General features: G+C 44.9%; 61 protein-coding genes and 1 rRNA gene (1 of these 62 only partly in view). 34 read left to right on the top strand and 28 right to left on the bottom strand.

Features of this window, described 5'->3' with window-relative positions:
- Positions 1-98, top strand: a 5S ribosomal RNA gene (gene rrf / locus MUY27_RS18540); the annotation flags it as partial.
- Between the two features lie 571 nt (positions 99-669).
- Positions 670-1002: a hypothetical protein gene (locus tag MUY27_RS18545; protein ID WP_245132586.1), complete on the top strand. Its 333-nt coding sequence runs from the start codon at positions 670-672 to the stop codon at positions 1000-1002.
- Here MUY27_RS18545 and MUY27_RS18550 read toward each other — a convergent pair whose 3' ends face one another.
- Entirely contained in the window at positions 1003-1374 is a 372-nt protein-coding gene (locus tag MUY27_RS18550; RefSeq protein ID WP_245132587.1) for a response regulator, read from the bottom strand.
- Positions 1375-1554: 180 nt separating this feature from the next.
- Here MUY27_RS18550 and MUY27_RS18555 point away from each other — a divergent pair, with 180 nt between their 5' ends.
- On the top strand, positions 1555-2562 hold the full coding sequence (locus MUY27_RS18555) for a LacI family DNA-binding transcriptional regulator (RefSeq protein ID WP_245132589.1): 1008 nt from the start codon (positions 1555-1557) through the stop codon (positions 2560-2562).
- Between the two features lie 91 nt (positions 2563-2653).
- Here MUY27_RS18555 and MUY27_RS18560 read toward each other — a convergent pair whose 3' ends face one another.
- Both MUY27_RS18560 and MUY27_RS18565 read right to left on the bottom strand, forming a co-directional pair.
- Positions 2654-3283 (bottom strand): NAD(P)H-dependent oxidoreductase, encoded by a 630-nt coding sequence (locus tag MUY27_RS18560; protein ID WP_245132592.1) that lies wholly within the window; start codon positions 3281-3283, stop codon positions 2654-2656.
- A gap of 66 nt (positions 3284-3349) precedes the next feature.
- A complete protein-coding gene (locus MUY27_RS18565; RefSeq protein ID WP_245132593.1) occupies positions 3350-5548 on the bottom strand; it encodes a biosynthetic peptidoglycan transglycosylase in 2199 nt (732 codons plus the stop codon).
- A gap of 129 nt (positions 5549-5677) precedes the next feature.
- On the opposite strand from MUY27_RS18565, the gene MUY27_RS18570 reads away from it, so the two are divergent.
- The 3 genes from MUY27_RS18570 to MUY27_RS18580 all read left to right on the top strand — a co-directional run bounded on the left by MUY27_RS18570 (position 5678) and on the right by MUY27_RS18580 (position 7812).
- Positions 5678-6748 (top strand): Mrp/NBP35 family ATP-binding protein, encoded by a 1071-nt coding sequence (locus MUY27_RS18570; RefSeq protein WP_245132596.1) that lies wholly within the window; start codon positions 5678-5680, stop codon positions 6746-6748.
- A 33-nt stretch (positions 6749-6781) separates the two neighbouring features.
- The gene (locus MUY27_RS18575; RefSeq protein ID WP_245132598.1) at positions 6782-7060 is read left to right on the top strand and encodes a NifU family protein; all 279 of its coding nucleotides are present in this window, start codon (positions 6782-6784) and stop codon (positions 7058-7060) included.
- 113 nt (positions 7061-7173) lie between these two features.
- The gene (locus MUY27_RS18580; protein ID WP_245132600.1) at positions 7174-7812 is read left to right on the top strand and encodes a peptidase associated/transthyretin-like domain-containing protein; all 639 of its coding nucleotides are present in this window, start codon (positions 7174-7176) and stop codon (positions 7810-7812) included.
- On the opposite strand, the gene def is transcribed toward MUY27_RS18580, so the two are convergent.
- Positions 7813-8382: a peptide deformylase gene (gene def, locus MUY27_RS18585; RefSeq protein ID WP_245132602.1), complete on the bottom strand. Its 570-nt coding sequence runs from the start codon at positions 8380-8382 to the stop codon at positions 7813-7815.
- Between the two features lie 493 nt (positions 8383-8875).
- A complete protein-coding gene (locus tag MUY27_RS18590; RefSeq protein WP_245132603.1) occupies positions 8876-10105 on the bottom strand; it encodes a M16 family metallopeptidase in 1230 nt (409 codons plus the stop codon).
- Positions 10106-10178: 73 nt separating this feature from the next.
- Between MUY27_RS18590 and hpt the strand changes: the two genes are divergently transcribed.
- Positions 10179-10724 (top strand): hypoxanthine phosphoribosyltransferase, encoded by a 546-nt coding sequence (gene hpt, locus MUY27_RS18595; protein WP_245132605.1) that lies wholly within the window; start codon positions 10179-10181, stop codon positions 10722-10724.
- 1 nt (position 10725) lies between these two features.
- Entirely contained in the window at positions 10726-11415 is a 690-nt protein-coding gene (locus MUY27_RS18600) for an SGNH/GDSL hydrolase family protein (protein WP_245132607.1), read from the top strand.
- 7 nt (positions 11416-11422) lie between these two features.
- Here the strand turns inward: MUY27_RS18600 and mfd are convergent, their stop codons facing one another.
- Positions 11423-14773: a transcription-repair coupling factor gene (gene mfd, locus MUY27_RS18605; protein WP_245132608.1), complete on the bottom strand. Its 3351-nt coding sequence runs from the start codon at positions 14771-14773 to the stop codon at positions 11423-11425.
- 174 nt (positions 14774-14947) lie between these two features.
- Between mfd and MUY27_RS18610 the strand changes: the two genes are divergently transcribed.
- Genes MUY27_RS18610 through MUY27_RS18625 form a run of 4 tightly spaced genes read left to right on the top strand, consistent with a single transcriptional unit; the run spans position 14948 to position 16301 of the window.
- Positions 14948-15400, top strand: coding sequence for a DUF4199 domain-containing protein (locus tag MUY27_RS18610; RefSeq protein ID WP_245132610.1), 453 nt, complete (start codon positions 14948-14950; stop codon positions 15398-15400).
- On the top strand, positions 15401-15697 hold the full coding sequence (locus tag MUY27_RS18615) for a DUF2752 domain-containing protein (RefSeq protein WP_245132612.1): 297 nt from the start codon (positions 15401-15403) through the stop codon (positions 15695-15697).
- A gap of 13 nt (positions 15698-15710) precedes the next feature.
- Positions 15711-16067 carry a TM2 domain-containing protein gene (locus MUY27_RS18620; protein ID WP_245132614.1) on the top strand — a complete coding sequence of 119 codons (357 nt, stop codon included), beginning with the start codon at positions 15711-15713 and terminating at the stop codon, positions 16065-16067.
- A 9-nt stretch (positions 16068-16076) separates the two neighbouring features.
- Positions 16077-16301 carry a DUF2905 domain-containing protein gene (locus MUY27_RS18625; protein ID WP_245132616.1) on the top strand — a complete coding sequence of 75 codons (225 nt, stop codon included), beginning with the start codon at positions 16077-16079 and terminating at the stop codon, positions 16299-16301.
- Positions 16302-16316: 15 nt separating this feature from the next.
- Here MUY27_RS18625 and MUY27_RS18630 read toward each other — a convergent pair whose 3' ends face one another.
- Positions 16317-17213: a DNA/RNA non-specific endonuclease gene (locus MUY27_RS18630; protein ID WP_245132618.1), complete on the bottom strand. Its 897-nt coding sequence runs from the start codon at positions 17211-17213 to the stop codon at positions 16317-16319.
- A gap of 110 nt (positions 17214-17323) precedes the next feature.
- On the opposite strand from MUY27_RS18630, the gene MUY27_RS18635 reads away from it, so the two are divergent.
- Complete coding sequence (locus tag MUY27_RS18635; protein ID WP_245132619.1) at positions 17324-18421, top strand: Nif3-like dinuclear metal center hexameric protein; 1098 nt, start codon at positions 17324-17326, stop codon at positions 18419-18421.
- Positions 18421-19164: a zinc ribbon domain-containing protein gene (locus MUY27_RS18640; RefSeq protein ID WP_245132621.1), complete on the top strand. Its 744-nt coding sequence runs from the start codon at positions 18421-18423 to the stop codon at positions 19162-19164. The genes MUY27_RS18635 and MUY27_RS18640 overlap by 1 nt, the downstream gene beginning before the upstream one ends.
- A 515-nt stretch (positions 19165-19679) precedes the next feature.
- On the opposite strand, the gene rplS is transcribed toward MUY27_RS18640, so the two are convergent.
- From rplS to MUY27_RS18690, 10 genes are all read right to left on the bottom strand, one after another.
- Entirely contained in the window at positions 19680-20027 is a 348-nt protein-coding gene (rplS, locus tag MUY27_RS18645) for a 50S ribosomal protein L19 (RefSeq protein WP_245132624.1), read from the bottom strand.
- Positions 20028-20270: 243 nt separating this feature from the next.
- Entirely contained in the window at positions 20271-20948 is a 678-nt protein-coding gene (gene trmD / locus MUY27_RS18650) for a tRNA (guanosine(37)-N1)-methyltransferase TrmD (protein ID WP_245132625.1), read from the bottom strand.
- 61 nt (positions 20949-21009) lie between these two features.
- Positions 21010-21210 (bottom strand): helix-turn-helix transcriptional regulator, encoded by a 201-nt coding sequence (locus MUY27_RS18655; RefSeq protein WP_245132626.1) that lies wholly within the window; start codon positions 21208-21210, stop codon positions 21010-21012.
- Entirely contained in the window at positions 21207-21662 is a 456-nt protein-coding gene (locus tag MUY27_RS18660) for a hypothetical protein (RefSeq protein ID WP_245132628.1), read from the bottom strand. The genes MUY27_RS18655 and MUY27_RS18660 overlap by 4 nt, the downstream gene beginning before the upstream one ends.
- A 95-nt stretch (positions 21663-21757) precedes the next feature.
- Positions 21758-22285 carry a ribosome maturation factor RimM gene (gene rimM, locus MUY27_RS18665; protein WP_245132630.1) on the bottom strand — a complete coding sequence of 176 codons (528 nt, stop codon included), beginning with the start codon at positions 22283-22285 and terminating at the stop codon, positions 21758-21760.
- Between the two features lie 73 nt (positions 22286-22358).
- Positions 22359-22877, bottom strand: a complete 519-nt coding sequence (locus MUY27_RS18670) for a 30S ribosomal protein S16 (protein WP_245132633.1) — start codon at positions 22875-22877, stop codon at positions 22359-22361.
- 314 nt (positions 22878-23191) lie between these two features.
- A complete protein-coding gene (pfkA, locus tag MUY27_RS18675; protein WP_245132635.1) occupies positions 23192-24169 on the bottom strand; it encodes a 6-phosphofructokinase in 978 nt (325 codons plus the stop codon).
- A gap of 109 nt (positions 24170-24278) precedes the next feature.
- Positions 24279-26000: a protein-disulfide reductase DsbD family protein gene (locus MUY27_RS18680; RefSeq protein ID WP_420846911.1), complete on the bottom strand. Its 1722-nt coding sequence runs from the start codon at positions 25998-26000 to the stop codon at positions 24279-24281.
- Positions 26001-26013: 13 nt separating this feature from the next.
- Positions 26014-26460, bottom strand: a complete 447-nt coding sequence (locus MUY27_RS18685; protein ID WP_245132638.1) for a protein-disulfide reductase DsbD domain-containing protein — start codon at positions 26458-26460, stop codon at positions 26014-26016.
- A 1-nt stretch (position 26461) separates the two neighbouring features.
- Complete coding sequence (locus MUY27_RS18690) at positions 26462-27265, bottom strand: biotin--[acetyl-CoA-carboxylase] ligase (RefSeq protein WP_338042700.1); 804 nt, start codon at positions 27263-27265, stop codon at positions 26462-26464.
- Positions 27266-27280: 15 nt separating this feature from the next.
- Here MUY27_RS18690 and rsfS point away from each other — a divergent pair, with 15 nt between their 5' ends.
- From rsfS to MUY27_RS18735, 9 genes are all read left to right on the top strand, one after another.
- Positions 27281-27655, top strand: a complete 375-nt coding sequence (gene rsfS / locus MUY27_RS18695; protein ID WP_245132642.1) for a ribosome silencing factor — start codon at positions 27281-27283, stop codon at positions 27653-27655.
- Positions 27656-27716: 61 nt separating this feature from the next.
- Entirely contained in the window at positions 27717-29804 is a 2088-nt protein-coding gene (gene ftsH, locus MUY27_RS18700) for an ATP-dependent zinc metalloprotease FtsH (RefSeq protein ID WP_245132644.1), read from the top strand.
- A gap of 57 nt (positions 29805-29861) precedes the next feature.
- Positions 29862-30503: a LutC/YkgG family protein gene (locus tag MUY27_RS18705; RefSeq protein WP_245132647.1), complete on the top strand. Its 642-nt coding sequence runs from the start codon at positions 29862-29864 to the stop codon at positions 30501-30503.
- Positions 30504-30895: 392 nt separating this feature from the next.
- Positions 30896-31264 carry a hypothetical protein gene (locus MUY27_RS18710; protein WP_245132649.1) on the top strand — a complete coding sequence of 123 codons (369 nt, stop codon included), beginning with the start codon at positions 30896-30898 and terminating at the stop codon, positions 31262-31264.
- A gap of 85 nt (positions 31265-31349) precedes the next feature.
- The gene (locus MUY27_RS18715; protein WP_245132651.1) at positions 31350-32018 is read left to right on the top strand and encodes a hypothetical protein; all 669 of its coding nucleotides are present in this window, start codon (positions 31350-31352) and stop codon (positions 32016-32018) included.
- A 208-nt stretch (positions 32019-32226) separates the two neighbouring features.
- The gene (locus MUY27_RS18720) at positions 32227-32895 is read left to right on the top strand and encodes a hypothetical protein (protein ID WP_245132653.1); all 669 of its coding nucleotides are present in this window, start codon (positions 32227-32229) and stop codon (positions 32893-32895) included.
- Positions 32867-33691 (top strand): sensor histidine kinase, encoded by an 825-nt coding sequence (locus MUY27_RS18725; RefSeq protein WP_245132655.1) that lies wholly within the window; start codon positions 32867-32869, stop codon positions 33689-33691. The genes MUY27_RS18720 and MUY27_RS18725 overlap by 29 nt, the downstream gene beginning before the upstream one ends.
- Entirely contained in the window at positions 33672-34313 is a 642-nt protein-coding gene (locus MUY27_RS18730; RefSeq protein WP_245132657.1) for a response regulator transcription factor, read from the top strand. Before MUY27_RS18725 ends, MUY27_RS18730 begins: the two co-directional genes overlap by 20 nt.
- 29 nt (positions 34314-34342) lie before the next feature.
- Positions 34343-35413: a PA0069 family radical SAM protein gene (locus tag MUY27_RS18735; RefSeq protein ID WP_245132660.1), complete on the top strand. Its 1071-nt coding sequence runs from the start codon at positions 34343-34345 to the stop codon at positions 35411-35413.
- A gap of 113 nt (positions 35414-35526) precedes the next feature.
- Here the strand turns inward: MUY27_RS18735 and MUY27_RS18740 are convergent, their stop codons facing one another.
- The 6 genes from MUY27_RS18740 to MUY27_RS18765 all read right to left on the bottom strand — a co-directional run bounded on the left by MUY27_RS18740 (position 35527) and on the right by MUY27_RS18765 (position 40109).
- Positions 35527-37023, bottom strand: coding sequence for a tetratricopeptide repeat protein (locus MUY27_RS18740; protein ID WP_245132662.1), 1497 nt, complete (start codon positions 37021-37023; stop codon positions 35527-35529).
- A gap of 193 nt (positions 37024-37216) precedes the next feature.
- Entirely contained in the window at positions 37217-37408 is a 192-nt protein-coding gene (locus tag MUY27_RS18745) for a hypothetical protein (protein WP_245132663.1), read from the bottom strand.
- A 34-nt stretch (positions 37409-37442) separates the two neighbouring features.
- Positions 37443-38105, bottom strand: a complete 663-nt coding sequence (locus MUY27_RS18750; RefSeq protein ID WP_245132665.1) for a phosphatidylserine decarboxylase family protein — start codon at positions 38103-38105, stop codon at positions 37443-37445.
- A 63-nt stretch (positions 38106-38168) separates the two neighbouring features.
- Positions 38169-38981, bottom strand: coding sequence for a phosphatidate cytidylyltransferase (locus MUY27_RS18755; protein WP_245132667.1), 813 nt, complete (start codon positions 38979-38981; stop codon positions 38169-38171).
- A complete protein-coding gene (locus MUY27_RS18760; protein ID WP_245132669.1) occupies positions 38978-39190 on the bottom strand; it encodes a putative signal transducing protein in 213 nt (70 codons plus the stop codon). Before MUY27_RS18760 ends, MUY27_RS18755 begins: the two co-directional genes overlap by 4 nt.
- Complete coding sequence (locus MUY27_RS18765) at positions 39180-40109, bottom strand: CPBP family intramembrane glutamic endopeptidase (RefSeq protein WP_245132671.1); 930 nt, start codon at positions 40107-40109, stop codon at positions 39180-39182. The genes MUY27_RS18760 and MUY27_RS18765 overlap by 11 nt, the downstream gene beginning before the upstream one ends.
- A 42-nt stretch (positions 40110-40151) precedes the next feature.
- Between MUY27_RS18765 and dusB the strand changes: the two genes are divergently transcribed.
- Both dusB and apaG read left to right on the top strand, forming a co-directional pair.
- The gene (dusB, locus tag MUY27_RS18770; protein ID WP_245132673.1) at positions 40152-41144 is read left to right on the top strand and encodes a tRNA dihydrouridine synthase DusB; all 993 of its coding nucleotides are present in this window, start codon (positions 40152-40154) and stop codon (positions 41142-41144) included.
- 45 nt (positions 41145-41189) lie between these two features.
- On the top strand, positions 41190-41576 hold the full coding sequence (gene apaG, locus MUY27_RS18775) for a Co2+/Mg2+ efflux protein ApaG (RefSeq protein ID WP_245132676.1): 387 nt from the start codon (positions 41190-41192) through the stop codon (positions 41574-41576).
- Between the two features lie 68 nt (positions 41577-41644).
- On the opposite strand, the gene MUY27_RS18780 is transcribed toward apaG, so the two are convergent.
- Entirely contained in the window at positions 41645-41995 is a 351-nt protein-coding gene (locus MUY27_RS18780) for a DUF4177 domain-containing protein (protein WP_245132678.1), read from the bottom strand.
- Positions 41996-42180: 185 nt separating this feature from the next.
- A complete protein-coding gene (locus MUY27_RS18785) occupies positions 42181-42909 on the bottom strand; it encodes a zinc metallopeptidase (RefSeq protein WP_245132680.1) in 729 nt (242 codons plus the stop codon).
- Positions 42910-43194: 285 nt separating this feature from the next.
- Between MUY27_RS18785 and MUY27_RS18790 the strand changes: the two genes are divergently transcribed.
- The 7 genes from MUY27_RS18790 (at position 43195) to MUY27_RS18820 (ending at position 51927) form a co-directional block, all read left to right on the top strand.
- Positions 43195-45069 carry an SPFH domain-containing protein gene (locus tag MUY27_RS18790; RefSeq protein WP_245132682.1) on the top strand — a complete coding sequence of 625 codons (1875 nt, stop codon included), beginning with the start codon at positions 43195-43197 and terminating at the stop codon, positions 45067-45069.
- A 180-nt stretch (positions 45070-45249) separates the two neighbouring features.
- Complete coding sequence (locus MUY27_RS18795; RefSeq protein ID WP_245132684.1) at positions 45250-46296, top strand: YXWGXW repeat-containing protein; 1047 nt, start codon at positions 45250-45252, stop codon at positions 46294-46296.
- A 178-nt stretch (positions 46297-46474) separates the two neighbouring features.
- Complete coding sequence (locus tag MUY27_RS18800; RefSeq protein ID WP_245132686.1) at positions 46475-47419, top strand: glutamate--tRNA ligase family protein; 945 nt, start codon at positions 46475-46477, stop codon at positions 47417-47419.
- A gap of 554 nt (positions 47420-47973) precedes the next feature.
- A complete protein-coding gene (gene tsaE, locus MUY27_RS18805; RefSeq protein WP_245132688.1) occupies positions 47974-48405 on the top strand; it encodes a tRNA (adenosine(37)-N6)-threonylcarbamoyltransferase complex ATPase subunit type 1 TsaE in 432 nt (143 codons plus the stop codon).
- Between the two features lie 38 nt (positions 48406-48443).
- Positions 48444-49673 (top strand): alanine dehydrogenase, encoded by a 1230-nt coding sequence (locus MUY27_RS18810; RefSeq protein WP_245132690.1) that lies wholly within the window; start codon positions 48444-48446, stop codon positions 49671-49673.
- A gap of 1 nt (position 49674) precedes the next feature.
- Positions 49675-50355 carry a M15 family metallopeptidase gene (locus MUY27_RS18815; RefSeq protein ID WP_245132692.1) on the top strand — a complete coding sequence of 227 codons (681 nt, stop codon included), beginning with the start codon at positions 49675-49677 and terminating at the stop codon, positions 50353-50355.
- 594 nt (positions 50356-50949) lie between these two features.
- The gene (locus tag MUY27_RS18820) at positions 50950-51927 is read left to right on the top strand and encodes a YihY/virulence factor BrkB family protein (protein ID WP_245132694.1); all 978 of its coding nucleotides are present in this window, start codon (positions 50950-50952) and stop codon (positions 51925-51927) included.
- Here the strand turns inward: MUY27_RS18820 and MUY27_RS18825 are convergent.
- On the bottom strand, positions 51924-53732 hold the full coding sequence (locus tag MUY27_RS18825; protein ID WP_245132696.1) for an FAD-dependent oxidoreductase: 1809 nt from the start codon (positions 53730-53732) through the stop codon (positions 51924-51926). The two genes, MUY27_RS18820 and MUY27_RS18825, sit on opposite strands and share 4 nt — an antisense overlap.
- Positions 53733-53860: 128 nt before the next feature.
- Between MUY27_RS18825 and MUY27_RS18830 the strand changes: the two genes are divergently transcribed.
- Positions 53861-54379 carry a YfiT family bacillithiol transferase gene (locus MUY27_RS18830; protein ID WP_245132698.1) on the top strand — a complete coding sequence of 173 codons (519 nt, stop codon included), beginning with the start codon at positions 53861-53863 and terminating at the stop codon, positions 54377-54379.
- 132 nt (positions 54380-54511) lie between these two features.
- On the opposite strand, the gene MUY27_RS18835 is transcribed toward MUY27_RS18830, so the two are convergent.
- Positions 54512-54820, bottom strand: coding sequence for a hypothetical protein (locus MUY27_RS18835; RefSeq protein ID WP_245132700.1), 309 nt, complete (start codon positions 54818-54820; stop codon positions 54512-54514).
- 121 nt (positions 54821-54941) lie between these two features.
- Complete coding sequence (locus MUY27_RS18840) at positions 54942-55625, bottom strand: YiaD family glycine zipper/OmpA-like lipoprotein (protein ID WP_245132701.1); 684 nt, start codon at positions 55623-55625, stop codon at positions 54942-54944.
- 121 nt (positions 55626-55746) lie between these two features.
- On the opposite strand from MUY27_RS18840, the gene MUY27_RS18845 reads away from it, so the two are divergent.
- Positions 55747-56706 carry the 5' portion of a prolyl oligopeptidase family serine peptidase gene (locus MUY27_RS18845; RefSeq protein ID WP_245132702.1) on the top strand. 1488 nt of this gene lie beyond the right edge of the window, so only the first 960 of its 2448 coding nucleotides appear in the window; the start codon lies at positions 55747-55749; its stop codon lies off the right edge, out of view.

The following is a 56706-nucleotide window of genomic DNA, read 5'->3' on the forward strand; positions in this document are numbered from 1 at the left end:
CGGCGGTGTCCACCTCTTCCCATTCCGAACAGAGAAGTTAAGCCCGCCAGAGCCGATGGTACTGCAGTAAAATGTGGAAGAGTAGGTCGGCGCCAAACTTTATTCAAGCAAACCCTTTAAGCAACATGCTTAAAGGGTTTCTGTGTTTATAGGCCGCTCGCTTCACAAAGTCTCCCTAAATAGATCATCCTATCCAGAATAGTATAAAGATCATTCTGTCCGCAATGTTACCGGGGCGACTACTTGATGTTCTATGTGTTGGACCTTTGTTAACCATAGTATGGTTTTATCTTAAGGAATCTTTTGATTATTTATTTTAAAGGACGCCGGCACGCAGGGTGCAGGACTATCAAATAGTTAACTTGGCTTGTTGAGCTTTTAAAGCTGCAAAAGGGCATCTCGGGAACGTTTCCGGATTAACTATTGGTGGAAAAATATTTCCTATGATGGAAATTTTTTAGCGGCTCTTTAAAATAAAAAATCAAATAAAATTATTAATGAAATCTTCATCATTTTTTTTTACGTTTGTCCTGTAATAGTAAGTGATCTTACTTACTACTATTGTGATAAGGTTTAGGTTTGAGGCCCCAAGCAGCGAGTGCAAGGGGCTTCATTTTTTTTATAGGAACGATTATTGTAATAACATTACTATAACTGATCCTTCTGACTATGGAGCCGACTCAAATCATTAATCTTGTATATCATCACATTAGTTCTTCAATAACCGAGCGCCTTGCAAAGCAAGGTTATTTACCCGCTCAGGAACAGCATAACGATATCGTATTTGACAGCCGTTATATCATCTGGTCTAACGATCAGGATGCGTTGCGACTTACTTGGGATGGGAAGGAGGAAGTATTTCTTCTGGAAGTAACTTATACTTTACCCATATCGGGCGTTACCCAATGGGAAGAATTGGCTGAGGTGCCTTTTAATATCTCAGGCTACAACCAAGATGACGAAAAGCTAATATTAGAAACGCTGTTGGAGCCGCTAAACTAATTATGCAGCTGCTTCGATCTGGCGATTCACCCTGTCAATTAAGAAGTAGATATCAAAGGGCTTTGAGATCACATCATCCGGTGCGCCTTCCTGTTTAAGCGAATCTTTAATGTCATCCCGGGAAGAGCACATAATCACCGGCAAATTTTTTGTGTCATCTGTGGTTTTCAGAATCTGGCAAATCGTCCTCCCGTCCGCATCGGGAAGTTCCGCATCCAATATCACCAGATCGGGGTGATCTTTCCTCACATGGTCTATTACCCCGTCACCGCAGCTTAAGGCAATAACCTCGTAGCCGTTAGTTAAAAGGATATGTTTCATAATATCCAGGATAAATTCATTATCGTCCACCAACAAAATCTTCGCCTTCATCTTCTTTATTTTTATCTAGTAGGGCAATATGTATACCAAAAGGTATTAATAAAACTTGGTGCTATTGCTCGCACACTTTCAATATCACTTGTAACTTCTTTAGGGGTATTTTAAACTTGCGTGCTATTTTGTATAAATTTGCAAACGCCCCTATTAATAAAACCGGGATTTTAACGCTCCATGGATAAGATTAATATTAAAACGCTCGCACGAGAGCTTAATCTGTCTACTTCTACGGTCTCCCGTGCGTTTAACGGTGCTACAGATATCAGCCAGCAAACAAAAGAGCGGATACTGAGTGTAGCGCGTGAACGCAACTATTTACCTAACCATTATGCAAGTAATCTTCGTGATAAGAAAACGCAGACACTGGCGGTTATAGTACCTGAGATAGCAAATGATTTTTTCGCCCAGGCCATTAACGGTATAGAAGATGTGGCCCGAACGCATGGTTTCTACATTTTACTCTATAGAACAGATGACAATTTCGACCGCGAGGTGGCTTTTGTAAATTATCTGAACAATGGTAAGGTAGACGGCATTATCATGTCCGTATCGGGCGAAGGGAACGATCACCGGTATCTAAAGACACTTGAACAGAAGAAAGTACCAGTAGTATTTTTCGATCGTGTGTACGAGGATATAGAAGCGGCAAAAGTAACCACTAATGATTATAAAAGCAGCTTTGCCGCTACCCAGCATTTAATAGAAAAGGGTTGTAAAAGGATTGCCTGCCTGGTTATCAATAAAACGATATCTATTGGTAAGACAAGAACGCAAGGTTACATAGACGCGTTAAAAAGACACCAGATCCCGTTTGATGAACGGTTGATAATAGATTGCTCTGTTAACGATAAGGAAAATGTGGAACTGCTTAAAAATAGACTATCGCAGTTAAAACCAGATGGCGTTTTTAGTTCGGTACAGCGGTTAGCTTTTGCAACATACCAGGCAGCTTACGAATTAAAATTAAACATCCCCAAAAAGCTGAAGCTGATCAGTTTTTCAAGTCTTCAGATTACCCCCTTATTAAACCCGCCGATGTCTACCATCACGCAGCCGGCGTATCAGATGGGGGTAGAGGCTGCGAAACTTTTATTTGAGACGCTGGAGAACAAAGATATAGACAACCGCAAAAAGCACGTGGTTTTAAACTCCAGTTTGTTTATTCGGAAATCATCAGAATAGCTGCTCTAAAGGGGAAGGCCGAACAGAAATACATAAAAAAACGAAGCCCCTTCCATTACAGAAGGGGGCTTTGCCAGTTTGTGTGAACAACTTATATATGTATGAAAAGTTCGCTTTCTTCTTTACGAACTTTGGCATAAGCACTGTAAGGATCATCGTCTGCACGGTAACCGATCGTAGCAATTACAGAAGCGGTAAGGCCTTTCTCTTTCAATCCTAATATTTCGTCAAACTGCTCTGCGCTGAAGCCTTCCATAGGGCAATTATCAATACCGAGTTCTGAGGCTGCAGCAGTTAAAATACCTAAAGCGATATAAGCCTGTTTTTGAGCCCAGATCAAACGTTGTTCATCGCTTAAGCGGCTAACAGCGCCCAGCATCATCTGTTTATAACCCTCGACGCTTTCGTATGAAGTTTGGCGGGTATTAACTACTTCGTCTATACGTTTTTGAACGTACGTTTCATCTATATTGGTTTCAGCAGCAAAAACGATCAGATGGGAAGCATCTGTAATTTGCGATTGGCCATAGGCAGCTTCGCGCAGTTTTGCACGAACCTCTGGATTGCTTACCACTACGATGCGATAATGCTGTAAACCTAATGAAGAAGGTGCAAGGCGAACATCGGCCAGTAGTTCTTCTAATTTATCTGCAGGAATTTTTTTGGTAGCGTCGAACTTTTTTGTTGCATAACGCCATTGTAACTTATCTAAGAGTGACATAACTTCTTGTTAAATGTTAAACAAAATTAGGTGTTTAAACATTTAATGTTGTCACTTTGTTGTCAATTATCCTAAACCTCTTTCATGCAGTAACCGGCGGCGTTCTTTTTCCAGCCGTTTCTGCTCGCGTTTTTCTTCCTTCTGGCGTTTTTTTGCGGCTGCTGCGCTATCGACGTTGGTGGTGTCTTTTTTACCGCCGCCAAATAGCCGTTTAAAAAATCCGGGCTTGTTATCCTCGTCTTCCTTGTCTTTTTCCTTGGCTTTGGTGTCAGACGTGGCAGGTGTTGGCACTACGCCAGTTTGTTCGTCATCACCGTTACGGTTCATAATACTGTCAACGGCAGCATCGCTGCTTTCAACAACGGTAGGCTCGGGGCGAAGGCTTGGCTTAACCCTAACGGTGTAAAAGCCATACGCAGCGGTGTCTGGTTCTGTAAGGCCATTCTTAGCCATCAGGCGACCGATCAGGTTGAAATAGCCATGGAGCCTCGGATTAAGCGAACCATCCGACAGGAAGGCGTATAAGCCCTTTTTAGGGTTAGGCACAATGCTGGCCAGGTAGATACTCTCGCCAAGGGTAAGATCTGCCGGACGCTTGTCGAAATAATACCGCGAAGCTTCACCAATACCGTAAACGTTGCGACCCCATTCAATAATGTTGAAATACACTTCCAGCATCCGGTTTTTGCTCATCAGGCGGTTATTCTCAATCAGCCAAACGATCAGTGTTTCTTCTATCTTGCGCGACAATGTTTTCTGTCGGCTCAAGAACGCATTTTTTACCAGCTGCATAGAGATGGTACTGCCGCCGCGTTTAAATTTCTTTTCTTTAAAATCTGTAGCGATAGATTTTCTGATAGATTCCTCTACAAAACCATGGTGACGGAAGAACGAAGGGTCTTCCGCTGTCATCACGGCATTACGCAGATCTGGCGATATATCTTCTAAACGGGTAAAGTTTGGATTGGATGGGCCGATGAAACGCGGCGGCATGGGTTTGCCTTTTTCATAGGGCGTATAAGTGAAGTCCTGGTTTAGCCTGGTTAAATCAGTTTTGCCAAATTTCAGGATCTTGAAGTTGTCTTTTTGCAACCGCGAATCGAACTGCACATTATCCGGGTCTTTGGTATCCAGGTGGAAATTTAAGCTATAGTTTAGCTTACCAGAAACCTGCATGCCTTCAAGCGATTCGAACATGCCTTGCGGGAATGAATTAAACAGGTGTTGTGCATCAATCCAACCGGTGTTCAGTTTCAGATCATAGATCTTATTCGGCCTGATGGTGTACTTAATAAACGGATTAGCCGTGGCATCTTTTAGCCTGATGACAGAAGAACTGTCGATAGAGAAATAATCTGCGCCAACAAAAAGGTTGGCATCAATGCTGCCGTCCGGCACGATCACATCATTAGCAGAAAATGCAGCATGATTAATGAGCAGGTTGCGGATGGACGATGAAACGTAGATGCGCGTTTCGCCGCTGCTATGCTCTACTTTATTAAGTTTGGTATCCAGTGTATCGAAATTCAGTTTCAGGTGGAACTTCTTTTCCACCAGGGGGAATTCCACTTTCTTTCCTTCTGCGTAAAATTTCACGTCGATGTTCTTGTCAGAAGGGTGCATCAGGCCGGTAAAGTGCCAGGTGGCTTCGCGGTCGTTTACTATGATAGTAGAGGCAAGTTTTCCGTCCTCGATGCGTGCAGTAGTACAAGCTAATTTTACCTGGTTGCTGTCGTCGGCAAAGCTCATGTTAAAGTTACGGACGTTCAGGTTATCCGGAATTTTATATAAGATACCGGTCACCACACGGTCGGCCAGTTCGCCAAGGTCTACTTTCGACTTGGTTTCGGTAGTGTCTTTTTTCTTCTTGAACAGAAAGTCGAAGTTACGTACACCGTTTTTACTGGTCAGGTTCAGGTAGCCATTGCTCAGGTTTACCTCGGCCAGTTTTACGTTGCCCACTAACAGCGGCATTAACTTAACGCTCACTTCGAAGTTATCAATGCGGAGCAGGCTGTCGCGATGATCGGGCACGATAGTGATATTGCTGAAGGATACCGTACTGAGCCCTGTAAACCTTGCAGAGCCTATTTTTACATCTAAATTATAATCGCGTTTGGCTTTTAATTTAGCTTTGCTGATTGCTTTTTGCAACAGTATTTCGCGTTTGGTATAGGCAATTGCGCCCCCGATAGCTACCAGGATAAACAGCGAAACAAGAACAATAACAGCAATACGTATATATTTGGAGTTAAGGCGATGCATCTGAGAAATTTAATCAAACATAAAACTAAATCCGAACGCTTGCAAAACGGTTTTTAGTAAAGTTTATTTCCCTAACAAAAGCAACCGCCCCAGGTTTTATAAATTTACACCGACAAATTACTTTAAACGATGATAACAAAAGAGCAGGTATTACAGGCATTAAGCCATGTTGAAGAACCAGATCTGAAAAAAGATCTGGTGACCCTGAACATGATACAGGATATAGAGATACAAGACAACAAGCTGCGTTTTTCTGTAGTGCTTACTACGCCTGCCTGCCCGTTAAAAGGCCTGATAGAAAATGCCTGCCGTAATGCTATCAGCCATTTCATCAGCCCGGAGGTACAGGTGGAGATCAACATGACCTCGCGGGTAACTACGCAAAAGAACACCGGTGTACCAGGCGTGAAAAATATCATCGCGGTAGCATCTGGTAAGGGCGGGGTAGGTAAATCTACCGTGGCTGCTAATCTGGCCCTCGCTTTATCACAAACCGGTGCTAAGGTAGGTCTGATCGACGCGGATATCTACGGGCCGTCTGTGCCGATTATGTTTGGTCTGGAAGGTGCACGCCCGCAGGCCAGCCAGGTAAACGGCAAAACACGTATAGAGCCGATTGAGAAGTACGGCATTAAGTTGCTGTCGATAGGGTTCTTTACAGACCCCAACCAGCCGGTGCCATGGCGTGGGCCGATGGTTTCGACTGCCGTGAAGCAATTGTTTAACGATGCCGATTGGGGCGAACTGGATTACCTGGTGGTAGACTTGCCGCCCGGCACCGGCGATGTGCATATCACCGTTACTCAAACCTTCCCGGTAACGGGCGCAGTGATTGTAACTACACCACAGAACGTTGCCCTGGCGGATGCGCGTAAAGGAATAGGCATGTTCTTGATGGAGGCTATTAATGTACCGGTTTTAGGTGTAATAGAAAACATGGCTTACTTCACACCGGCCGAACTTCCGGAGAATAAATACTACATCTTCGGGCAGGGTGGCGGCCAGAGACTGGCAGCGCAGATTGACGCACCATTCTTGGGCGATATTCCGTTGGTGAAGGGCATCAGCGAATCCGGCGATGCGGGCGAACCGATTGTGTTGCAAAAAGATAACCCGATGGCCAGCGCCTTTTTTAACATTGCTGAAAGGGTAGCACAGCAGGTGTCTATTTACAATGCGCGCGTTGCCGATAAAGCATAAATTAGTTATCTTTACGTTATTAACCAGATTATAATGAGTTTAACAGATCAGGTAGAGGCAGCATTAGATACGATACGTCCGTATCTGGAGGCTGATGGCGGGAATGTATCGATAGAAGAGATCACTCCGGAAAACGTGGTAAAATTAAAGTTACTTGGCTCTTGCGGTTCTTGCCCCATGAGTATCATGACTTTGAAGGCGGGGATAGAACAGGCCATAAAAAAAGCAGTACCCCAGATTGTATCTGTAGAGGCGGTAAACCTGACGGATATCGACGATCCGAACGCGGTTTTGCCAGAGAACCTGCGTTAGTGTTAAGTTGTGTTAAATTGTAAGCTTTTACAAGAATAGGCAGTATTTTTGCGTTCCTGATAGAAACCTTTTATCAATAAAAAAGTAAATTATTAGTCGGGACATAAGAAAGCATGAAGCGTTTAGCGGGCATATTAGTTTTAATGTTGTTTACAGCACTTGCCGCTTTTTCTCAAAAGGCAGAAAAGCCACTGGTGCAGTTTAGCGGTATTGTGCATAATGCCGACAGCATGAAGGTAATTGTGCCTTATGTGACCATTACCAACGTTTCTTACGGTAACCAGATCAACCTTTCTAACTATAAAGGCTATTTTTCTTTTGTTGCCCATGAGCAGGATACCCTGCGCTTTACCTGCGTGGGTTATGAGCAGCAGACGGTAGTGATCCCGGCTGGTACAGGTAAAAGTTATATTTTGCAGATCAGCCTGAAACCGCAGACCATTCACCTGCCGATGGTACGCGTATTTCCATGGGCCACTACGGATGAGTTCAGAAAGGATTTCCTGACGATGAAAATTGCAGATGATGATCTGGAAAATGCCCGTAAAAATTTAAGCAAAAGCGCAATATCTGCCTCGCAGAACGTTTTGGCGCGTGATGCCCAGGAGATACAATCTTTTAATGCACAGCAAATGCACTATAACCTGATGAATTCGCATTCGCTTACACCCAACCCGCTGCTAAACCCAATTGCCTGGGGCAGCCTGATTAAGCAGATTGCAGATGGCGATAAAAGCCGCAGTAGTAACTAACTATCTGCCTTTTTTAACTGCCGGGAATTTCATTTTATAGTCTACCTTCACCATTCCACGCGAAATATCGTTCAGTCTCTTTTCGATCAAACGTTTGCGGAGCGGGCTAAGCTTATCGGTGAATAGCTTCCCTTCGATGTGATCATACTCGTGCTGAATGATGCGTGCAGCCATTCCGCTGTACTTTTCTGTATGCTCGTTCCAATCCTCATCAAAATACTTGATCAGGATATTCTTGTTACGGTAAACATCTTCACGGATATCCGGGATACTGAGGCATCCTTCATTAAATGGCCATTCTTCGCCGGTTTCTTCCAGTATTTGCGCGTTGATGAAAGCTTTCTTAAAATCTTTCAGCTCCGGTTCGTCATCATCAAAAGGGGTAGCATCAATTACGAATATGCGTTTCGAAAGGCCAACCTGCGGCCCCGCTAAACCAACACCGTGAGCAGCATACATGGTTTCGTACATATCGTCGACCAGTTTTTTAAGGTCGAGCTCGTCTTTTTCAATATCAGTCCCTTTTTTTCTTAAAACCGGATCACCGTACGCTACAATAGGAAGTTTCATTCTACAAAATTAAGGAATTAATTATTCTGGTGAAATTTCTGACTGTTTGCTGAATCTCATAAAGGTTGCGAAGGGTGGCCCCTCCTAAATCCTCCCCGGTAGGGAGGACTTAAAATTCCCACTCCTTTTGGAGAGGCTTCGAGATAGCTCCTGCGCTGGAGGCCAACTAAACGTGCGCGTTCTGTTTATCATATGAACTTTGTTTTCTAATGCTGGCAACCGGCTTTTGGAAGAAGCAAGACAGAAAAGTATATTACTGGCGTCAATGCTTTAGTGATGAACAGAGCGTAAGCGTACTAAGTTGTCGCATCCAGCGCAGGCTGCAACCACCGGCTTTGCAGTAGCAGAGCAAGTACATAGACTGCGGTGCCAGCGACGAGGTTTTCTTTGGCTACTTTCTTTTAACGGCTAAAAGAAAGTAGCTTCCACTAATGCTCATACTGCACACTACCCTAAATAGTACTGTAAAATTATTCCTTAACTTAAATCTGAGTTATTCTCCCGGCTCAAAAATCAGCGTCGTCATTCGTTTTTCGTCGAGCATCTCATTACTGATCTCCAGCAACTCTTCTGCTGTAACAGCGTTAATTTTGGCAATTACTTCCTCCAGCGAATCGATATAATTAAAATCCATCAGGCTTTTTGCCATAGAGATAATCAGGCTCATGCGGTTTTCTTCGGCAAGCGCTATCTGCCCGGTAAATTTCTGCTTTGCGCGTTGCAATTGTAAGTCGCCCAGTTTCTGGTCGCGCAGCTTTTTAAGTTCTTTGTTCACCAAACGCATGGCACGCTCGGCTTTCTCTTTGTCTGTTCCGAAGTAGATAGTAAAAAGCCCGGTATCGGTAAAAGGGATATAATTAGATTCGATGGTATAGGCAATACCATGCTTTTCGCGGATCTCGAGGTTCAGCCGGTTGCTCATGCCAATACCGCCGAGCATATTATTCAGCAACAGTAACCCGCTTTTAAATTTGTGAGAACTGGCATAGGCCTGCATGCCCATTACACAATGGGTTTGCGAAATTGGCTTGGCGCTGCGGATCAATTGAGGTAGATTGATCACCGGTTTTTCGCGGTTCTTAGCATTGATGTTAGCGGGAACGCTGCCAAAGTACTTCTCCGTTAGTCGCTGCAACTTACTGAAATCGTAATTTCCGAAAACTGCAAATATAATCTGGCTGGTGTTATAGTTTTTATCTATGAAGGTTTGAATATCTTTTTTACCCAGTTTATTTACAGTTTCAGGCGTGCCCAAAATATTGCCGCCCATGGGGTTGCCTTTGAATAAAAGCGATTCAAAATCGTCCTGTACGGCTTCCTCGGGCTGGTCGAGGTAGGAGGCAATTTCGTCAAGGATCACGCCGCGCTCTTTTTCAATCTCCTCCTGCGGGAAGGTAGAATGGAAGACCAGGTCTTCGAACAGGTCCATCGTCCGTTCCAAATACTGGTTTAAAAAAGAAGCATGTATGCAGGTATATTCTTTGGTTGTATAGGCATTCAAGTCAGCGCCCACTAACTCCAACCGGTTCAGGATCTGGTTGGTATTACGCCGTTCCGTTTCTTTAAACAGCAGGTGTTCTATAAAATGGGCCAGGCCTTCCTGTTCTGGTCCCTCGTCACGTGAGCCTGCATTGATCATGATGCAACAATGAGTAATGGGCGAAGCCGAAGGGTGATGCAACAAACGAATGCCGTTTGGGAGTGTAAAAACCTGGTATTCCATAAGTAAGGGTGCAAAGATACGCTTATTTAAATCTATAGTTAACAGTAGCGTAGCTAATGCTTAACTTTAGGGCATGAAAGTAAAAGTTGCCGACCTTGAGTTTGAAACCTTAATAGAGCATAAAGCAATTTTAAAACGTACTGCCGAGCTAGCCGAAGAATTTAACCGTGCCTATGCAGATAAAACACCGGTATTTCTGGGAGTATTAAATGGCAGCTTTCTTTTTATGGCTGATCTGGTAAAACAGGTTAATGTCCCCTGCGAGGTTACTTTCACCAAGCTGGCATCTTATTATGGCGGCACCAGTACTACCAGAAATGTACGGAGTGATATAGAGCTAAATACGAATATTACCGGCCGGCATGTAATTATCGTAGAAGATATCATAGACTCTGGTAACACCCTTGCTTACCTGATAGAACGGCTAAGAACGCATAAGCCAGCCTCGCTAAAAGTATGTACACTGCTCTCAAAAACAGATGCGATTGAAATATTAGTGCCTGAATTAGCTTACGTAGGATTTGAAATAGAAAATGAGTTTGTAGTAGGCTATGGCTTAGACTATAAAGAGTTGGGACGCAACCTGAATGATATTTACAGATTAGTTAGTGTTGAGTAGTATGAAAATAGTATACCGGCTGGTACTGATTGTTTTTATTGCGCTAAGTTTTTATAGCTGCAAGAAGGACAGTAACAATCAACAGCCGGATGCCGTAACTCAGACCTATCATAATGTACTTATACTGGGCAATAGCATTACCTACGCTACTGCAGATGGAAATTTAGGCTGGAAAGGTAACTGGGGAATGGCTGCCAGTGCACCTGAGAAAGACTATGTGCACCTGTTGACTAAAAGCTTGCAAACCCTGGCTGCCGATTGTAAAGTGCAAGCGTTCAATATCTCGCCGTTTGAGTTTGATTACAAGAATTATAACCTGGATAACTTACAAACGTATCGTGACCTTAAGCCGGACCTTTTGATATTAAGGATTGGCGAGAATGTGCAACCCACCAATTTTGATGCCGTAGCATTTGAACAAAAGTATACCGCATTGCTAAGCTATTTCAAAAGCACTAATCCCAACCTGAAAATTTTAGCCGTATCCTCATTCTGGACAGGCCGCGACTATGTTGATCAAATCATGGCGAAGTATCCGCCTTATTTATCATTAGCTTATTTAGGGACCGATCTAAGCAATTACGCTTTAGATATGCCTAACGTGGATTACGCGGTTCAAACACACCCCGGCGATAAAGGCATGCAGGCAATTGCGGATGCCATTTATAAAAAGGCGACAACGATAAAATAAACCCCAATTAGACCAGGGCCCCGGTCATTTCTGATAAAATATCTAAGGCTTGTTCTATGCTTTGAATACCTTCTATGCCTATGCGTAGCGTGTTTTTCACTTCCTTTAGGTTCACACGGCGTGGATTACGTTGCACGAATTGCAGCACTTGTTTAAAGGCATCTGTTTCAAAGTAAGGCGACTGCTGGTTGCTGATAAAATAGCCCCGCAGTACGTTCTTTTTCAACGATATTTTTTCAAAACCGATAGCCTTGCCCAGCCACTGTAAACGGATGGTATTCAGCAGGTCATTTACTTGCGGGGGAATGGGCCCGAACCGGTCTGAAAGCTGCTTTTCAAAAGCGATCAATTCAGTTTCGTTCTCCAGTTTAGAAATTTCTGTGTACAGGTTGTAACGCTCGGCTACGCTGGTGACATATTCGTCCGGGATCAGGATCTCCAGATCGGTATCAATTTGCGTAAAAGAGATATACGGACGTGGTTTTTCATCCTGAAAAACGTCTTTAAATTCTTCGTCCTTCAGTTCCTGGATGGCTTCGTCCAAAATCTTGTGATACATCTCGAAACCGATCTCTGCGATGAAACCACTCTGCTCGGCACCCAGCAGGTTACCGCTGCCACGGATGTCCAGGTCGCGCATGGCCACGTTGAAACCGCTGCCCAGGTCGCTAAACTCTTCAATTGCGCTCAGGCGTTTGCGGGCTTCGGGTGTAAGCGTAGACAACGGCGGACTAAGCAGATAACAAAATGCCTTTTTATTACTGCGGCCTACCCGTCCGCGCATCTGGTGCAGGTCGCTCAAGCCAAACATATGGGCGTGGTTAATGATGATGGTATTGGCATTCGGAATATCCAGCCCTGCCTCGATGATAGTTGTCGCTACCAGAACATCGTACTCGGCGTCTACAAACTTCATCATCACATCTTCCAGGTCGTCGCCTTCCAATTGCCCGTGTGCAATACCGATGCGTGCTTTTGGTACCAGCTTACGGATGAGGCCGCCAAGCTGCGCAAGGTCTGCTACGCGGTTGTGGATAAAGAAAATCTGGCCGCCGCGGTCAATCTCATATTCAACCGCTTCTTTGATCAGCTTTTCGTTAAACACGTGAAGTTCTGTAACCACCGGCTGACGGTTGGGTGGCGGGGTTGAGATGATAGAAAGGTCGCGCGCGCCCATCAGCGAGAAGTGCAGGGTACGCGGGATGGGCGTAGCTGTCAGCGTCAGCGTATCAACATTCACGCGCATCTGTTTCAGCTTTTCTTTGGTAGATACACCGAACTTCTGCTCTTCATCGATGATCATCAAGCCCAGATCTTTGAATTTCACATCTTTGCTTACCAACCGGTGTGTGCCGATGATGATATCCACTTTGCCTTCCGCTAATTTGCCGAGGGTTTCCTTGATTTGCTTGCTCGATTTAAAACGGTTAACGTAATCGATATTTACGGGGAAGCCTTTAAGCCGATCTGAGAAGGTTTTATAATGTTGCGCCGCTAAAATAGTGGTAGGAACCAGTACAGCCACCTGTTTGCTTTCTGCGGCTGCTTTAAATGCCGCACGGATAGCTACTTCTGTTTTACCGAAACCCACGTCGCCGCAAATGAGGCGGTCCATTGGGTGCGGCGACTCCATGTCTTTTTTAAAGTCTGCCGTAGCCTTCTCCTGGTCGGGAGTATCTTCGTAAATAAAAGAGGCCTCTAGTTCATTCTGTAAGTAGCTATCGGGCGAAAAAGCCGTGCCATGCTGCCGTTTGCGCAGGGCGTACAGCTTGATCAGGTCACGGGCTATGTCTTTAACTTTTTTTTTTGTGGTTTTCTTCAGGCGTTCCCAGGTATCGGTACCCAGCTTGTTCATTTTCGGAACGGTGCCCTCTTTACCGCTGTACTTAGATATCCGGTTAAGCGAGTTGATGTTCACGTACAGCAGGTCGTTATCCGCATAGATCAGGCGGATCATCTCCTGCATCTTACCGTTCACCTCTACCTTTTCCAGCCCGGCGTATTTGCCGATGCCATGGTCGATGTGGGTAACGTAATCGCCCGGCTTTAACTCGCGAAGCTCTTTAAGGGTGATCGCTTGTGTGCGCTGGTAACCTTTGCGTAGCTTATATTTATAATAACGATCGAAGATCTGGTGGTCTGTATAGCAGGCCAGCTTTTGTTCACGGTCTACAAAGCCTTCACGGATGGCAATATTTACCGGTGTAAATTTCACCGTTTTATCCAGGTCTTCAAAAATGGTGTAAAGACGTTCGAGCTGCTTGGTAGAATCTGTAAAGATGCAATTCTCGATCTTGTCGATCTCGTTGTTCTTGATGTTGTGGATCAGCAGCTGGAAATCCTTATTGAAGCTCGGCTGCGGCCGAATATCGAAGTTGATTTGCTGATTAGTTTCGTAAAAGAACTGTTTACCGAATTCGACAGCAGGGAAATCTTGCAGCTGGTCGGCAATCATTTTCTCGTCTGTAAAGGCAAATTTAGGATCGATCCACTCCGGGTTCTGGCTTTTTTCTTCGGCTGGCAAAGCTTTCCACAATTGGGTTGCTTTTTTATAGCCGTCTTTAATAATGTCCAGCATAAACTGTACATCTTTTATCCACACTTGCGTTCCCGGTTCCGCATATTCCAGCAGCGAAATATTATTCTCCGTGAGGAATTTCGACTGCACGTTAGGGACGATAGTAATGCTCTTGATCTGCTCTACAGACAATTGGCTTTCCACCTCGAACGTACGGATAGACTCTATAAAGTCGCCGAAGAATTCGATACGGTAAGGCAGGTCATGCGAGAAGGAGAAAATATCGACAATACCCCCGCGGATAGAGAACTGGCCAGGTTCGTAAACGAAATCAACACGTTCAAAATCGTATTCGATCAAAAACTCGTTAATAAAATCGATGCCCAGCTTACTGCTTACAGCAATCTCGAGGGTGTTCTTTTCCAGCGATTTCCGGTCGATTACCTTTTCAGCTAAGGCTTCCGGGTAGGTAACAATGAGCTTACCATATTCAGAAGTATGATTCAGCTCGTTCAATACCTCGGCGCGGGCCAGCACATTGCTGCTATCGGGCTGGGTAAATTCAAAAGGTTTGCGGTAAGAGGAGGGGAAGATCAGCACTTCCTGGCCTGTCAGGTTTTCCAGGTCTGCCTGGAAATAGCTGGCGTCTTCGCGGTCTGGCAGCACAAAGATCATGTGCTTATGCTGTAAAAACCACAAAGCTATCGCCACCGTGGCATCGCTTGATCCGACGAGCCCCCGCAATTGTACCCTCGGATTTTTGGATGAATTAAGCGCTTTGGCTAATTCCTGTACCCGGTGGTCTTCCTTATATCGTTCTAAAATCTCACGAATATTCAAAACGGTGCAAATATAACCCCCTTACCCCCTAAAGGGGGAAGGTTTTTGTAAATTATTTCTTGATAACCACTTGTACCATTGTTTGTTTTCTAAAAAGAGAAACGGAAGGTTATTAAAAACTCCCCCTTCAGGGGGTTGGGGGGAAAACAAAAGTTTGCTTAAATCCTTTAGAAGATGTATTACGGATACGTTAACCTGATAACCAATTATACCATTATGAAGAACGCACTATCATCCGGACTGATCATCGGCATCCTGAGCCTGGTATGGCTTTTAGTGATGCATTGGTTGGGCTATAACTCTGTTAAAGACAATAACCTGGCCCCATATGAATATTTTTCAGTACTGATCCCGTTGATCGGCCTGTTCCTTGGCTTACGGGCTTACCGCGAAAAAGAACAAGGCGGCAAGATGAGTTTCCTGGAAGGATTGATCCAGGGATTTAAGATTTTATTAGTTGGCGGTGTTATTGCCGGTTTCATCGGTGTGATTTACATCAACTGGTTTTCACCCAGTAACCTTAATTTTTCCGACTTCTCCGGCCGTATTTTCGGCGCACTGCTGGTAGGTATTTTGTTCGATATTGTGGTATCTTTGATACTCATGAACCGATCAACCCACCTGTAATTGAGAAAACTATTCAACCAATATTCAGAGCTTGTTTTCTGGCTGATGGCTATTATTGCTTTGGGCGTTACCAACCCCGGTGATAATGGCCATTTTAGTTTATGCCCTTTAAAACTTGCGGGTTTTACATGGTGCCCTGGTTGTGGTATTGGCCATGCTATTTCCTGGTTGTTGCACGGAAACCTGCACAATTCTTTTAAAGCCCATTGGTTAGGCATGCCAGCTTTAGGTGTAATTTTAGTTAGGATTTGTAACTTATTCGGCTTACATTTCTCTAAATTTAAATCAATCACTTAAAGCAAATTTTAAAATGGAAATTAATCCTTTTACCGCCCTGCCCAACGTAACTTTTGAAGAAGCAAATTTTTTACAGCAGTTAACAGCGGGCCTTTCAGATAGCCAAATCCGTGCTTTTTACAGTATTTATTCTACACGCCGGAGAAGCGCGCAGGATATTCTATTATTCACTCTGTTAGGCTTTATCTTGATTGCCGGGATACAGCGTTTCGCGATAGGGCAAATCGCTATGGGCATTATTTATGTGCTGACCGGCGGTTTTTGCCTGATCGGTACTATTGTAGACCTGATCAATCATAAAAGCCTTGCTAACGAGTATAATCAGAAAATAGCTTACGAAAGCGTTCAGATTGCAAAAATGCAGGCTTAATACTGTTGGATGGATACCGGCACAGGGAAAGTAATCATATTCATAGGGCTGATTATTGTCATAATCGGCCTTATTATTTATTTCTTTAATGACAAGCTGGGCTGGATAGGGCACCTGCCAGGCGATATCCGTATTGAACGAGAAAATTTCCGGTTCTATTTCCCTTTCACCACATTGGTTTTGCTCAACCTGTTGCTGTTTCTTTTGATGAAGATTTGGCGCTGGCTGAATTAAAAGGTACTAACGCTATTAAACAGCAGTGCCCCCATCCATTTCGTCATCATCATCTTTTCGGTAGTAATAGTCCATAAATTTCTTGCTCCATTCCGGCTCTACAGACAATTTGGAATAATTAGGGCGTTGCTTCTTATTTAACTTTACCCTTACGTCCATATCTTCGCCTTTTTGCGCGTTTTCCCTTATTTCGTTTTCTGTTTTTCTCCATGATTCATACGTTCGCTCGCCCTGGTAAGAATTGCCGCGGTTGAAGTTCTTTTGCTGGGCAAAAATATTCGCGGTGTCCTTGCCTGACCCGCCCATCTGATTGCCAAAAATATGTCCCGCATCTGGCTTTTCTCCGGGTTGAAGCGGTGGCTGGTTATAACTGGAGTATCCTTGAATGCTTCCTGATTGATTGGTGTAACCGATAGAAACCTGCTCTGGATAAAAAGCATTTGGGTTTTGAACGTAATTGCGCGTTTGCTGGCTGGTTCCGCTGCCCTGCCCAATATTACCGCGGCCTATAGTAGAACCATAAATGGTGGTGTTTCTAAGCGTACGGACAAAATCCATCCCATGGTTAGCCGGATCATGGCAGTTAGGGTCGTTACAACCGGGCGCATCACAATAGCGCTGTATTACGGTAGACTTCCCTGGCATTGCTTTTAGTTGCGCTGGCGGAGCGCATCCCGGACAATTACATCCTTTGCCGTGTTTTAATTGGATTGCCTGCCTTTGGTTTTGCTGATAAAGGGTTGCTACATTTTGCAGCTGACGTAATTGAGCAACATTGGTGCTGTTATTTGCCAGGTGCTGTACAGAAGTTGCCGATACGGCACCGAAGCTTCTTCCCGCTGTTCTTTCCTGGAGCGGCACACTGCCTGATGAGCCTCTGTCGGAAGATTTATGAAAGGCATGATGATTCATAGTTTAAGGTTTGGTAAAAGATGATAACTTAAAATTAAACACTTTTGTTGGATAAATTATAAGCTGATGGCAGAAATATCTATAGATTAGCTTGTCTCTGAATAGTTAATATGAAAATAAGCGACATTACTTCATTTCTTGAAAGCCTGGCGCCGCTGGCTTACCAGGAAGATTACGACAACTCGGGCCTGATTGTCGGCCAGCCTGATCACGAAGTGCAGCAGACACTGATTTCTCTCGATTGCACAGAGGAGGTAGTGGACGAAGCGATAGCGAAGGGCTGCCAGCTGATCATCTCGCACCACCCCATTGTTTTTAAGGGGCTGAAGAGATTTAACGGCCGTACTTATGTAGAGCGGGTGGTTGAAAAGGCCATCCGGCACAATATTGCGCTATACGCCATCCATACTAACTTAGATAACGTAACCGGCGGAGTAAATAAACGGATATGCGATGTGCTGGGCCTGAAAAACAGTCACATTCTTTCGCCCAAACAAAACCTTTTGAAAAAGCTGGTTACTTACGTACCAACAGCGCAAGCCGAAGTAGTGCGGGGAGCTTTGTTCAAAGCCGGTGCGGGTAACATTGGCAACTACAGCGAATGCAGCTTTAACAGCGAGGGGACCGGCACATTTAAGGGGAATGAGCATAGCGACCCGTTTGTGGGCCTGCCCGGCGAACAACACCACGAGGCCGAAATAAAAATTGAAACGATCTATCCGGCTAACCTGGAAAGCAAAATATTGATGGCTTTGTTCCTGGCGCATCCTTACGAAGAGGTGGCTTATGACCTATATCCGGTTACCAATGCGTATAACCAGGTTGGTTCCGGCATGATCGGTGAACTGGAGATTCCTTTGCCCGAGCAGGAATTTTTACGACACGTAAAGTATAGCTTGAAGGCGCAGGTGATCCGCCATACCGAATTACGTGGAAGACCGATCAGAAAGGTAGCTGTTTGCGGAGGCTCGGGCGGGTTCCTGCTAAAGCAGGCGATTGCTTCAGGCGCGGACATTTTTATAACGGCCGACTATAAGTATCACGAGTTTTTTGATGCCGAAAGAAAGATTGTAATTGCAGACGTGGGACATTTTGAAAGTGAGCAGTTTACGCAGCATTTATTGTATGAAATTATTCGGAAAAAATTTCCTAACTTTGCCGTCCGTTTAACAGAGATTAATACAAACCCTATAAAATATTTTATTTAATGGAACAAACCGTAGAACAAAAGCTGAAAGCTTTATACGAACTACAAACTATCCATACTAAAATAGACAGGATCCGCCAGATCAGAGGTGAGCTGCCTATGGAAGTTGCTGACCTGGAAGATGATGTGGCGCAATTAGAGACCCGGATCAATAAGATCAAAGCAGAGCTTGATGATCTGGAAGATAACATTGTTACCCGCAAAAACCTGATCAAAGAAGCGCAGGCCAATATCAAAAAATATGAAGGCCAGCTTACAGATGTGAAGAACAACCGCGAGTACGAAGCTATTTCTAAGGAAATTGAAATTCAGGGCCTGGATATCCAGGTGAGCGAGAAAAAGATCCGCGAGTTTGAATACGAGATTGGCAATAAAACGCAGGTTTATGACAAAGCCGCTGCCGACCTGGAAAGCCGTAAGAACGACCTTGACGCTAAGAAAGCTGAATTAGGTACCATTACTGCAGAAACCCAGAAAGAGGAAGAGGAATTAACCTCGCAGGCAGAACAGGCTAAAGATCATATCGAGCCTCGTTTATTAACTGCTTACACCCGTCTGCGCCAAAATGCTAAGAACGGTTTAGCCGTGGTTACCATCCAGCGTGATTCTTGCTCTGGCTGTTTCAACCAAATTCCGCCTCAGCGCCAGGCCGACATCCGTCAACGAAAAAAGATCATCGTTTGCGAGCATTGCGGACGTATCCTTGTTGATGAGCAAATAGCTTTAGAGGCTGAAACGGTTTAAGCGATAAAAGCATTATATGAAGAGGGCGCCTCATGAAGGCGCCTTTTTTATTCTCAAATTTTCTTGTCATCACGATCTGTCGATTGGGGGCAGTAAACGAGATTGCCGCGCTACGCTCGCAAAGACAACTCTTTTAGTCTAACTTCTTGTCATCGCGAACTTCGAAGAAGTGTGGCGATCCGTCGATTGGGGGCGGTAAACGAGATTGCTGCGCTACGCTCGCAAAGACAACTCTTTCCTTATGGTATACTTTCACCTTGTCATTGCAATCCGTCGGTAGACGGAGTGGCGATCTGACGACTGGGGGCAATAAAAGAGATTGCGGCGCTATGATCGCCAAGACAAGTTAATCTTGCGCGCGTTTGTAACGCGTGCTAGCAAAATAAAAGCGATTCGATCGCGAATAGCTATCAAGCGCTTGTTTCAAACTAGAACAAGGAAGGAGGATGGCGTTGAGCAAACAAAAAAAGCCCTTCTGCAAAGCAGAAAGGCTTAATATCTTGAAGCAGATAGAATTAAACTCTTTTTGATTTGATACGAGCTGCTTTACCGGTAAGTTCGCGTAAGTAGTATAGCTTAGCACGACGTACTTTACCGTGGCTGTTTACATCAATTTTGTCAATGTTTGGTGAGTTGATCGGGAAAATACGCTCAACACCAACACCGTTAGAAACTTTACGAACGGTAAAGGTTTCAGTAGCGCCAGCGCTGTTGCGTTGGATAACCACACCTTGGTAAACCTGGATACGCTCCTTGTTACCTTCTCTGATTTTATAGTGTACGCTGACAGTATCACCTGATTTAAATGCAGGAAACTGCTTTTTTTCTACTGACTGCTCTTCAACAAATTTTACTAAATCCATGATTTATAGCTCTTAATGCGATTTTTAACCCGTAAAAATCGGATTGCAATAATAGGCATTTTTTGTGGAAATAAAAAGATGTTTTCATTTTTTTCAACAATATTTATTTTATCCACAATGAAGGCGGTTATTAAGTGTATTAGGTTATTACGCTATTGTGGTGTTTCAAGGGTGATATGTTAAGATAGCTTGATTCTTGATAGCAAAACCTGCAACCAATAACTCAATAAACCCAAGAACGAACTACTCACTTAGCAAATCCGGCCTGCGTTGTTTGGTGCGTTCCAAAGATTGCTCGAAACGCCACTTTTCTATTTCCGGTGTGTTGCCGCTCAATAGGATATCCGGCACTTTGTGGCCGTTCCAGTCAGCCGGGCGGGTATATACCGGTGCATCCAGCAGTTCGCCCTGGAAAGAATCTGAAAGGGCAGAGGTTTCGTCGGACAGTACCCCTGGGATCAGCCGTACGATGGCATCTACCAAAACAGCCGCAGGCAGTTCACCGCCGGAAAGGACATAGTCGCCAATGGAGATCTCGCGGGTGACGTATAAATCGCGCACACGCTGGTCTATCCCCTTGTAATGCCCGCAAAGGATAATGATGTTTTCCCTAACCGAAAGCTGATTGGCGATCTGCTGGTTAAACGTTACACCATCCGGCGTCATGAAAATCACTTCATCATAGTTGCGTTCGCTTTTCAGCTTTTCAATACAAGCGGCAAAAGGTTCTATCATCATTACCATACCGCTGCCGCCACCATAGGGGTAATCGTCTACGGTTTTATGCTTGTTGGCAGAATAATCGCGCAGGTTATGCACAACTATTTCGGCGATGCCCTTCTTTTGCGCACGTTGCAAAATGGAATGGGCAAAGGGGCTTTCTAACAAGCCTGGCAGTACGGTAATGATATCGAAACGCATTTTTTATAGAGTCAGGAGACAAGAATCAGGGCAAAGATAGGGATTGAAATTTGGTGTAAGATTAATCCGATTCTTCTAATTCAAATATCTCTTCAACAGGCTTTTTAATTACCCGGGCTATTTTTAAAGCTAGTAGCGTGGAAGGTACGTACCGGTTGCTTTCAATACTATTAATCGTTTGTCGGGATACCCCTACAGCATCGGCTAATTGGCTTTGGGTAATATTCAGGATAGCACGTTGTACACGAAGTGTATTTTTCATGCTACCTCCAATTCATTAGCCATTCGGTTCATTTTATAAACAGACCATCTGAAGGTGATAATAAAGAAGACCAAAAGTGTTAATACGTTGTAAAGGGTGTAAAATAAAAAATCAAAACCGTAGGCAATCCAAATGATAAAAATGAAGATCAGATAATTTAAATAGGTCGCTTTTTTTAGCGATTCCAGCCGGATCTGGGAAATCTGCTCATCCTCTATTTTTTCTTTTGCAAAAGCAATCAGTAATAATCCGGCTACTATAAATGTTAATTGAAGTTCGTTATCAAAACATTCGTCTATGCTTTTTGAAAGCGATTGCTCATACCTGAAATGATGCCAGACTAAAAGTTGGTAACCAGAGTAGCCTGTTAACGCAAAATAGGCTAAGCCGATAGTCAACAGAATGTAACCGGCAATGCGCCAGTTGTGTGGAAATAAGAAGGCAGGTTTCATAATTGTAAAGTTTGATTTACCAAATGTAAAACTTATTTTACATTTGGTAAGTATGCTTTACATTTTTTTATTTAATCAGGTGATACTTATCGCATCTACTCTAAGTATACATCCAGCAACCCTTCCGGAAGGTCTACATACACTTCACCACCTTCTAGGTCTATACCTTTGATGGTCGCTGTATTTAATGGGAAAAGTACGTCGTGGCCTTGGTATTTTACAGTGGCAATGATCTGCTGCGGATATTCGGCAACGTCAATGATCTCGCCCAGCTCGCCCAGTTGTTCGTCAATAGCGATGAAGCCCTCCAAGTCAAACAGGGTAAAGTCGTCCTCGCCCTTCTGCGGTTTAAGCTTATTGGGCAGGTAAACATCCTTCTTTACCAGCTTCGCGGCTTTTTCCACCGTGTCCACTTCTTCAAAGTTGATATAGGCAGTATTCGGCATCGGGTATTTTACCGACTTAACAAAGTACGGAACCAGTTTGCCGGCCACGTCAATAAATACGGCATCAAACTTTATATCGTCCAGTCCGTCAAAATCAACATACAACTGTAGTTCGCCTTTTAAACCCCTGGTTTTAGAGAGGCTGCCAATCCGGAAGGTGTCTTCGCTTTTAATCATCTCAATTGCCTTTAAAAAATAATAGCGAAGAACTTTTTAGGGAACTTCGCTATTAAAAATACTTTAATTAAAGTTATTCTGCAGTTTCTTCTGTTTGTGCAGCCTCTTCAGTAGGCTCAGCTTCTTCTGCCGGAGGCGTATTTTTAGCAGCTATTGCAGCAGCTCTGTCCTCTTTCTTTTTAGCTTCTGCAGCTAAAGCAGCTCTGCGGGCTTCTTCTTTAGCGTTGGTTAAGCTTGATTTTTTACCTGTGATTTTGCCATCTTTCTGCTCAAGCCATGCAGCAAATTTTTGGTCTGCTACTTCTTGGGTAAAAGCGCCTTTAGCTACACCACCTTGTAAGTGTTTGCGGTATAACACGCCTTTGTAAGAAAGAATTGCGCGGCAAGTATCGGTTGGTTGTGCACCGTTGTTAACCCAGTCTAAAGTTTTATCGAAGTTGATATCGATAGTTGCAGGGTTAGTGTTCGGATTGTAAGAGCCTAAACGCTCAATGAAACGACCATCGCGTGGTGCGCGAGAGTCTGCTACCACGATGTAATAAAAAGCTCTGCTTTTTTTACCGTGTCTTTGCAGTCTGATTTTAGTTGCCATTCTTTGTTATGTATTCAACATTCTCCCCGGAGACTATTCTGCGGGGTGGCAAAGATAAGTAATATTTAAAGAACTTGCAAACTGATTAAGAATCAGGAACCAAGAGACAAGAATCAAGAGATAGAAACCCGAAAGTTGTCATTCTGAACAAAGTGAAGAATCTTCTTCCAAGTGATAAGCAGAGGAGATTTCTCGTTACGCTCTTAATGACAGCTTTTTTAAATACGTAAACCTTCCGCCAACATCGCTAAAGCAAAAAACCAAGAGTGCGCCTCTTGGTTCTTGTATCTTGGTTCTTGCTTCTATAGTTAAAACTACAGTGACAAAATATCTACAATCTTCAGTAATGCCGGGTTGATCTCGGTATTGTGCTTGATAGCGCTTTCAAAAGGTGTATAAGAGATCTCGCCGTTAATAACACCGATCATCTCGTTATGGTGCCCTTTCAGCAATGCTTCAACAGCAGCTACACCAACACGGCTGGCCAATACACGGTCCTGGCAGCTTGGCCGACCGCCACGCTGGATGTGTCCGAGTACAGAAACACGTGTATCGTAATTCGGGAAGCGGTCTTTAATCAGTTTGCCAATCTCGAATGCGCCACCGGCTTCCTCACCTTCGGCAACAATTACAATTTTCGAAGATTTGTCTTTACGGCCTTGCTCCAGCTTGTGGTAAAGTGCATTCAAATCGGTTTTGGTCTCCGGGATCAGGATCGCTTCGGCACCGGCAGCGATACCGGTACGCAGTGCAATCAGGCCAGAGTCGCGGCCCATCACTTCAACAATGAACAGGCGGTCGTGCGATTCTGCAGTGTCACGGATCTTGTCCACTGCATCAATAACGGTATTGATCGCGGTATCGTAACCGATGGTGTAGTCGGTTCCTAAAAGGTCGTTATCAATAGTGCCGGGAAGACCAACGATGGGGAAATTATATTCTTTGCCGAAAACTTTGGCACCGGTAAAAGTACCGTCGCCGCCGATAGCCACTAAGGCATCAATGCCGCGTTTTTTCAGGTTTTCGTAAGCCAGTTTGCGGCCTTCAGCAGTTTTAAAGTGTTCGCTGCGGGCAGTTTTTAATATAGTGCCGCCACGTTGAATAATGTTACCGACAGATTTACGGTCCATTGTAAGGAAATCGCCGTTGATCATGCCTTCATAACCACGGCGGATGCCTGTTACCTCTAAATTATAGTATAGCGCCGTTCGTACTACTGCCCGTATGGCAGCGTTCATGCCAGGAGCATCGCCGCCCGAGGTATATACACCAACGTTTTTAATCTGAGCCATAATTCCCAATTTTATTCAAGCTTCTGACTGTCAAATTAGCCAAAGGCTTAATAACTGTTTAATCAATGTGTGTAAAGTACACCCTAAATTTCAGGGTGCGAATTTACACTTATTTTTTGCTATCGCTCAATTTAAAAGCGGCAATTCCGCTATCTAAATATTTCAGGTATTCTGCCACGTTGTAGTTAGCGCCCTGGGGGGGTACCAATACGTCTCCGTTAGAATTAACGATCACATAATAAGGCTGCGAGTTCACGTTGAACTTTGAAGCTTCGTAATCAGAGTTTTTATTACCGATGGAAACAACCTTCTTTCCGCTGAAGGAAGAAACATACTGTTCTGCTGCCGGTAGCGGCGTTTTTTCGTCTACATATAATTCCAGCAGTACAAATTCGTCTCGCAGGCGCTTGTGCACTTCCGTATCAGACCATACCTCTAACTCCATTTTGCGGCAATTAGCACAATTCCAGCCGGTAAAATCTATCAATACAGGTTTATGCAATTCTTTTGAAATCTGCAAAGCCTGCTCATAATCGTACCACTCGTTCAGCCCCTGGTGTTTACCGCGGACGAAAAGGTCTTCATATTTTTTATTCTTGATACTCACATTTTGGGTAGCGGCAGCAGGCGCAGAGCCTCCATCATTATTCAGCACAAAATCCTGCGTGGCCATCGGCGGTAAAAAACCACTTAGCGTTTTGAGCGGGGCGCCCCACATGCCGGGGATCATATATACCACAAAAGCAAATACAATAATGGCAATGAACGTACGGGGCACCGTAAGGTGTTCCAGTTCACTATCGTGCGAAAACTTGATCTTGCCAATGAGGTACAGGCCCAGCATCAGACCGATGGCAATCCAAAGGGCCAGGAAAATTTCACGGTCGAACCAGTTCCAGTGGTAAGCCAGGTCTACATTCGATAGGAATTTCAGCGCAAAAGCCAGCTCTACAAAACCTAAAAATACCTTAACCGTATTCAGCCATCCGCCAGATTTTGGCAGGCTTTTCAGCAACGAAGGGAATAGCGCAAACAAGGTGAATGGCAGGGCCAAGGCAAATGAGAAACCGAACATGCCCAAAGCAGGTGCCAGTCTTTCGCCTTTGGCGGCCGCATCAACCAGCAAGGTGCCGATGATCGGCCCAGTGCATGAGAAGGATACCACGGCTAACGTAGCGGCCATGAAAAATATCCCGGCGAAGCCACCCTTGTCGGCGTTTTGGTCAAGCTTATTGCCTAAAGAGCTGGGTAGTGTAATTTCGAAAGCGCCAAGGAACGATGCCCCGAAAACAACCAGCAGCAGGAAGAAGAAGAGGTTAAATATGCCATTCGTAGCAAGCGAGTTCAGCGCATCCGAGCCGAATAATAAGGTGATGATTAACCCCAGGGCCACATAAATCACGATGATGGATACGCCATATAGCACCGACTGGAAAACTGCCTTGCTGCGGCTGCCTGCCTTCTTGGTAAAGAAGCTGACGGTTAAAGGCAGCATGGGATAGATACAAGGCATAATCAGTGCGGCAAAGCCGCCCAGAAAACCTTCTAAAAAGATCTGCCAAAGTGTTTTAGGTTTTTCTTCCGCTGCCTTTGCTTTTTGCACGGTCGCCTTGGCCGGGGCTGCAGTTACCTGCGCTGCTTTTTTCTTTGCTTCGGCAATACTATCCGCAGGGGTAGTAATCGGTGTAAAATCTACGCCCGAAGTAGAAACGGTGTCGGCAGTTTGAAGTGTTGCCGCAACTGCAGGTTGATGGCCGCAAATAAAAAGCAGTATTACCAATAATACTGCTGTAAATGATTTATGAAAATATCGGTGCTGAACGCTAACCATTTTAAACCCTTCGTTATTTAACAGCTACAGAAAATTGTACGTTATCCGGCGGCAGGCATTGTTTATCGTTACAAACCATAAATTCAAGCTCGCCTTTTACTACCGCGTTTGGCTTTTTCAGTTTCACGCGTTGCTGAAAGATCACCTCATTTTCGAAGTAACTTACATTCATTTTAAACGCATCTTCGAATTTGGTAACCGGTTTTGGTTCGGCGGTTTTACCCACCATGGTGTAATCTTTAGAAGCCGGGAACTTAAAGGAGGTTTTTACCGGGCCGCCGTCTTTCACGTTCTGCGAATACAGGTGCCAGCCCTGATCGATAGTTGCTTTAATAAAAATAACAGCTTCCTGGTTGTTTAGCTTCTTGGCAGCGTATGACCATTTCACCGGGTTTAAAATCTGCGCGTTCACAGCGGTGCAGACCATTACTGCCACTACGGCTAAAAATAATTTTCTCATGTCAGTCAAATAAAAATTCTACTTCTTTTAAATTATATTTTTTAATGATACCATTGGTTTGTATCTCCAGCAAACCCGAATGATCGACTCCCTTGATCACACCACGGTACGTTTCTTCTTCAGACCGGTATCGCCGCTCTTCGTTTAATCCTAACAGACGGTCTAGGTAAGCGATGTTGATTTCATCCGTCTTTCCTGCTTTCAGCTTCAGGTACCAGGCTTCTATATGCCGGCAAATTTCTGATAATACTGCCTTTAAATCATAATCTCTTTGTAAGATTTGTTTAAGCGATACGGCGCGGGGCAGGTTTTCAGGGAATTGGGGCTGGTTTACGTTAAGCCCAATCCCGATTACCGAATTGTTGATGCGCTTGCCCTGAACAGAATTTTCGATCAGGATACCGCCTAACTTCTTCTCGCCGTAGTAAATATCATTCGGCCATTTAATCTGATAACTTAGCCCGGATGTTTGCTTTAGTGCTTTAACAGTGGCAATACTTACAACTTGGGTTAGCTGAAATTGGTCATTTAAGGGTAAAAATAACGGCTTTAGTAAAATGCTGATGGTAAGATTGTTGCCTTTTTCGGCAAACCAACCATTTTTGTATTGTCCTCGCCCGGCGTATTGTTCTTCTGCCATAATGACCGTTCCTTCGGGTAATGGCTCAGAATTTGACAATATCTTTTTAAGATAGTTATTCGTAGAATCAACCTGTTTCAGGGTTACTAAATTTTGTCCAACAAATAATCCTGAAAATATGTTATTTTGCAATGTACAAACGTTATAGAAAACCAAATCGTTCAAAACTAATTCTTTTTGATGGTAAAAAACAAAGCGATAAATGAATCCGCTTACATTTCTGAGTTAGCCATCCACGGTATTCAGGAAAAGAAAGGGAATGAAATAGTAAGATTAGATCTTAAAAATGTCTTCAGCTCAGTATCCGATTATTTTGTGATTTGCCACGCTGATTCCAGCACCCAGGTTAAAGCAATAGCCGATAGCGTAGAAGAAGAGATATATAAAGAGCTGCATCAGCAGCCATGGCGTAAAGAAGGGTTCGAGAACGCCGAATGGATTTTACTGGACTACATTGATGTTGTTGTCCATATATTCAGAACCGATAAACGTGAATTTTATGGTGTAGAGGATTTGTGGGGTGATGCTGAAATAAAGTATTATAAAAGCGCTTAAACCGTACCATCCGCTCCTTTTCCCGCAAATTAATTTAGATTGCATCGTTTGAGCTAAAAACATGAAAGACAATAAAACAGATAAGCCTAAAAATATCCGCCGAATATCTAATAAGAAGATAACGCCTAAACCACCTAAATTTAACATTATGTGGCTTTATGCTGTTATTATTCTGGCATTACTGGTAGTGCCAATGATATTAAACAGCGGTACAGGCAAACAGATCAGCGCGCAGCGTTTCCAATCTGAAATGCTGAAACAGCACGACGTTGATAAAATAGTTGCCTATAAAGACGGCGACCTGGTAGTGGCAGAAGTTTACCTGAAAAAAGAGGCGCTTGGAAAACCGCAGTACAGCGACATCCGCGATCAGCGCTCATTTAACGTAAATAGTGGCCCGCAATACACCTTTACAGATGCTTCTTACGAAAGTATCAAACAAACGATCAGTGCTGCTGAAAAAGACATTCCGGATGCAGAGAAAACGCCTATCCAATTTGTACAGCACGAAAACCTGCTATCGAACTGGTTGGTACAGGGCGTAATTATCATGGTGCTTTTTGCAGGCGTTTGGTTATACATTATGCGCCGCATGAGCGGTGGCTCTGGCGGTGGCCCGGGCGGTCAGATCTTCAGCATCGGTAAATCTAAAGCTACGCTGTTCGATAAAGAATCGCAGGTGAACGTAACTTTCAATGATGTTGCCGGATTAGAAGAAGCCAAACAAGAGGTGATGGAAATCGTTGATTTCCTGAAGAACCCTAAAAAATATACCAACTTGGGTGGTAAAATCCCGAAAGGTGCGTTGCTGGTAGGTTCACCAGGTACTGGTAAAACACTACTGGCTAAAGCCGTTGCCGGTGAGGCGCAGGTGCCATTTTTCTCGCTGTCAGGTTCAGACTTTGTGGAGATGTTCGTGGGCGTTGGTGCATCACGTGTGCGCGACTTGTTCCGCCAGGCAAAAGACAAAGCACCTTGTATCATTTTCATTGACGAGATTGACGCCATCGGCCGTGCCCGTGGCAAGAACAATATTGTCGGCGGTAACGACGAGCGCGAAAATACGCTGAACCAGTTACTGGTAGAGATGGACGGCTTCGGTACGGATTCTGGTATCATCATCATGGCAGCTACTAACCGTCCGGATGTATTAGACTCTGCGCTGCTTCGTCCGGGCCGTTTTGACCGTCAGATCTCTATTGATAAACCAGACTTGGTTGGCCGCGAGCAAATCTTTAAAGTACACTTGAAACCGTTAAAGCTGGCAGGTGATGTGGAAGCTAAAAAGCTTTCTGCACAAACCCCTGGTTTTGCCGGCGCAGAGATTGCCAATGTTTGTAACGAGGCTGCGTTAATTGCGGCCCGTAAAGACAAAGAGGCGATTGATATGCAAGACTTCCAGGATGCGATTGACCGTGTGATTGGTGGTCTGGAGAAAAAGAACAAAATTATCTCTCCCGAAGAGAAACGCATTGTGGCCTACCACGAAGCTGGTCATGCTATTGCAGGCTGGTTCCTGGAACATGCCGATCCGCTGGTGAAGGTATCTATTGTTCCGCGTGGTGTTGCTGCGTTAGGTTATGCACAATATCTGCCGAAAGAACAATTCTTACATACTACGGAACAACTAGTAGACGAGATGACCGTATCTATGGGTGGCCGTGCTGCGGAAGACCTGGTGTTCGGTAAAATTTCAACCGGTGCATTGAGCGACTTAGAGCGCATCACCAAATTGGCTTATGCCATGGTGAAGATCTACGGTATGAACGATAAGGTGGGTAACCTTTCTTTCTATGATCCGCAAGGCGAGTACCAGTTTAACAAGCCTTATTCTGATACCACAGCAGAGTTGATTGACGAAGAAGTGCGTAAAATGATTGACGAGGTTTACCAGCGTACCAAAACCCTTTTGGATGAAAAACGCGAAGGTTTGGAAAAACTGGCTGCGAAGCTTTTAGAGAAAGAAGTATTGTTCCAGTCTGACCTGGAAGAGCTGTTAGGCAAGCGTCCGTTTGATACGCGTACCACTTATGATAAGTTTGTAAATGGCGAAGCGGCATTAAATCCGGAAAAAGATAACAATGCGATACCAGAAGAGGTAACAAATCCAGGCACTGCCCGTATAGAGGAGCAGGGGCCCAATGTCTAATATTTTAGTTATTGGAGAAGCCATGGTGTTCGCGCATCATGGCTTTCTTTTTTTAATATGAATATCCGTAACACCACACCGAAAGAACAACTGCTAAAAAAGATCCGGAAGGCTTTGTTAGAGAAGCGGGATAACCCGTACCCTAACCTGGAGGAGCTGCCGCTATACCCGGAGACGGATGAATTACCCGAAGTGCTGTTTGCAGAGAACCTGCAAAACGTAGCCGGTCAGTTTGTTTTTTGTGAAGACGAGATACAGTTTATCGAGAACTTGTTGACGCTGGCCGAGCAGCGTAAGTGGCATAAAATCTATTGCTGGGAGCCTGCTTTGCAGGAATTGCTTAACCAGTACGAATATCCTTACTACGCCACCGATAAGGATTTTGACCAGGCAGAAGTGGGCTTTACCCTTTGCGAAGCTTTGGTAGCCCGCAATGGCAGCGTATTGGTTTCCAATGCGAATTCAGCCGGTCGCCGCTTAAGTATTTATCCTCCCGTGCATATCGTACTGGCCTATACTTCGCAATTGGTAATGGACGTGAAAGACGCCCTTCAACTAATGAAACAAAAATATGGCGCAGACTTGCCGTCGATGCTTTCTTTTATTACAGGGCCAAGCCGCACGGCAGATATTGAGAAGACGCTGGTACTCGGCGCACATGGGCCGAAAGAGCTATTTGTATTTATGCTTGACGGATAGCTTCATTTAGAGGCGAGAGATGAGAGACAAGAGCCAAGAGTCAGGAATCAAGAGATTAGCGGGTACTGATCGAGTGACGAGCCACCTGAAATAAAGAAAGCGGCGCTTGTTTCGACTACATGCACCGCTTTCGTGGAGTTAGGTTTAGGTTGCGGGATTGAATCCGTATGTTTATTGATTGCCCCTAAATACTGATACTTCATCACATCCCATTTAACACCACTATTGAGACCAATCAAAATTGCATCGATTTGTTGATCTAAATTACGCTGAACTAACGGATTTGCGCTGTAGGTTTTAACCAGATTATTACCGTTAAAACACGGTATTCCTTATCTTTAAGTTGCTTATACTTGTGTACTTTATTCAACTTAAATTATATTGATTACCCTATGTCGAAGAAAATTGACAAAGCCCTTGCCAAGCGCATGATCCAGGGCTACAAAAAACAAAACAATGGCCATAGTACAACTCGTGCCGGTCAGAAATTAAGCGGCTTTTTGGTTGACCGGGCTTCACTCGAAGAGATACTGAAACACCCGGATAATTATGATGGTATCCATTTCTATATTGCTAAGCATCACGAGCATGTTGATAAGAATGACAATGTGATTGCTATGGTTTTTGCCGGTGCAAAGCGTAATCCTAAGTATGCTGGCGCAGATGGTAAAGGTGACCCGGGAGAGCCGCCTTACACCAATGGCGACCCGTATGATCATAGCGATTCATGCCCTGATAACTGCGGAGATTTGCCATACTAAGAGTCACTATTCAAATCTAAGTAACACGACGCTGATTGGCCTGTTAAACTAACGGGCCAATCAGTTAAGGAAATTATATTATTTGATGTTTGAGATATTTAGGAGTTTAAGAGCAGAGTGGCTTGTTTATATGTCCGTGTTGCTAACGACCTCGGTTGTTGCAATGATTCGTTATAGATATCTATCTGTTGCATTTAAGTCTACCGCGATTTTAATGCCCTTAACTTTTATAAATGAAACAGTTGCGAAAATATTGGCCAGAACAGTTCATAATAATCTAATCTGTAGCCATGTACTAACACCTTTTGAATTTACTTGCATTTCTCTTACTTATTATCATTTTCTTAAAAACGTTACAACAAAAAAAGCTATTGGACTTTTCATTCCTATATTTTGTGTTTTTGATATTATAAATGCTATCTGGATACAAAGAGGGCAATTTGCAAGTAATAGTATATTAACGGAGCTTATTTTTTTTGTGGTATATGCTATGTTGAGTTATAAACAATTAATTCTTTCTGATGAAGAAAGAAGTTTGGCCATGCAGCCTATTTTTTGGCTTTCTACTGCTTGGCTACTTTTTGGCTCTACCATTTTTCTAAAATGGGCTTTGCAAAACTATGTCGTTGCTCACCACATTAAGCAGGATATTCTTCACCATTTGTTAACATACATGAACATCCTGCTGTATTTATTGATCCTTGTAGCGTTAGTTATTGATAAAGATGAAAAGAAGAGATTTAAATATAGATGAAATCTTTCAAGCTCTCTTCCTTTTCCATAAACATTAGCTTACTGGTTTTTTGTGTAAAGCAGCAAAATCAAGACCTAACGACATAGGGAAATCAATATTAATTAAAGTGCGGGAAGGGCGTTATTAGAAGCACAATTTTAGGTGTGCTGATTAAGCATTATTAGACTGGTCTCGAGATCAAGATGATATTAATTAGTCGTCTTTTTATATGATGCAAGAATTAAAAAGGTTAGAAGCTGATTATATAGTTTATATGCTGTTACTGCTGTTTACAGCGATTATCAGTATGATACGATACAAGCGTTTAACCCCGGCTTTTAAGGTAACAGCCATATTAATGCCAATAACTTTTGTCGATGAGACGGTTGCAAAAGTACTTGCCCGTACAGTTCATAATAACCTGATTTGTAGTCACATATTGAGGTTATTCGAATTTACGCTGGTATCGCTAACATATTATCATTTTCTTGAGGACGAAAGGATAAAAAAAGTTATACGGGTACTTATTCCAGTTTACTGTTTTTTTGTGATTTTAAACGCCGTTTATATTCAACGGGGCAAATTTGCAAGCAATTCGATTTTAATAGGACTGATCGCTTTCATCGTTTACGCAATACTAAGCTACAAGCAACTAATTTTGACTTCTGAAGAAAAGAGCTTGACTATGCAACCTATTTTTTGGAACTCAACTGCTTGGTTACTATTTGGCTCCACTGTTTTTCTTAAATTCGGTCTGCAAAACTACTTTGTCGCGCATCATATCAATCAAGATATTTTGTATGACCTATTAACCTACATGAACATCCTGTTGTATTCACTGATTTTGGTTGCGATATTGATTGATAAAAATGAGAAAAGAAGGTTTGGATATCAATAATGATATCATAACGGTAGTATTTATTGCGTGTCTCTTCTTTGCTTTAATTGTAAGCTTCCTTATTTTTTTCGTAGTGCTGTATAATCGACGCCAGGCCCGTAACCGGCGCGAGAAAGCAGATCTGCAGTCGCATTACAAACAGGAGTTGTTAAAAACCCAGATAGAAGTGCAGGACCAGACGCTGAGCTACATCAGCCGCGAAATACACGATAACATCACGCAGGTACTTTCATTCGTCAAGCTTTCATTAGGTGTTAAAACTGCTGACCCCGAGCAAAACCGGGCAAAGATCAACGAGAGCCGCGAGTTGCTGGCACAAGCCATTAATGATCTGCGCGACCTTTCTAAAAGCCTCAGTTTCGACTCGATCAAGGCGATGGGGTTAACGAATACACTCGAGCGCGAGATCAAACGCATTAATAACAGCGGGCTGATCACCGTCACGCTCCAGGTAGATGGTGAGGCATATACATTAGGCGAAAAACGTGAGTTGGTGATCTTCCGGATTTTCCAGGAATCTGTTAACAACGCGCTGAAACACGCCAACGCCAAACAGATGAAAGTGGAGTTGCTATATTCCGAAAAAGTGTTTAATTTAACCATTTCTGATAATGGCGAGGGGTTTGATACCCGGATATTGAATGATTTTGAAGGCTCTGGCTTAAACAATATGTTAAACCGGGCTAAATTGATTGGTGCAAAAGCCAATATAGAAAGTGCAGTAGGTAAAGGTTGCCGTATCAGTTTAACCCTTGATGAAGTAATACAGCAAATTTATGCTGACGGAACCTATTGATATTGTACTGGTAGATGATCACCGCTTGTTCAGAAGCGGCATAGCCTCGTTGATTAACCAGGTGCCGGGCTACCGGGTACTGTTTGAAGCTTCCAACGGGCAGGAACTTATCAACAAATTAACCCCTAAAGTTAAGCCGCAAATCATCCTGCTGGATATTAATATGCCAGAAATGGATGGATTTTTAACCACCCAGTGGCTGAGGAAAAATTACCCGGACATCAAGATCATCATCCTTTCTATGTTCCAGGATGCGGAAAAAGTACTTGGCATGGTAAAACTTGGCGTGAACGGCTACTTATTAAAAGACGCCGAGCCGGAAGAATTTGAAACCGCATTAAAGCGCGTTACCGAAAACGAGTTTTATTACCCCGCCTTCGTCACCAAACACCTGCTCAGCAACTTTAATAAACCGGCAGAGAACGTAAAGTTGAATAGCCGCGAGATAGAATTTCTGAAACTGGTAGGTACCGAATTAACCTACAAGGAAATTGCAGATAAAATGTGTATCAGCGCACGTACTGTAGACGGCTACCGCGATCAGCTTTTCGAAAAGCTGAATATCAAGAGCAGGGTAGGGCTGGTACTTTACGCCATTAAAAATAATTTGATAGAGTTGTAAATTGCTAATTAAATTAGCAATTTTGCTTTATGCCTTTTGAAGAGAATCCGGAGTTTTTTAAGGGACGCGGCGCGCAGGTAAACACCCACAATAAATACCTGAAGAATAAGTATGTACTGGAGCACCAGGAAGGTATTGACGAACCTTTGCTGGAAAACACCATTACGCAGTTTTACCAGGAAACGGCCAGGAAGATCGTAAGCGAATCTAACAGCCCGGATTTAAGCCACATGTATTCCATAAACCCATACCAGGGTTGCGAACACGGTTGTATTTATTGCTATGCCCGTAACAGCCACGAGTATTATGGCTTTAGCGCCGGTCTTGATTTTGAACGAAAGATTATTGTGAAGCAAAATGCCCCTGAACTGCTGGAAGATTATTTCAACCGGAGGAATTATGAGCCGGTTACCATTATGCTTTCGGGCAATACAGATTGCTATCAGCCGGTTGAACGCAAACTGGGCATTACCCGCCGATTGCTGCAGATTTTTTTGAATTACAAGAACCCGGTAAGTATCATCACCAAGAATAACCTGATCTTGCGTGATCTGGATATTATAGCTGAACTGGCCCGCCTGAACCTGATCCATGTGAACGTTTCCATCACCTCGCTGGATGAACAGCTGCGCCAAAAGCTCGAACCCCGTACCGTAACCGCCACAGGCAGGCTGGCCGTCATAGAAAAGCTGGCTGCGGTGAGTGTGCCGGTACGCGTAATGGCTGCGCCGATTATACCTGGATTGAACAGTAACGAAGTGCCTGATATTATCCGTGCCGCTGCTAACCGCGGTGCGTGCGATGCCGGTTTTATCATGGTGAGATTAAACGGAAGCATTGCAGATATTTTTACCGACTGGCTCTATAAAACGTTCCCGGCAAAAGCAGAAAAGGTATTGCACCAGATCCAAAGCTGCCACGACGGAAAGTTAAACGATAGCGACTTTGGCCGCAGAATGGTAGGCAGCGGAAACGTTGCAGAAGCTATTCATCAACTGTTCAGGGTAGCTTATAACCGGTTCCTGTCCGGCCGTGCAATGCCGCCCTTAGATCATAGTTTATTTACCCCTAAAAAAGGACGGCAGACCAGTTTGTTTTAAGTTTAAACTTGCAAAAGAAGATAACACTTCCGAAATCGAACATCCGAATTCTAAAATCCATCAAATCCGAAATCATCAAAACTAGAAATCAAACATCCGAATTCCGAAATCAATTAAAACCCTAATCGCTTAATACCTTCTTTGGCTTTTTGTTCGATGCTGTTCTCGTACTGGTGGTTCTTAAATGCAATGGCCATATTGTAGTAATGAACAGCCTCTGCACGGTTTTTCTGGCCTTCGTATATACCGCCGATCCGCAGCGCTGCCGTAGGGGCGTAGTAAGAAGCCGTGCCTTTGCCTGCCGCGATAGTTTGCTGATAACTACGCAAGGCGTCTTCATCTTTATTCATCGCTTCGTAGATGCGGCCCTGGCGATAGTAATACTCTGCTTTGTCCTGTACCTGTTTCAGGTCTGCCGGGTTCAAATCGCGCAATATGGCTAAAGCTTTGTCGTAAATGCCACCGTCAAACAGCAGCCGGGCTTTCAGTAGTTCGGGTTGTGGTGCTGGCCCCGAAGCTTCCGCTAAAGCCTGCTTATCTTTATCGTGGTAATTGTAACCTTTTGTTTTTACCAGTTGCACGTACGACTGGTATTTATGCTCATCGCCTTGCAGAAGATAGTACCAAGCCATGTGCCAGTAGGCATCCTTGATATAATTTACGCCTTTATATTCATTCAGGTACTTTCTGAAGTAGTCGTCTGCATTGGTATCCAGCTTGTTCATTTTGGCGATGGCCAGCAGATAATCCAGGTAGGGGTAAGGCTGATAATCGTTCCCCATCGGCCGATGCTCAAGATAAGCAATGGCCTCCGTACTATGCCCTGTGCGGATAGCTACAAAAGCTTTGATGTAGGTTTTTAGTAAACTGCTGCTATCAATACTGGCAGTGTACTGCTGCATTTTGGCAAAGGCCGCGCTATCGTTAATCACATAGGCCTGCACGTAGGTAAGGTAAAACACCAATTCGTCGTAATAGAACGCATAGCCAGATTTTGGCAGCTTGCCGGTTAACTGTTCCAGCATGTTTAAGCCGGTGGCGGTGTTCCCTTTAATTCCGAAGAAACTTAAAGCGCTTTTTAAAGCGCCATCAGGCAGCGAACCCAATAGGATATTCACCATACCCAGGGGGATATCATCCGGTAAAAATCCCGGGAATTTTTTCGCGTTGGATTGCAACAGCCGGTAGGCCCGGTTCACCTCGAAGCCTGCCGTGGTATTCTCGCCAAAGCGGCTATGTAGCAACGCCCATTGCAGGTTGACTTGTGCCTGGCAGAAATTATAGTAAGGCGAGTTCTTGTCCTCATCTTCTAACTTATCCAGCCGTGGGCCTTTATTGTTTTTTAAGCGGTCGAAGTCGGCTTTGTTTTCGGTGGTCAGCAGCCAGAAGTAATCGTAATAATTATCAAGCAGGATAGTAATGGAATTATTGGGATGGACGGCCTTCTCCTGATCGATCTGTACCCGCGCACGCTTAAGCTTCAAACTTAAAATGCTTTCATAAGCTTGTACACAGTTGGCATTAAAATCAAAGTTAGCATAGCTGTTGCTGATGGTTAACGCGCCGAAAAAGCTAAATGCAAAAAAATATTTAAGGTATTTACTAAACAAGTTAAAGGTGCTGAATTGAAAAAGTATCGTGCAAAATAATTACATTTTAAATCTGTAGCGTAATAACGCGCGTATACAGGTATTAATTTTACCGCATTATAACTTTTTAAACTTTAAAAGGTTTTTACCGCCAGCAACAAAAAAAGCCTTCTGCGTATGCAAAAGGCTTTTCCTTAAAATGATTTCAGAATGCTTAGGCCGCTTTCTTTTCTGCAGCTTCGCACATTTTTTTGCATTTAGCTTTTTCTGCAGCAGACGCTTTAGTCATCTTTTTGCAGCAAGATTTTCCAGGTGCGCATTTCATGCCTTTATCTTTATCTGCAGCAAAAGAACCAACTGTTGCTACTGAAAAGGCTAAAGCCAGCATTAAAGTTACTTTTTTCATTCTCTTTGTTTTATTTGGTTTAATACGAATAGGGTTATGCGGGTAGTTCGGCCAGCACTGTGCGGCCGCCTTTTACCACTTCGCCAAGGTTAACATTAACCTTTGAACCTAAAGGTAAGAAAATATCTACGCGCGAACCAAATTTTATAAAGCCAAATTGGCCGCCTTGTTCTACCTGGTCACCTTCTTTTACATACCATACAATGCGGCGGGCCATCGCACCGGCAATCTGGCGGAACAGTACATCCTGGCCAGCGCTGTTTTCGATCACGATGGTGGTACGCTCGTTTTCAGTAGACGATTTCGGATGCCACGCAACCAGGTATTTACCAGGGTGGTATTTAAAATATTTCACCACACCGCTGATGGGGTTGCGGTTAACGTGCACATTAACCGGCGACATAAATACAGAGATCTGGATGCGTTTATCTTTCAGTACTTCGCCTTCTTCTGTTTCTTCAATCACCACTACTTTACCATCTGCCGGGCAAAGCACTTTGGTTTCGTCCTGGTTGATCTTAAAGATCGGGCTGCGGAAAAATTGCAGGATGATCAGGAACAGTAATGCAGAAAAAATATAGATGATCCATTTAAGCGTAAACGCCTGTGGGTAAAAAAACTGGATCACGGCGTTAAGCACAAAAATAAACAGGATACATAGCGCGATAGAGGTATATCCTTCTTTATGAATTGTCATTCTGATATAAAATATTTTTGCAAATGTATGATTATGTAATGGATAACCATTAACACACGCACACTAATTTAGCACGAAGTACAGGTAGGTATAAACGATAGGGGCGGCTAAAAGCAATCCGTCGAAGCGGTCCAGCAGGCCGCCGTGCCCGGGCAGGATACCGCCGCTATCCTTAATATTCAGGCTGCGTTTAAACATGGATTCCACTAAATCGCCCATCGTACCTACACACCCGATAATGATGGCTGCTGATATCCACTGGTTCCAAAGCAGTTCTTTAAAATATAAACTGATGATAAAACCGGCCAGCGAGGCGATCACCACGCCGCCGAAGAAACCTTCCCAGGTCTTCTTGGGCGAATGCCGTTCAAATAACTTGGTTCGGCCCAGCCACCTGCCGCTAAGGTAAGCGCCGGTATCATTCGCCCAAAGCATGATCAGGAAAGCCATAGGGAAGTGGCTGTTGAAAGCCCCGTTAACAAAACCCAGCGCATGAAAGAAGCTAAAAGGGACGATGGTGAAGATCAGCCCTAAAAAAGTAAACCCGATGTTGGTGAATGGCGTTTCTGATCTTTTAAATAATTCCTGGATGAAGATACTGCTCAGGGTTACTGCTAACAATAACACTAACTTGTGAGAGAGTAAGGCATTGTTGAGGTAAAAAGACAGCGCAACCGCTGCAAAAATCCCTGCACCGTTAACTAAACCGGTTTGCTGGTTCACTGCGATACCTGCACCGCGCACAAGGCGGTAAAACTCCTGTAAACATAACAGGCTCAGTAAACAAAAGAATACTGAATAAACGATAGGCCCGGCAAAAAAAGAACCGAGCATTATTACAACAAAGAAAAAGCCGGTAATGGCGCGTGTTTTCATATATTAATCTGGTTCAGGATCATCATCTCTACGGCCTGGCTAAAATCCTGCTCATGAATGTATACTTCAATATTGCCGAAATTGCGGTGTGATGAATCCTGTTTATTCAATAATACCGCACCGATTTGGTTTTCAATCAGCATCTGCTTCACCATTTCGGCCTGGTAATAATTAGTGGAAACGAAAATTTTAACCCAGTTATGCTCCATCAGATGTGCTGTGCCTTCCCCTTAAACTGATATTGCGGAAATTAACGAACAAAAGTACGGTAATAATCATACTGAACAGATACCCGCTGTAACTAAAAATGTGTTGTTCTTCGGGGTTATCTTTAATCAGCTTATGCTGAAATAAATAGGTAAGCACAACGGCGGTGCCGTTGTTCAGGAAGTGGCCCCAGATGGCCGGCCAGATACTGCCGCTCCAGTAAACAAAATAACCGAAGAATACGCCGAGCATCAGCCGTGGCAGGAAGCCAAAAAATTCCATGTGGAAAGCGCTGAACAGTGCAGCGGTGATCCAGATGCCTGCATGGGGGTTACGGCTCCATCGGATAAAGATGGTTTGCAGGCTGCCGCGGAACATCAGTTCTTCTACAATGGCGGTAGTGGCGGCTACCAATAGCAGCACCTTGACCAGGTCCAGCGGCGTGTTCATCTTTAGGATGATGTTGGTGACGCGCTCGGCCTGCTTTTCAGAAGCCTTCATCCATTGCTCTACATCATTCAGCGCAGACGGTAAGGTTAAACGCTGGTTCAGGTTGCTTAAAACTTCCTCTACAGGGAGCGACATGAACATGATCAGCAACACGACAAATAGAAGTATAGGGTTAAAACGGCTGAACTTTAGATACCCGCGCGGTTCTTTCACCACCACATAAGCAAAGAAAATAGGGATAATACCTAACGGGATGGTGGTACTCACGATCTGCAAGATCCATAACGCGCGCACATCGTTTGCGGTGCTGATATTCAGCTGTGCAATGTCCATCAGCGTATTAACGCCGTAGAGGGCAGTAATAATAGCAGACCCGATAAAGTAACCTGCCAGTATCGTTACGGCACAAACCACCACAAAAAGCAGCAGTTGTAATCCGGGATGCATCTGGCTATAGGGCCTGTCTGTCATGTGGTTAAATATTTGTAAATTTGCAGCGCTTAAAGATAAGCCATGTCTGTGCAAATAGGAAATATAGATTTAGGAGAGTTCCCGCTGCTGCTGGCACCGATGGAGGACGTAAGTGATCCGCCGTTCAGGTACGTATGCAAGCAAAACGGGGCCGACATGATGTACACCGAGTTCATCTCGTCTGAAGGATTGATCCGCGATGCGGCTAAAAGCCGGCAAAAGCTGGATATTTTTGAATACGAACGGCCGATAGGCATCCAGATATTCGGCAGCGATATCGAGCACATGCGTAAAGCAACGGAGATATCTACCCAGGCCGGGCCGGATCTGATCGATATTAACTACGGCTGCCCGGTAAAAAATGTGGCTTGCCGCGGCGCTGGTGCAAGTTTGCTGCAGGATATTGATAAAATGGTAGCCATGACCAAGGCCGTGGTGAATGCTACGCACCTGCCTGTGACTGTAAAAACCCGTTTGGGCTGGGACGATAACACCAAGAACGTATACGAAGTAGCCGAGCGGTTACAGGATATCGGCATTAAAGCACTGACTATACACGGACGCACCCGTGCCCAGATGTATAAGGGTGTGGCAGACTGGACGCTGATCCGCGAGATTAAACGGAACCCGCGCATCCAGATACCGATTTTTGGTAACGGCGACATCGATTCGCCCGAGAAAGCGGCGAACTGGCGTTTGGAATACGGCGTAGACGGCATGATGATCGGTCGCGCAGCTATCGGTTATCCCTGGATTTTCCGCGAGGTTAAACATTTCTTTGCCACCGGCGAAAAGCTGCAAGGGCCTACCATTGCCGAGCGGATTGAGGTATGCCGTACACACTTAGAGAAATCTGTTGCCTGGAAAGGACTAAAAACCGGTATTTTTGAGATGCGCAGGCACTACTCAAATTACTTTAAAGGCATAGATCATTTTAAAGAATTTCGCATGAAATTGGTGTCTGCAGGCACTTTAGAAGAAGTGGAAGACATTCTGAATCAGATTGCTATACATTATACTGAAGAGATGGCTTGATTATTGATTAACTATCAATAGATTTGAACATCACAACTTTTTAATATGGTAACTACAATTACTGACGGCGTTAGAGTTTCTGTAGAAACCCAATACCAACCCGAATATTCTAATCCGGCGGGCGATCACTATATGTTTGCCTACAAAATAAATATCGAAAACCTGAGCAACTATACAGTTCAGTTGCTGCGCAGGAGGTGGGATATTTTTGATTCGAACGGAACACATCGCGAAGTGGAAGGCGAGGGCGTAGTTGGCGAACAACCGGTGATAGAGCCTGGGCAGTCGCACGAATATGTTTCGGGTTGCAACCTTAAGACAGATATGGGTATTATGAAAGGTGCTTACCAAATGGTACGTACCATGGATAATTCGGTTTTCAATGTGGAAATCCCAGAATTCTATATGATCGCGCCGTACCGTTTAAACTAATCACGGAACAGATTTCAGAGTCTATTTATACAAATGGAAAGGCCTGCGCACGCAGGCTTTTCTGTTTTTTATCTTTTCCGCTTCAGGATAAACATAAAACGAGTGGACTTATCGGTATTTAATGAACTGTTATAAGGCGTTGTGCTTACCAGTTCCCAACCGTTCATAGCCATATAATTAAGGGCATCTGCAGCCGAGTCGAACGACTGTAGCTTGTCTGTTTCTGCTTTCTTCTCCAAGTCGTTATAGGGCGTTAGCTGCCCGTAATCCACACTAAACTTCAGTTTGCTGCTAAAGGTTCTTTCCACTCCGGTCATCACACAATAAATTTCTTTAGCCTTGTAGGTGATGCTATCGCGCTTTTGGGCAAAACCTATTAAGGGCAGCAGGCAGATAAGGATAAGGCAAAGTTTTTTCATCGGTTTTTCTTATAAGGTAATCTGTATTGGGTTAGGACTTAAAGATGTGGATTGTTGCTTGAAAAAGCAATGTTTTTTATACAGGGATATTAACTATTGCTAAATTATTTGTGGTTTGCCAACGCCTATTAAAGCATAAAAAAACCCGCGGTTAGGCGGGTTTGATGTTTTTGTAACTTAAAGTGTTAGTCGCGGCGGCTGTTCAGCAGCGATACATAATAAAGTAGGGAAGCAAGCGATGATAACGCAGCAACTACATAGGTCATGGCGGCCCACCACAAGGCATCTTTTGCCTGGCTATGCTCTTCACTGGTTTGCATTACGCTATAATTATTGTTGAGCCAGGCTAATGCCCTGCGGCTTGCATCAAACTCTACCGGTAGGGTAATAAAGCTAAAGATGGTAACCAAAGCTAATGCCGCAACGCCGATCATCAGGATATAAGGGTTATTACTAAAAATCAGCAGCATCACACCGATCATCAAGGTCCATTGCACCAACCGGGAAGCAATACTGATGACGGGAACAATCGCAGTACGCAAGGTTAACCAGCTATAAGCTTTAGCATGTTGCACGGCGTGCCCGCATTCGTGGGCGGCTACGGCAGCCGCGGCAACACTGCGGCTGTAATAAACATCCGGGCTAAGGTTTACCGTGCGGTTTTCCGGGTTATAGTGGTCGGTCAGTTCGCCTTCTACAGAAATTACCTGCACATCGTTGATATAATTATCGCGCAGCATCTTTTGCGCTACTTCCGCACCGGTCATGCCGGAAGAAAGCGGTATTTCGGCATAATGCTGAAACTTACTTTTGAAACGCATCTGCACTATCAGGCTCACCACGGCAATTACGATGGTGAGCAGCCAGGCAGACGGAATGCCAATATATGCGGTTATTAAGGTTAAATCAGTCATAACAAATAGTTTGTGCAGTAATTAGTTCAAAAACTATTCCGTAGTAGCTTTGATGCATCGCCTGCGAAGCTACCAAAGCGCTTAGCTGTCAATACTTCAGTGATGAGCTGTTAAAATGTCTTGATTGAATAACAGATCAAAAAAATTAAAAATCTTTGTAACAAACCTCAATCACCGTTATCTTAATACCGTTAAATAGCTAAGGTTCTACAAAAGCTATTACATTTTGTGAGGAGTCCGCACCTTAAGGGCTCTGTTAAAGCAAAAAATAATTCCAACAAAAAAATGGCTGATTTAATTTTTAAGCTCTGGTGGGTGCTGCCCGTCGTTGCTGCGCTGCTGTTGTACAAATCTGTACTGCGCGTTTTCTTTGGTATGGTGATCGTTCCGGATGACCGTATTGGTTTAGTCGTTAAAAAGTTTACCCTTTATGGGGATACGCGCCTGCCGGACGGCCGTATCATCGCTACAAAAGGCGAGGCCGGTATGCAGGCCAAGCCATTAGCGCCAGGACTATACTGGCGTATGTGGCCATGGCAATATGCTATTACCATGGAACCTTTTACCATTATTGAACAGGGGAACCTTGGACTGGTAAAAGCAAAGGACGGTGCCCCGTTAGACACCGGCCGGGTGCTGGGCAGGCCGGTAGAGTGCGATAAGTTCCAGGATTCGCAGGCTTTTCTGGATAATAACGGTCAAAAAGGTCCTCAGGCTGCCTTTTTAACGCCCGGTAGTTACCGGATCAATACCTTTTTATTCGATATCGTTAAAGTGCCGGTAACGCAGATCAACGAAAACAAGGTAGGCATTATTACCACTTTGGATGGCGAACCTTTAGAGAAAGGAGAGATCGCAGGCGGCTCGGTAGCCGGTCACCGTAACTACCAGGACCCTATGGCCTTTATCCACGCAGGTGGTAAAAAGGGTTTGCAGGAAGACGTGATCCTGGCCGGTACTTATTACCTGAACCCGTGGTTTGTGATTGTGGAACAGGTGGACATGATGCACATCCCAATCGGTTACGTCGGCGTGGTGAACTCGTTCGTGGGGCCGGAAGGTACAGATACCAGCGGCGATAACTTTAAGCATGGTAACATTGTGAAGAAAGGGCAGAAAGGCGTTTGGGAAGAACCGTTAGACCCCGGTAAGCACCCGGTAAACATTTACACCCACGGGGTTGAAGTGGTGCCGACCACCAACATTGTTTTGAACTGGGCCAACAGTAGGATGGAAGCGCACGAACTGGACAAGAACTTAAGCACGATCAGCGTTCGTTCATTCGATGGCTTTACCTTTAACCTGGATGTTTCGCAGATTATCCACATCCCGCGTAACGAAGCGCCAAAAGTAATTGCCCGTTTCGGTAAAATGCGCAACCTGGTATCGCAGGTGTTAGAACCTACCATTGCCAACTACTTCCGTAACGCAGCGCAAAAGAGCGATGTGATCGGTTTCTTAACTAACCGTTCGCAACGTCAGGACGATGCAAAAAGCCATATAAGCCAGGTATTGGCAGATTATAACGTAGTCGGCGTGGATACCCTGATCGGTGATATTGTTCCGCCGGAAGCGTTAATGAAAACCATGACCGACCGTAAGCTGGCCGAGGAAGAACGCCATACCTGGGAGATTCAGAAAAGCGCCCAAATGGAACGTAAGGAATTCGAGAGTGCCAAAGCCGGTGCAGATATGCAGCCCGAGATTGTGAAATCAACCCGCCAGGTAGAGATCAACACCCAAATGGCTGCTGCAAAGGTAGCCGCTGCCAAAGGTGACGCCGAGTCAAGGGTGATTAACGCGAAAGCTGATGCCGAAAACCGCACCATTAATGCCAAGGCAGATGCAGAAGCCAAAACCATTATTGCCAAAGCAGATGCTTCTGCTACAGAAGTAAATGGTAATGCCGAAGCCGGTAAAATTAAGGCGATAGGTTTGGCCGAGGCCGAAGTAACCAAACAGAAGACCGAGGCCATGGGTACAGAGCAGTATGCCATTGTGCGTGTAGCAGAAGCGCTGGCCCAAAACAATATCAAGCTGGTGCCAGAGATATTGATCAATGGTAAAGACGGCGGAAACGGCGGCATTGTAGATGCGCTGATCGGTACCGAACTGTTTAAAAAACTACAACAGGAAAATACGCCTAAGAACGAAGCGTAACCGATACTTTTTTAATTCTTATGGCAACCGTTATAGCTGCCATAAGAATTTTTCTTTTTATACCCCTTTCTAAGCTTCTTATAGCCGGTACCGGCCTTACGCTTTAAATTCTAATCCAATTCTAATTTGACTTTGGTAATTAAAATTTATCCAATGCGTATGATGTTAAACAATAAATCTATGAAGAAGCTACTGAAAACAGGCTTAATAGCCTTGGTGATATTATTAGTTAAGGCAAATGTATTTGCGCAGATAAGTGTAGGGATTAGTATTTCTGCCCATGTTGCGCCGCCACCCTTGCCGGTTTATGCCCAGCCGCCCTGCCCGGTTGATGGTTACTTATGGGTACCCGGTTACTGGGCTTGGAGCGACGATATCCAGGATTATTATTGGGTGCCGGGTGTCTGGATGGCTCCTCCGCGGCCAGGATTATTATGGACGCCCGCTTACTGGGGATATACCGGCGGCGTATATGGGTTCCACGCCGGGTACTGGGGCATACACGTAGGTTTTTATGGCGGCATTAACTACGGTTACGGCTATTGTGGAACCGGTTTTGTTGGTGGTGGATGGTCTGGCGATCACTTCCGTTACAACACCGCTGTGGTTAACGTTAATAAAACGGTGATACACAATACCTATATTGATGAAAGCGTGAACGTGCACAATACGGTGGTAAATAACAACCGGGTGAGCTTTAACGGCGGACAGGGTGGCGTACAAGCGCAACCACGTGCCGAAGAGCTGGCCGCTATGCGAGAACAGCATGTACAGGCTACTGCCCAACAAAGCCAGCATGAGCAGCATGCCATGCAAGACCGCAGTCAGTTTTTTAAGAACAACGGAGGCCGGCCAGAGCGGGCAGCGGTGAATAAGGTTGGCGGGGCGCAGGTAAGGGCCGCTAATTATGCCCCGGGCGATCAGCACGGGTTCAGGCAACCGGCGGATAGGGGCGCAAATCCAGCGGGTAATAATGCGATGGATTACAATCACAGGGACAATCAGCTGCAAAGACCGGACGGTAATCATAACATGGCAAATCAGCCGCAACCGGATAACCGTACCAACGCGGCTTATACACCCGGTAACCACGTGCTGCCAAACCGAAACTATGCCATGCAGCAACAACATATGCACAGTATGCCGCAGCCACATGTGCAAGCACCGCATAGTATGCCGCACAACATGCCAAGGCCGCCGCAAATGCACGCCGGACGGCACCACTAAATATTCTTTTCGAGCCCGGTATTGCCGGGCTTTTTTTTGTTCATCAAACTATCAGGGAACCGGTAGAACGATATAAGCTCGAGAAGTGCGATTCCTTCCTCCCCCTTCTCCGGGGAGGGGGAAGAGGGAAATTAAACAACTGTTGAACAAATTACAGTAAACGCTTATTTTCGGTGCGATGGCTTCTGAAACAACTTTCACCCGTACCCGAATTGCACCCACACCCAGCGGATTTCTGCATGTAGGTAATGTACTGTCGTTTGCGGTTACAGCGGCTTTAGCAGAGCAGTATGGCGCGAAAATATTATTGCGCATCGACGACCTGGATCAGGCAAGGGTGAATCCTGCTTTTGTTCAGGATATTTTTGATACCCTTAACTTTCTGGAAATTCCATGGCACGAAGGGCCAAAGGGTTATGCTGATTATCAGGAAAACTGGTCGCAGTTGCACCGGATGGAGCATTATAAAAAGCTGCTGGAGCAGTTGAGGCAGCAGCAATTGGTTTTTGCATGCACCTGTTCAAGGGCTGATATCAAGCGGTTTAGCAATGATGAAACTTATCCCGGAACCTGTCTTATTCAGCACAAAGACCTTAACACTCCTGAAAGCAGTTGGCGGTTAAAAACTGTTAAAGATGCTACGGTGGCAGTTAAAGGGTTGAAAGCAATAACAACAGAACGCCTGCCGGCTTCAATGCAAAACTTTGTTGTCAGGAAGAAAGATAGCTTCCCGGCCTATCAGCTTAGTTCTCTTGCTGACGATATTTTTTTCGGGGTCGACCTGATCGTGCGTGGGCAGGACCTCCGGGATTCTACCTTAGCCCAACTCCACCTGGCGCAATCGCTCGGTTTACAATCATTTCTTGATACTGCCTTTTATCATCATCCGCTGATCAAAGGCAATAACGGGTTGAAACTCTCTAAATCTGCCGGGGATACTTCCATACAGGCACTTCGTAAGCAAGGGAAAACGCCTGCTGATATTTTTTCAATGATTGCCGGTATGCTTGGGCATGATGAGGGAATAAAAAATTGGCGCGAGTTAGGGCAATTACTGCTATCGTATCCGATTGAAAATTTATTAGCTATTGAAAGAAGTAACCAAAGAAAACCTGGTCGTTAGCACATCTTTAGGTTTGCTTAAGTACAGATTCTTCACTATGTTCAGAATGACAACATTTTTTTGAAGAACTGGAGTGTAGGTTTCCTGATCCTATCTGCTAACGGTCGGGAGGGCTTAAATTCCCTTTTTTGGAGGGGGTTAGGGAGAGGTACTGCGCTGTATGCGACACCTAAGAGTAGTGACGCCACTTCGTCATTGAGTTTCTATCTTCTACAAATCATATATAATCGAGCGGAGGACTAAACGTCAAAACGTGCGGGCCGGTCCAACGGACTCCCTCGGAGAAGTATGGCGTGAATGCCATTTTAGCTTTTGGCGAGCAAAGCGAGGTTACTCAAAAGCGTTTAAAATGGCAGGGCGGGCCGAAGCGTCGTTTTGACTTGACTTTTGGTTACTTTTTGTCTAAGAAAAAGTAACTAAGCCTTAAAAAGCTATGAGCAGATTAACTTTAGTGTCTTTATTTACTTATTAATACGGGCACCAATATTCCTCAACTTTTTAATTCCAAGTTCCGGCCCTAATCATATTTTTAAAAACACGAACTTTGTACTCGTATGAACCCTACCTCTCTTACGCTACACATTGCCGATCTTTCGGATCTGCCTAACGCAGCAGATAAACTGTTAGAATTTGCAGCCGATGCGCGCGTTTTTCTGTTTTATGGCGAAATGGGCGCCGGTAAAACCACTTTCACCAAAGCCATTTGTGAAAGGTTAAGCGTTACCGAGCCGGTAAGCAGCCCCACGTTTTCAATCATCAACGAATATAAAGGCACTACAGGCAGTATCTTTCATTTTGATTTTTACCGGTTGAAGAACCAGAGCGAAGCGCTGGACATGGGCTACGAAGAGTATTTCTACTCCGGCAACTACTGCCTGATCGAATGGCCCGAAAAAATACCCGACCTGCTGCCAGAACATTACGTAAAAGTAAGTATCCGCGCGTTGAGCCCCACCAGCCGCGAAATAATTGCCGAACATATTTAAATTTTGACTAACTTCATCGACCGAGGAAATTACAGCGCATGAGTTCAGGGTTATACAGCGGGTTTTCTGATGTGGCTAAACAAGCCATGATGCAACCCCAGGAATCGATGCTTGAGGTTAAAAGCAGAAAGAACAAACTTTATATTGGCATACCAAAAGAGGTTTCCTTCCAGGAAAACCGCATCGCCTTAACGCCCTTGTCTGTAGCCCTGCTGGTGAACAACGGGCACGATGTGATACTGGAAAGTAACGCCGGCCAGTCTGCCAACTTCTCTGATAAAGATTACAGCGATCAGGGCGCGCAGATTGTCTACGACCCAAAACAGGTTTACGAGTCTTCTGATATTATCATCAAAATCGGTCCGCCGACGCTTCGCGAGATCGATCTGATGAAGCCGGGACAGATCCTCTTCTCCACCCTGCAGCTTTCTACCCTGAAACAGGAATGCCTGCAGGCCATGCTGAATAAAAAGATCACGGCGCTTTCTTTTGAGCACCTGCGTGATGAAGGCGGTTCTTTGACCGTCATCCGCGCTATGAGCGAGATTGTCGGCGCGACTTCTATTCTTATCGCCGCAGAATACCTGAGCAACGTTTTTGCCGGAAAGGGCTTGATGTTAGGCGGAATCACCGGTGTACCACCGACAGAAATTGTCATCCTCGGGGCCGGAACCGTAGGCGAATATGCCGCACGTACCGCCATTTCACTTGGTGCCGAAGTAAAAGTTTTCGATCCATCCATATACAAATTACGCCGCTTACAAAACAACATCGGTACCCGCATTTTTACTTCTGTAGTGCAGCCTATTGTGTTGGAAAAGGCCATTACCACCTGCGATGTAGCCATTGGCGCCATGCGGGCAGATGACGGTCGAAGCCCCTGTATTATCAGCGAAGCTACGGTTAGCCGCATGAAGCCAAACTCGGTAATTATCGATGTCAGCATCGATCAGGGCGGTTGTTTCGAAACATCAGAGGTTACTAACCATACTCATCCGGTGTTCCGCAAGTATGATGTAATTCACTACTGCGTGCCGAATATCGCTTCGCGCGTAGCGCGTACAGCCACGTATGCCCTGACCAACATCTTTACCCCGATTTTGCTGGACATCGGCGAACATGGCGGACTGAAGAATGTGATCTGGGAAAAAGCCGGTGTACGGAATGCGGTGTACATTTACCAGGGTAACCTGACCAATAAGCACATGGGTGAACGCTTTAATATCCAGAGTAAAGATTTAGACCTGCTCATCGTTTCAAACCGGTAAAATGTCGCGACTGCCACTGCTCTTTTCCTTTGTTTTACTTGCCTTTAATGCGTTGGCGCAAAGGCCTGATTACAGCAAACAGTTAGGTGTGCAGCGGTTGAAGGACTATGAAAAAGCAGTAAAAGAGCATCCTGAAAAACTGATGGTTCAGGTACGCACGGCTGAATCCGGAATTATCCTTGATCTGCGCTATGCCACGCCTTACAACTTTATGCAGCAGGTAATGTACAAACAGGCGAAGGCTTATGTAAGGTTGCCGGTTTACAAAGCATTGGTGGATATAGAACAGGAGTTGAAAACCAAGGGGGTTGGGCTGAAAATATTTGATGCTTATCGTCCATACAGTGTAACGGTTGATTTTTGGGAAACATCGCCCGATACCGGTTTTGTTGCAGACCCGCGTACCGGCTCTAAACATAACCGCGGCTGCGCGGTGGATCTAACGCTGATAGAGCTCAAATCCGGCGCTGAACTAATGATGCCAACCGGTTTTGACAGCTTTAGTAAAATGGCCGCGTCTGATTATGCCAATCTTCCGCCCGAAGCGCTTAAAAACCGCCTGTTGTTAAAGACCGTGATGGAAGCCCATGGATTTAAACAGCTCAAAACAGAGTGGTGGCATTTCGACTTTGACGGCTGGCAGGATTATGAACTGCTGGATGTGCCCTTTGATAAATTTTAGCTTTAGAAAGCAAGAATGAGAGTTCAGCTCCACCTGAACGGTGAAGCCCTTATAAGCACCTAAAAATAAACACTGAGAATAATTCATTTTCTTGCGCGCGTTTGCAACGCGTGCAAGAGAAAAAAGCGATTCAATCGCTTAGAAAAAGTTAAGCACTGGTTACAAACCAGCGCAAGGAGCAAAAATTATAGTGATGAACCTAACGTAACCATTTTAATCTGTCGCATCCAGCGCAGGACTTCTCCCTAACCCTCTCTCCAAAGGAGAGGGAACAAAAGTCCTCCCTGTTGGGGAGGATTTAGGTGGGGCTACACTGCGGTGCCAGCGACGAGGTTTCTTTGGCCACTTTCTTTTAACGGCTAAAAGAACTTAGCGCAGCGATCTCATGAACACAAAGAAATGAACACGTGTGAATAAAGTAGCTTCACTAACGCTCATAACTTAAACCTTGCCGGAGAGGATTATTCGCTGTGTTTATTTTTAGGTGCTTATGAGGGCTTCGCCGTTTAGGTGGGGCTTACACAATTACCCCTTCTTAAAATCTTTATGGCCGCTTTTTTGTTAAAGATGTGCAGACCAAGCGCTGATTGGATTATGAAGTTTTTTAGCAAAGAGAATTTAAACAGGTGGTTATGTGTGCTTAAAGCAACGTTTTCGGGCTTTTCTAATGATAACGGCCTTAAGCTAAGCGCGTCACTTGCTTATTATACCGTTTTTTCCATAGCCCCGTTATTGATCTTAATACTGTCCCTTGCAGGTATTTTCTTAGGCCCGCAGGCCACCAGCGCCAGCGACTCGCTTTATCACCAGATAGACCAGTATGTAGGAAAAGAGGCCGCAAAACAGATACAGGATGTGATCAAAAACCTGCAATTCTCAGGAAAATCCGGCATTGCTTTAATATCCGGCATTGTTACCCTGCTCATCGGTGCCAGCAGTATTTTTATAGAAATACAAGATTCGCTGAATATGATCTGGCGGGTAAAAGCCAAACCTAAAAAGGGTTGGTTAAAGATGCTGCAAAATCGCTTTATTTCGTTTTCGCTGATTGTCAGTTTGGGCTTCCTGTTGTTGGTTTCGCTGTTGGTGAACATTATTGTGAATGCCATCAGCGACAAGATCAGTCATTTTTTACCGGTTATTACAGAGCGCCTCATCGAACTGATCAATCTTGGGATTTCCTTCTTAGTGATTTCTACGCTGTTCGGTATCATTTTCAAGTTTCTTCCGGATGTGAAGATCAAGTGGAAAGATGTGCGCTCTGGTGCATTTTTTACCGCCATCTTGTTTATGATCGGTCAGTTCCTGATCAGTATTTATCTGCGTTACTCGGCGCAGGGTTCTGCTTACGGGGCTGCGGGTTCTATCATCGTCGTATTGGTATGGATCTATTACACAGCGGCCATCCTGTACATTGGCGCAGAGTTTACGCAAGTTTTTGCAGAAGCCAATGGCAGCTACCTTGAACCGGCAGAATATGCGGTACATGTAAAACAGGAGGAGGTAGAGATGGAAGTAAAAAAGCTTCCTCCCCAGAATCCCGAACTGCACGGTAAACTAAAAGAGAATTAATTTAATAACCTGCCCGCAATGTCTACCCTACGGGCAAAAGGATTTAGATACTTGTTGGTCAGCACGGCAAACTCGCGACGCGTAGCCGGACGGTTGGGGTTATAATCGTCCTTGAACTTATAAACGGTTTTCCACTGGTTGCGAAGCGTAGTTTCCAACGTTTTTGGATCGCTCAGGGTAATATCGCTTACCAGGTTCATCAGGTTATCTACGGTAAAATATTCGCCGGGCTTAAACTTGTTAAACCATAGAAAACCACGGGTATAAATTTCATTCAATACAGGTTTTACCTCCGACGTCCGTACTGCTGAATCTGGCGCGAAACAAAGTTTCACACGATGGTCTGCCGTTGGCACCGGAATACTTTCGAGCAAACCTGTCGCTGCCACTTGCTGAATGGCGCGAAAATCAGGGTCGGTAAACTTAATATCGCTCAGCGGCAGCAGGTAACCTTTAAAATCAAGCAGTTCGCCCTGGATAATGCGGACGTTTAATTTCTGGGTAGTGGTTTTAAAGAAAGCGCAGTAAGCTGCCACTGTCCCGGCACCTTGTCCAAGCACCATCTGCACGGCAGGGTCGCAAGTACCTGCATTAGCCAGGTGGGTAACAGAAATGGCTTTTTCCGTCACCAGCAAGTTATCCATATCCTTCACAATTACCGCACCCATCGGGATACTAAATGCCGGAAAAGGCGGGTAGGCGATACCCGCAGATGTTATATCCGGTGCGGCATCACTCACGCCGATTGATGTACGGTATAGTTTAGATTCGCGGTTGTACGGCTTCAGGATATCATCCAATACCATTCTTACCTGGCCCTTCACGTGCCTGTATTCGCGTACGTAGGGGATGTACGGTAAATTATCGGGCGTGTTAAACTCATCATCGACGCCCAGGTTCTTATATTTTAAAGTAGTTTGCACGTAGTACAGCAAACCAAGCGTACGCTCGCGGAAGGTCTTAAAATAATCCTCGCGCTTATCCGGACTCAAATCATCCGGGTAAACATGGTAGGTATTTGCGCAGGTGTTCAATAAAAATTTGTCGTTTGGCAAGCGTCCTTCAGCTAAAATTCGCTTTACATCAGCCGCTTTCAGACAGGTATATAAAGAGGGGTCATAGCCTGCGGGTTTGGCAATCGTGCGGTCGGCAGCCGCACCATAATCTTTCACAATCAGCGGCCACGTAATATCACGTATTATGTTCGTCGCATTCTCGGGGGCCAGCTTTTCGCCGGTATCGCCCCGGCCTTCAGTCCCACTGGTCATAATGGCACCCGCTTTTGCTACCACATCGCCAAACTCTGTCGCGTCTACCAATACCTGCGCCTTAACGGTTGTTAGCTTCTCCGCTAACAGGATCGAAACTTCCCAGCCCGTACCGTCTTTCTTTACGTTAGTCCAGTTGGTGTTCATCCGTACGGTCAGGTTCTTTACGGTATCGGTCAGTTTCTTCAGGATGCTGGCGCCGGTAAAAGGTTCAAATCGAAGAGCCGCATTGGCGGTAGTATCATAGCCCGGAACTTTACTGTAAAACTGCATCACTTTTTTCCGGAACTCGCCCCATATACCGCCTGGCATGTCGCTATTTGCGGTAAGCACACACATCCCACCCGCTGTCATGGTACCGCCAAGCCATGGGCCCGGTTCTACCAAAAGCGTCTTTACTTTGCTTCGGGCACATTGTATTGCCGCTGCTGTTCCGCTGGCACTGCCACCTATTACCAGTACATCGGTTTTAATGGTATCAGCATAAGCGCTATGGGTAAAATATATCAGGAAAAGGAATAGTAACTTTTTGATCATTTTTTATTAAAATAGCACTTACAAAACGCCGGATTTCAGCAAAGCTTATTGGCCCTTGCATTAATAAGGCAAGTATAGAATATTTTTAAACAACCCCTTGTTTCTCTTTTTATTTAACACTGCCAGCTATGGAAGAAACCTTAAAATATCCTGTGGGAAAATTTGTTGCCCCGCTTTCTTATACCGATGAAGATTTTCGCAACTGGATTGCCGAGATTAAGGCTTTACCAGGTCTGGTACGCGCAGCCGTGATCGGGCTGAACGAGCACCAGTTAAATACGCCTTACCGGCCGGGCGGGTGGACCGTTAAGCAAGTTGTTCATCACCTGGCAGACAGCCACATGAATGCCCTGATGAGATTTAAGCTGGCATTAACAGAAGAGAACCCTACGATTAAACCTTACGACGAACCGGCCTGGGCGCTGCTGCCAGATTACAGGCTGCCGGTAGAATCTTCTTTAAAAATGCTGGAAGGTATCCACCAGCACCTGGGCGCTTTGTTTGAATCACTGACAGAAGAACAGTGGGACCGTACCTTTTTCCATCCGCAGCACCAAAGCTCGGTACCCTTAAAAAGGAACCTGGCTATTTACGCCTGGCATGGCCGCCACCACCTGGCGCATATTACCAGTACTTTTAACGGATAATACTGTCAACAAACTGGCACTGATCCTTACTTAAAAGTCATAAAACCTATGGCCGGCCCGGTAAATGCGGCAGATGTGGTAAATGCGGCGAAAGCGGCAGACGTGGCGAACTGGTTTTTGCCAGCCAGCAAATTATATAACGCACTTTACCCGGTTGCTATCCTTGTAAGGACAGTCCGGCGCGGCGTTCTCTTTCTGAGCGGGCAGCGTATTTTCGAAGGGCAGTTTCGGTAAGTCGATCATGAAAATTTTCGAAAGCAGCGAAGTAGCAGCAGGTTCTGTTTCACTGGCTTTGTGACGTTTCTTTCGGCAGCATTCTTTTATGGGCAGGTGTGCAATCACAGTTTTTCTTGACTGCGCCTGGTCTTTATGGGGTTTAGTTGGGTTTAGGTTGTTGTTCAGGTTAAGTCCTAAACCCGGTACCGTTGCTAAGTATAGCATGGTTACAAGTAGTAAGCTTATCCTCTTTTTCATACTACAAAAATAACCGGCGTAACCGAATGTTTCGCGCACAAAAAAACCCTCTGTAAGAGAGGGTTTTCACGGTATTTTTCGTCAGGGTTTATTCACCACCTTGCTGGCGCGCCTGCTCTTTTAATTGATCGTTCGCTACGATTACTATTTCTACGCGACGGTTCTGCGCACGTCCGGCTTCTGTTGAGTTATCCCCGATAGGCTCGCTTTCGCCTTTTCCCTGTGTACTTAACCGGCCCGAAGGAACGCCTGCGGTTGTCAGGTAGCTTTTTACGGACTGCGCACGACGGACGGACAGGTCCTGATTGTATTGATCGCTGCCGGTATTATCGGTATGTCCTACGATCAGGATATTGGTATCCGGGTTTTTCTCCAATGAAGTTGCCAGGTTTTGCAGATTGGTACGTGCTGCGCTTTTTAAGTCGGTTTTGTTCACGTCAAACAGGATACCACTGTCAAATTTCACAATGATACCTTCGCCTTCGCGCGTTACGGTAGCGCCCGGCACGGTTTGTTGTATCTCTGCTGCCTGACGGTCCATCTTACGGCCAATAAAAGCACCTGCAGTACCACCAATAGCACCACCTATAATAGCACCCAGGGCCGTGTTACCGGCGCTTTTACCAATAAAAGCACCAATAGTACCACCAGCACCTGCACCAATTGCAGCGCCTTTCTGCGTTTTGGTAAGGGAGTTACAACCGGCGTTTATGATTAAAGAAGCGGCCACGGCTAAACTAAGGAATGAGTTTCTGACAGTTGTAATTTTCATGTTGAGAGGTTTTTATGTCGAAAGTAAATGTCACTACAATATTGCAAAGTAAATGCCAAATTTGATATATCTTTCGGTCACGGGTTTTTCATAACCTTTTAATTTTCATTCCTGGTATTCTATGAACAAAATCTTTACTTTTTTATTACTTGCCGCCTGCGGTTCTGCCTATGCGCAAACCACCGAAAAACTGTCTGTAGAAAAGATCATGCGCGACCCCAAATGGATGGGTACCGCGCCATCTAACATCCGCTGGAGCGATGATGGCAAAAAGGTTTATTTTATGTGGAACCCGGAAGCCGCGGACCGTGACGCCCTATACAGCATCACCACCACTAACCTGAAACCAGAGAAAGTAGGTATTGACGAGCGCAAAACCTCTTTACCAGGATTTGGTATCTGGAACAAACAACATACACGTAAACTTTACGAACAGAACGGAGATATCTACCTGCTGAACCTTAAAGGAGGTATTAGGCAATTAACCAATACGGTAGATCGCGAAAGTAACCCGGTTTTCAGCAGCAATGAAAGCAAAGTTATTTTTGTAAAAAGCGATAACCTTTTCTCACTTAACCTGAATACCGGCGAGTTGGTACAGCTCACTAACATTACGCATGGCGCGGCAACAGCTGCACCAGTCGCAGGAATGATGGGCGGCCGTCGTGGCGGTGGCGGTGGTTTCGGCCCTGTAGCGGCAGGTGCACCACAAAGCGGCGCTGCTGCCGGAGGCAACCAGCAAGACCGCTGGCTAAAAGCAGAGCAGTTGGAACTTTTTGATGTGATCAAAGAAAAAGACCGCGACCAGAAAGCAGATGCAGCAGACCGCAAAGCATTGCAGCCTAAACGTTTGAAAGAGATTGCCGTAGGCGACCAGATCGTTTCGATGCTGACGCTTAGTCCAGATGAGCGGTATGTGACTTACCGGCTGATTAAGCAGGCCGAGGGCGCCCGTGTCGGGAACGTACCTAACTATGTAACCGCATCAGGCTATACCGAAGATATTGCTAACCGCACCAAGGTGGGCAGTCCACAACCCACTTCAGAAACTTTTATTTTCGATAAACAGCGCGATACCGTT

The organism is Mucilaginibacter straminoryzae (assembly GCF_022953055.1).
Taxonomy (GTDB): Bacteria; Bacteroidota; Bacteroidia; order Sphingobacteriales; family Sphingobacteriaceae; genus Mucilaginibacter; species Mucilaginibacter straminoryzae.

Coding starts and splice junctions, on each gene's coding strand:
- MUY27_RS18790 (WP_245132682.1), top strand. CDS start 43,195: ATGGCTGATTTAATTTTTAAGCTCTGGTGGGTGCTGCCCGTCGTTGCT.
- MUY27_RS18655 (WP_245132626.1), bottom strand. CDS start 21,210: ATGAAAAATACACTTCGTGTACAACGTGCTATCCTGAATATTACCCAA.
- MUY27_RS18710 (WP_245132649.1), top strand. CDS start 30,896: ATGTCGAAGAAAATTGACAAAGCCCTTGCCAAGCGCATGATCCAGGGC.
- tsaE (WP_245132688.1), top strand. CDS start 47,974: ATGAACCCTACCTCTCTTACGCTACACATTGCCGATCTTTCGGATCTG.
- apaG (WP_245132676.1), top strand. CDS start 41,190: ATGGTAACTACAATTACTGACGGCGTTAGAGTTTCTGTAGAAACCCAA.
- MUY27_RS18800 (WP_245132686.1), top strand. CDS start 46,475: ATGGCTTCTGAAACAACTTTCACCCGTACCCGAATTGCACCCACACCC.
- MUY27_RS18660 (WP_245132628.1), bottom strand. CDS start 21,662: ATGAAACCTGCCTTCTTATTTCCACACAACTGGCGCATTGCCGGTTAC.
- MUY27_RS18730 (WP_245132657.1), top strand. CDS start 33,672: ATGCTGACGGAACCTATTGATATTGTACTGGTAGATGATCACCGCTTG.
- MUY27_RS18555 (WP_245132589.1), top strand. CDS start 1,555: ATGGATAAGATTAATATTAAAACGCTCGCACGAGAGCTTAATCTGTCT.
- MUY27_RS18620 (WP_245132614.1), top strand. CDS start 15,711: ATGGAAATTAATCCTTTTACCGCCCTGCCCAACGTAACTTTTGAAGAA.
- MUY27_RS18755 (WP_245132667.1), bottom strand. CDS start 38,981: ATGAAAACACGCGCCATTACCGGCTTTTTCTTTGTTGTAATAATGCTC.
- rsfS (WP_245132642.1), top strand. CDS start 27,281: ATGGTAAAAAACAAAGCGATAAATGAATCCGCTTACATTTCTGAGTTA.
- MUY27_RS18640 (WP_245132621.1), top strand. CDS start 18,421: ATGGAACAAACCGTAGAACAAAAGCTGAAAGCTTTATACGAACTACAA.
- MUY27_RS18785 (WP_245132680.1), bottom strand. CDS start 42,909: ATGACTGATTTAACCTTAATAACCGCATATATTGGCATTCCGTCTGCC.
- MUY27_RS18720 (WP_245132653.1), top strand. CDS start 32,227: ATGATGCAAGAATTAAAAAGGTTAGAAGCTGATTATATAGTTTATATG.
- MUY27_RS18550 (WP_245132587.1), bottom strand. CDS start 1,374: ATGAAGGCGAAGATTTTGTTGGTGGACGATAATGAATTTATCCTGGAT.
- hpt (WP_245132605.1), top strand. CDS start 10,179: ATGAAAGTAAAAGTTGCCGACCTTGAGTTTGAAACCTTAATAGAGCAT.
- MUY27_RS18760 (WP_245132669.1), bottom strand. CDS start 39,190: ATGGAGCATAACTGGGTTAAAATTTTCGTTTCCACTAATTATTACCAG.
- MUY27_RS18825 (WP_245132696.1), bottom strand. CDS start 53,732: ATGATCAAAAAGTTACTATTCCTTTTCCTGATATATTTTACCCATAGC.
- MUY27_RS18840 (WP_245132701.1), bottom strand. CDS start 55,625: ATGAAAATTACAACTGTCAGAAACTCATTCCTTAGTTTAGCCGTGGCC.
- MUY27_RS18635 (WP_245132619.1), top strand. CDS start 17,324: ATGAAAATAAGCGACATTACTTCATTTCTTGAAAGCCTGGCGCCGCTG.
- rplS (WP_245132624.1), bottom strand. CDS start 20,027: ATGGATTTAGTAAAATTTGTTGAAGAGCAGTCAGTAGAAAAAAAGCAG.
- MUY27_RS18670 (WP_245132633.1), bottom strand. CDS start 22,877: ATGGCAACTAAAATCAGACTGCAAAGACACGGTAAAAAAAGCAGAGCT.
- MUY27_RS18545 (WP_245132586.1), top strand. CDS start 670: ATGGAGCCGACTCAAATCATTAATCTTGTATATCATCACATTAGTTCT.
- MUY27_RS18580 (WP_245132600.1), top strand. CDS start 7,174: ATGAAGCGTTTAGCGGGCATATTAGTTTTAATGTTGTTTACAGCACTT.
- MUY27_RS18705 (WP_245132647.1), top strand. CDS start 29,862: ATGAATATCCGTAACACCACACCGAAAGAACAACTGCTAAAAAAGATC.
- MUY27_RS18780 (WP_245132678.1), bottom strand. CDS start 41,995: ATGAAAAAACTTTGCCTTATCCTTATCTGCCTGCTGCCCTTAATAGGT.
- MUY27_RS18600 (WP_245132607.1), top strand. CDS start 10,726: ATGAAAATAGTATACCGGCTGGTACTGATTGTTTTTATTGCGCTAAGT.
- MUY27_RS18630 (WP_245132618.1), bottom strand. CDS start 17,213: ATGAATCATCATGCCTTTCATAAATCTTCCGACAGAGGCTCATCAGGC.
- MUY27_RS18795 (WP_245132684.1), top strand. CDS start 45,250: ATGAAGAAGCTACTGAAAACAGGCTTAATAGCCTTGGTGATATTATTA.
- rimM (WP_245132630.1), bottom strand. CDS start 22,285: ATGATTAAAAGCGAAGACACCTTCCGGATTGGCAGCCTCTCTAAAACC.
- MUY27_RS18565 (WP_245132593.1), bottom strand. CDS start 5,548: ATGCATCGCCTTAACTCCAAATATATACGTATTGCTGTTATTGTTCTT.
- MUY27_RS18725 (WP_245132655.1), top strand. CDS start 32,867: ATGAGAAAAGAAGGTTTGGATATCAATAATGATATCATAACGGTAGTA.
- MUY27_RS18810 (WP_245132690.1), top strand. CDS start 48,444: ATGAGTTCAGGGTTATACAGCGGGTTTTCTGATGTGGCTAAACAAGCC.
- MUY27_RS18685 (WP_245132638.1), bottom strand. CDS start 26,460: ATGAGAAAATTATTTTTAGCCGTAGTGGCAGTAATGGTCTGCACCGCT.
- MUY27_RS18560 (WP_245132592.1), bottom strand. CDS start 3,283: ATGTCACTCTTAGATAAGTTACAATGGCGTTATGCAACAAAAAAGTTC.
- MUY27_RS18815 (WP_245132692.1), top strand. CDS start 49,675: ATGTCGCGACTGCCACTGCTCTTTTCCTTTGTTTTACTTGCCTTTAAT.
- MUY27_RS18750 (WP_245132665.1), bottom strand. CDS start 38,105: ATGACAATTCATAAAGAAGGATATACCTCTATCGCGCTATGTATCCTG.
- MUY27_RS18590 (WP_245132603.1), bottom strand. CDS start 10,105: ATGGAATACCAGGTTTTTACACTCCCAAACGGCATTCGTTTGTTGCAT.
- MUY27_RS18625 (WP_245132616.1), top strand. CDS start 16,077: ATGGATACCGGCACAGGGAAAGTAATCATATTCATAGGGCTGATTATT.
- MUY27_RS18745 (WP_245132663.1), bottom strand. CDS start 37,408: ATGAAAAAAGTAACTTTAATGCTGGCTTTAGCCTTTTCAGTAGCAACA.
- MUY27_RS18575 (WP_245132598.1), top strand. CDS start 6,782: ATGAGTTTAACAGATCAGGTAGAGGCAGCATTAGATACGATACGTCCG.
- MUY27_RS18680 (WP_420846911.1), bottom strand. CDS start 26,000: ATGGTTAGCGTTCAGCACCGATATTTTCATAAATCATTTACAGCAGTA.
- ftsH (WP_245132644.1), top strand. CDS start 27,717: ATGAAAGACAATAAAACAGATAAGCCTAAAAATATCCGCCGAATATCT.
- def (WP_245132602.1), bottom strand. CDS start 8,382: ATGAAACTTCCTATTGTAGCGTACGGTGATCCGGTTTTAAGAAAAAAA.
- trmD (WP_245132625.1), bottom strand. CDS start 20,948: ATGCGTTTCGATATCATTACCGTACTGCCAGGCTTGTTAGAAAGCCCC.
- MUY27_RS18820 (WP_245132694.1), top strand. CDS start 50,950: ATGAAGTTTTTTAGCAAAGAGAATTTAAACAGGTGGTTATGTGTGCTT.
- MUY27_RS18715 (WP_245132651.1), top strand. CDS start 31,350: ATGTTTGAGATATTTAGGAGTTTAAGAGCAGAGTGGCTTGTTTATATG.
- MUY27_RS18830 (WP_245132698.1), top strand. CDS start 53,861: ATGGAAGAAACCTTAAAATATCCTGTGGGAAAATTTGTTGCCCCGCTT.
- pfkA (WP_245132635.1), bottom strand. CDS start 24,169: ATGGCTCAGATTAAAAACGTTGGTGTATATACCTCGGGCGGCGATGCT.
- MUY27_RS18835 (WP_245132700.1), bottom strand. CDS start 54,820: ATGCTATACTTAGCAACGGTACCGGGTTTAGGACTTAACCTGAACAAC.
- dusB (WP_245132673.1), top strand. CDS start 40,152: ATGTCTGTGCAAATAGGAAATATAGATTTAGGAGAGTTCCCGCTGCTG.
- MUY27_RS18570 (WP_245132596.1), top strand. CDS start 5,678: ATGATAACAAAAGAGCAGGTATTACAGGCATTAAGCCATGTTGAAGAA.
- MUY27_RS18610 (WP_245132610.1), top strand. CDS start 14,948: ATGTATTACGGATACGTTAACCTGATAACCAATTATACCATTATGAAG.
- MUY27_RS18765 (WP_245132671.1), bottom strand. CDS start 40,109: ATGACAGACAGGCCCTATAGCCAGATGCATCCCGGATTACAACTGCTG.
- MUY27_RS18735 (WP_245132660.1), top strand. CDS start 34,343: ATGCCTTTTGAAGAGAATCCGGAGTTTTTTAAGGGACGCGGCGCGCAG.